Genomic DNA, 57,671 nt, shown 5'->3' with positions numbered 1-57,671 from the left:
TGGTTGTGTGCTGTCGCCAGTTGCAGCATCAGATCTGCTGCCGTAATAAAGCGCACTTTAGTGCTGGCCATGATGGCTTTGTAACCAAGCGCAATAGCTAGATGCGTTTTACCCACACCACTGGGACCAAGCATCACGACATTCTCGTGTCGTTCGATGAAGCTCAGGCCAGAGAGCTCTGTCAGCTGTGCTTTGGGCACGCCGCTGGCGAAGTTAAAGTCATACTCCTCAAGCGTTTTGATATTGGGTAAACCCGCGAACTTGAGTAGAGTCGCCTTGGTGCGCTGGGTTTTTGCTTTCAGCTCTTCAGCTAAAAGCTTTTCGATGAAGTCCGCGTAAGAGCCCTCTTGGGCTAGGTGATGCTCAGCAATCGATGGCCAGGCTTCAGGCAACGCGTATAAACCAAGTTGCCGACAAGCATCGGCAATACGTTCAGACTGTAAATTCATGCGCACCTCGCAACATCTGGTCATAAACACTGAGTGGGTGCTGCAAGCTCTCGTAAGGTGTTGGCACACGACGCGATGCTTGCAGCTGGTACACGCTGCCGATCTTCATCGGCAACGGCAATAACGCCTCTTGCTCCGTTATTAAGCGCTGGTTTGGTACGTCTCCGGTCGTACCGTGCACTCGAGCATTCGCCACCTGCGTCAGCCAGCGACCGACATAGCCATTCGCAGTCTGCACATCTAAACGTAAGCCTGAGGTTCTTAGCGTTGCCTGCAGAGGCACGACGAAGCTTGATTTAAGGTAACGGTTAAAGCGTTCAACCTTGCCTTTAGTTTTAGCCCGATAGGGGCGACAAACACGAGGATGAAAGCCAAAGTCCTGAGCGGTTGAGAGAAGCTTCGGGTTCCAACGATGCTCGCCATCTGAATAAGCGTCTCGCTCAATCATGATGGTCTTAGCATTGTCGAACAGCACTTCGTGTGGCACCCCACCAAAGAAGTCGAAGCTATGCTCAAGGCCGTCAATCCAGGCTTCTGTGCGCTCGTTATCGTAAAACCGCACATAACTTGCACGTGAATAACCCAGCGTCGCCACGAAGGCTTTGAGCGCATAGGCTCCACGGCGAACGATGGTGAAGTCCACCTGCAATTGCTTGCCTGGGTCAGTTTCAAATCGTACGAGCGGATCGGCTGCCTGCTTAGGTTTGAACGCCGCAACATACTCGCTGAGGATCCTTATTTTGCCTTGGTAGCCACGGGCCAAGATCTCTTCATAGAGCACGGCTGCTGGTATCCAATCTGGATGAGCCGCGTTGATGCGCGCCTGAATATAATCCTTGAAGGGGTCAAGCTTACTCGGACGCACAACGCTGCGTTGATAAACCGGCGTACTCTCGGTTTGCTGCAAATACTTTTTAACAGTGTTGCGGGCCAGGCCTGTTTCGCGCGCTATCCCTTTGATCGATTTACCTTGGTGCTTGAGTACTTTAATGGTCACAACCATCTCCTGAGTTAACATCGAAAGCGGCCTCTTGAGAAAAACCGCTAGTTTACTTCAGGGGGTCAATTTTCAATTGCCGTTAGGGGGTCATTTTTACACTGCCGGTAACAAAAGGCTGGTTGACTGATCAGTGTTTAGAAGCGGTATACCAAGCTGTTAAGGTTAACAACATGATTCGTAGGGGCCATCAAAAGGAAATAATTGCGTCTATCGAAGAGCAGCTACCTCATCTCCACACAGCGTTCTAGATCCTAAAGTGCAGTGGAATTACTATTAAGCGCTTTTTATATGAGACGCACAGCATCATTCCAGTTTAGGATTAGTCTAAACTCATCAACTCGCACCGTAACTATTCTTCTTATATATTCGCGCACTTTTTTATATGCTGGCTTAAAGCTTTTTGTAATGCATTCTGAGCAGCGAGTTCTGCATCATATGCCTCAAACAAACTTATTGCGTCTACCTCAACGCCCTTGGTGATCACTTCGGCTTCTCTTCTATAGTCTTCAATAGCGCTTACAATTTGACTACCTAGTACAGCGCCATATACATCCCTGGTGTGAGCCAAGTGCCGGTTAAACTTTTTATATATTGAATTATCGGGCGTGAACTTATGATCTTGAGGTATACCTTGTACATTGCAAAATTCATTGTCGACGAGTTTGCTTGTTTGGGCTATCAGGTCAGACAGTGTCGTGCTTAACTCTAATAATATTCCTTTATTAACTTCCCACCGACGCGAGTCCCTCTGACTTTTTATCGAGAAATAATTAATAATTAACGCTATGCAAGCGGCTACTGCAATAACGCCATTAGATATTGTTTGTATTTTGATATTAACATCGCGACTAGCAAGGCTCTCGTGACCGACTAAGGTCACAACGATTCCAATGATTACACCCAACGTTATACCTACATAAATATTCAAGGCTTAGTTACTCCATATCTGGTAAACCTTTTCAAAGCTAGTGACACTCAGCAGCATTCAAAAGATAATAATAACTTTTCAGGCTAATGCCTCACCCCTGAAAATCCATTTTTATGCTTCTGCATCAAGAACTCGAATACAACCTCGGTCTTTTGCTCAACTTCATCAGGAGCGAAGCTTTCAGGTAAACCTTTTTTCTCATCCCACAAGAAGTCTTTAATTTTGATCTTTATTTCATCACGGGTTGCTTGCTTGGCTGTAAAGTTCTGTATTCGATGTATTTCTTCATCTAATTGACGATATAGCTCTTCAGCTACTTTCTTTATTTTATCCACCTCGCGTTTCGACAGGTCAGGCTTTACCAATATATCAAACAGCGCCAGCGACTCTTCAGACAAGCCTTCTTTGACTGCTCGTTGTTCTTCCTCAGTAAGTTCATCTACCAGCTCTAGTAACGCGTCAAAGGTAGCCTCTATGGTTACTCGATCCTTCTCGCTGTTATAGTCGCTTACAATTTGTTCATAATGTTTTTGGAAATCTGTACGAGTCGGGTTTTGCATTAGCATTTTTAAGAGCTTCTTCTCGATGACTTCTTTTAGCGATTGAACCGCCGTATTCTTTGCTGGAGAGCGCTCAAACTCTTTACGTAAACGGTCAAAGTCAATTTTGCTAATGTCGTAAAGCTTACTTTTCTCAGTAATACCACTAGCAGGCTCAATATTCTCTTCAATAAGCTCATGCAGCACACGCATTACGCTTGATATATCAGCTTTCTCAACATCATCCTGGAGGCTTTTATATATGATGTTAATTGCATCATAAGATGCTCGGTAATCATTAACCGCTCTAATGGTTATACATGCCTTAAACTTCTTGAATACTTCGCGGCAAATAATTTCAAAACGCTTGCGCGCTTCATCATTCTGATTAACGACTTCTTTCGCTTCTATAATGGCTTTATTACGCTCGAACCCTGTCTTATCCAGTATGTCCTCTAACCTAAAGCCAGTATCACTCAAAAACGCTCTGACAGCCTCTATGGACTCCGAAAGGTCAGCTAACAGCTCTTCCTCAGGCTTTACTGGATCAATCTCTTCTGGAGGCTCTCCTGCGCCACTACCGCTGCCTGTATGCCCAGCAAAGGTTGCCAAAGCTTTTCTTAGATTTTTAAGTATTCCACAGTAATCAACGATTAAACCGTTGTTCTTTCCTTCAGATACTCGGTTTGCTCTCGCTATAGCCTGCATTAAGGTGTGAGCTTTAAGTGGCTTATCCAGATAAAGCGTCGACATGGTAGGCACATCAAACCCGGTTAGCCACATGGCGCAAACAATCGCGACACGGAATGGGTGCTCTTCTTTTTTAAAAGCGCTCTCCATATCCAGGCGTTTACCGTCAGAAGTTTCAAACCCTTCCTTTATTAACCTGCGATGTGGTGTGATATCTAAGTCCCACTTTCTGAATCTATCGACCTCACCTTGCTCTTCACTAACAACCACTGCCATGATGGTTTCACGCATCCATTCGAGCTTACGCTCCATCTCCATAATCGACTGTTCATCACTCAGGCGAGCAAGCTCTTTCTCAAAGTCGATTATCTTATTTTGCCACTTCTCCAGAATGATCTGCTGCATGCGAACACAGGTGACCTTATCAATACACACCATCATGGCTTTGCCGTTTTCCCAACCGGTGCTGTAGTGTTCAACAAAGTCAGTAGCAATATCTTCAAGGCGAGATTGCGAGGTTATGATGTGGTAATCCCGTTTGAGCTCCCTCTCGAGCCGCTCAGAAACATCCTGGTCTTCAATTTCCATCTCTTCCAGCTTTTCGGCAATTTTCTCGTTAAGCTCATTTGTTGCTAAACCCAGCTTTTCGCCTCTTGCGTCGTAATATAATGGTACTGTTGCTTTATCTTCGACAGCTCGCTGGAAGTCATAGGTCGATACATAATCACCAAACACGCGTCTTGTTATTTCATCGTCCTTAAACAACGGCGTACCTGTAAAGCCAATGTAACTGGCATTCGGTACAGCATTTCGTAAATTTAAAGATAAACGCCCATATTGAGTACGATGTGCTTCATCGGTAATAACTATAATGTCATCTCTATCTGAATAAGGTTCATTAGGATCGACGTCTTTGTTGAACTTCTGCACTAATGAAAATACATAAGACTTGTGTTGATTAAGCAGCTTTTGAAGATGATCACCTGAGCCTGCCCGACAAGGATCTTTATCGTTATCGACTAACCCACAGCCAGCGAACGTGTTGTATATTTGCTTATCGAGGTCTTCACGGTCTGTGCAGATTAAAAAGGTAAAGTTACCACCAAGCTTTCGGTGTATCTTACGGGCGAAGAACACAATCGAATACGACTTACCTGAGCCCTGGGTATGCCAAAATACACCCAGTTTACCTTTGTTATCCTCACGATTATTAACCGCCTCTATTGCACGGTTGACACCCAAAAACTGGTGGTTCCTTGCAACAATTTTAACCAACTTTCCCTCGCTTCCATCAAACAGCGTGTAGTTTTCGAAGATATCGAGAAAGTCCCGTTTGTTACAGGTACCTTTTAGCAAGGTCTCCATATCAACAATACCTGCATCACCTTCCGCAAGGCGCTTCCAGTCATTAAAGTGTTCAAACCTACTTGATATAGAGCCTATCTTTGCATCAACGCCGTTAGCCAATATGACAAGCGCATTGTGGTAAAACAGATGCGGTATTGTGTCTTTATAGTCAGCCAGGTTTTTCTCGTAAGCATGGCGTATGTCTTTGTGAATGGTCTTACATTCAATAAATATCAGCGGAAGACCATTTACAAAACCAACCAAGTCAGCACGTCGACGGTAGATATCTCCTCGCACCCATAACTCACGAACAAAAAGAAAATGATTGTTTTCAGGGTTATCAAAGTCGAAAACTTTTAACCGTTTCTTTTCCAGCTCACCTTTTGCATTTCGATACTGAACCTGAACACCATTTTTAACCAGCTCGTATTGTTCGAAGTTAATCTGTAGGGTGTTTTCGGTTACTGGTGCTTCCGTTATTTTACGTAGCGCTTCCTGGTACGCTGATTGCGGTAACCCAGGATTAAATTTAACTAATGCTTCCCCAAGATGACGTTTAAGCACAACCTCTTTATCAGACTCTCGACCCAGCAGACCTTCTTTGCCAAAGGTTTCCGTGTTGTAGGCGAACACATTCTCCCAGCCAAGCTCTGTTTCCAGGTAATCAGCAGTGGTGGTTTGAACTAGCGTATCTTCGTTAAGTGGAGGGTTCATACGGCAAGTTCTCCGCTCATTAATTTAGGTAAAAGCGTATCTCTCGCGGCAGTCAATTTAGTATTACTAGTCAACAATGTATCGATCTGATTTAAAACCGGTGTGGTAAAGTCAGTAAACTGATCAATCAAAGCTTTCGGAGGAAGAACAAAGGGTATTAGCTTGAACGTATCTTTTATAATTGCATCAAATACCGCCCCAACCGCGCGACTCTTAACTTGCTGAATTCCTGCTTGCATCGCAAAAAACAGAAAAACTTGATTGATATTTTCTTTGCCAGCCAACGCATAGCAAGATTGATTCATTGCCATTGGTCTTTGCGCAAGATTTAACTTTCCTACTGTGCCTCTAGCTGTGATAAACAAGGTGTTCTTGGGATACAGTTTACTGGAGCAATTGTCCAAGCCCTTAGAGCTTAATGTCTTTTCTGTATATGAGGCATAGACAGAGCTCGTCGCATCTTTTGGTGTAAAGAAGGGAATGCCACCGTTCCAGAATTCAGGAACAGATGTTTTTGGCGTTCCACCACTCAATATATCAACAACATCATCTGCCTTGATGCTTTTCCATCCCTCCGGCACCCCATTCACAATTTTGACATGTTCATGGCCGGGGAAGCGAAAGCGCACAAACCACTCTTTATAAAGCTGTCGCGCCGACTCCTCCAGTAGGGCAATGCGACGTTTGTTGTTTTCGATGAGGTTGTCGTAGTTCGATAGCAAATCATCAATAGCGACCTGATATTTGTACGGAGGAACCTTAAACTTAATTATTTTCAAATTTTTTTGGGAGAGTTTAGGTTGAGCTGCTCCCGTTATATACCCCGAAAGATTATTATTATTAATAAGGTAATTAATAAAGCGGTTGGTGCTGACGCCTTCCTTCGCTTTTACGATATGAGCGTGGTTATTCACCCAAAACTGGCCATCAACAATTTGAGCAATTGGTGCGTTTCTTGTCATTAAATTAGCGCCATCTTCTGCTATCAGCACATACTCACCGTCAAAAAGATAGTCATCGACATAGTCGATAATGTTTTGTGCGCCATAATACCGATAAGAGCCTTGTCTTTTTTCACGCTCCATTCCACTTAGAGGGACTCTTATATGATTATAAAAATTGACTAGTTTCTGAAACTCGACCTCTACCCAGTTCATATCCCCAATCCCTCAAAATTCTTTTGGATTTGAGCGGCGAGTTCAAATGCATCCTCATTCAAGCCTTTCAGTTCAATATGTATATCTCTTAATGTCTCTTCGAAGTCGAAATCGTCATCTTCTTCCTCAGGAACAACTCCAACATAACGGCCGGGAGTCAAACTCCAGTCGTTGGTTGCAATCTCTTCTGTATCAACCAGCTTAACAAGACCGGGAACATCTTGAAGCTCTGCATCAGGAAAATGTTCTTGTAACCAATGAGCCTGCTTGTAAAAGTAACGAACTAATTTGAGCTGTTCCACGGCTTCTTTACGAGCCTCATCGAGTGATTTGGTACGTTTGCTAAGACCTTTTTCATCGCTGTCTTTAATTTGCTTCTCAGCAAACTTATAGAGCTGATCAATCTGTTTTAGTAGGTCGCGGCTGGTTTCTGCCAAAGCTTCGGCTTTTACAGCAAAGTTTAGTAATCCCGAATTATTTTTAGATGTTTGACCCCATACCATGTGTTCAGCGTCAACATTTGATTCAAACGCGGAAATATCTTGACGCAACACGTTAAATGCAGAGCTAGTGTCTTTATCGACTTGAGGTAATCTATCAAGCACCCCTTGCAGCTCAACTAAAAACGAGTCCATAACCGCTTTGCTGGCTGTAGCTTCATGTAATACCTGAGAAAAGTATTGTTCAACCAAGCCGATAAAACGGTCAGTTTCACCCCGATAGAGCCAAATAATTGCGGTGAGGTTTGCGAGTTGTTCTGGTGAAAAGTCATAGATTTTACGTGTGACTTTACGATACACATTACGTGCATCTAACATCAGCACTTTTTGCTGATGCTTTGCAGGTTTCGCTTTATTAAAGAACCAAAGCTCGCAAGGCACAGAACGGGTATAGAAGAAGTTTGAGCGAATAGAGACCATGGCGTCGACATGGCCTGTTTCTATCATTTTACGTCGTACTTCGGCTTCCTGCCCACCAGAGCTGGACGCTTGAGACGACATAACAAAGCCAGCACGCCCCTCGTCGTTTAAGTAACTGTAGAAGTAGGACATCCAAAGGTAGTTACCATTGGAAACCGCACCTTTTTTGTTCACGCCAGGCAAGCCAAACGGCAGTCGTGGATCGTTTTTAATTTTCTCCGCGTCCACGTCGTCTACGTTGAACGGAGGGTTCGCCATTACGAAGTCTGCTTTTCCTAAGAAGTTATGCGGGTCTTCATAGTAAGAAATGGCTTTCTGAATTTTTCCCTCGAGACCATGAACCGCTAGGTTCATTTTAGCTAGGCGAATCGTCGTCGGGTTCTTCTCTGCGCCGTAGAAGGTTGCGACGTCCTGTGGATTTTGGTGCATGTTTTCAATGAAATGAGCACTCTGAACGAACATACCACCCGAACCACATGCAGGATCGATAACCGCGCCATGGTCAGGTTCAATCACGTTAACAATCATCTGAACAAGTGAGACCGGCGTGAAGAATTCACCACCATCATGGGCACTTTGATTAGCAAACTGAGTCAGGAAGTACTCGTAAATACGCCCGAAAATATCACCTGTCACTTTCTTAAGAGCGGGATCATTAAATGTACGAATCAGGTTACCCAGAACGTCATTATCTAGCTCTTGGTATTCACTCTTAGGCAATATACCTTTCAGAGTTTCATAATCGTTCTCTATGGCAACCATCGCGTCAATCATCGCTTGAGCACGATCATCAGCTTCAGTCAGGTTTACCAGGTAATCGAATTGAGACTTCTCTTGAAGAAAGATTGAGCCCTTACTTGAAAAGTCTTCTTTCGTTAGGGGGCGAGTGACACCACCTCGCGAAGGTAGAGTGGCTTCAATTTCAGGCTTTACGGCGAGATAACGACTGTAGGCATGACGAAGGAATATCAGCCCCATGACAGGCATGAAATACTCATTACTGGCATAGTTACTATTTGCGCGAAGGTTATCAGCACTTCCCCAAAGACGTTTCTCAATTGCTTCCATGTTCTCTAACTGTGCCACTTAATCGCTCTCCTGTTAGTACCTCATTTCAATTCCATTAAGTATACCCTACGTCGAAACCCTATTGTGAGTCTAGTTATGCATTGTGTTAACTGCATGTATAGACGTATAGGTGTCTATTTGTTAAGATCCTCCCTGCATTAAGAGAAGAGCAACGCTCTCGCCAACCTGCCAGTCTGGGTAAGGTGGCCACCAAGTAGCGACTTGGGATGTGCCTGACAAAAAGTGATCAGGAACCATCAGACGCATAGTGTGTTGCTCTCCTTATTTGCACCATCATCAATCGTAAATAATGGAGACGAAAATATGTTCCATCCTCATAACTATAACCCTGAGAATGCCCCTAAAGCTTATTTAGAGCGCGTTTTTATCAATAGTCGACCTCGGCAAATTACGTTTGCTGGGATGGTCGGTGCCTACCGTTTACATGTACTCGACATGGCTGAGCATTATGAGCCGCTAAAAGCCGGCAACGGAGAGCCCTGCATTGCTAACGCCATTATCAATGATAGAAATGGAATTCACGGCATCTTTGGTCCAATAAAGCATTACCTTCTTATTATCGATAAAAAACCGAAAGCGATTTTCGACACTGAGGGCCGTTACATCGGTCCTGCCGGAGATGAGCGTCCTAGAGCAGTGCATGGTCACGCACGAGTGCTAGGGACCAACGCAACGCTGCAGATCAAAGACGACTAAGGCTGGTTAGTAAGTGCCGTTCTGAACGGTATGATAAGAAGGCAGTAGCTCTATGAAGAATATATGGGTATATATCAGTGAAAAAGTCGCGAGTACATCGAACCTACCTGTAGATGAAAAGACTATAGCTAGAGCGGAAAACCTATCGCGCCTCAACGATATGCTGCAATATTTAGGGTTCAACAACCAACAAGCTGCAGACTCTCTAGTAGTTCGCGTTCGTCAGGTGCAGTTAAAGACGAAATTCGAAAGTATTGCTAGCGGATTGTCAGAGGCGCATAGAGAAGAGATTGCTTCTCTCGACGCATTAGATAAAGCGCAACAAAGTATCATCAGCTATGCGAAACAATGTAATCGCTATCTGGTCATAGGGGAGTTACCCAGGACTGTTGGCAAACAGCTTTGGATTGGCGCGAAAGTTCACATTGAGGAGGGAAGGCTTAACTATCGCGACAATGGTTCTCGAATATGGATCACGCTTCCCGCTCCGCATGCAATTATAGCTTCGGCGGTATTCCTTGGTATATGGGACGCCGCCAAAGACCAAGCGGATTACCTGACCAAATACGAGTATATCGGCCGCCCTGCGGAGCGCGTAGGTGAGCTTATCGAGAGCGGTGCGCCGCTGCTCGATAAAACGCTGTATGAGACTATATTCGGTGAAGCTTATTGCGTGCTTGATGATTGGAAGGTACGGTTGATGGAGTTTTTACATTAAGTTCCCTTTTAGATTCCCGCTTACTTGAGAGTCGGAATGGATAAAGAGTACGGTAGATACCTTGATCAAGTGCTGGATATCATCGCAGAAGATGAAGAGGAAGGTGTTAGATAAAGACTCGAGCAGAGTGCACCATTCAAGCTTCATCAGATGAGAACTGAAAACAGAGGAAGTTTATGCTCACCAAGAAAACATCTCCTTTTCACAACGCTGCTAAGGCATTTGCTCACTGTGAAATTTGTATTGAAGAAGTTCAAAGAGCAAAAATACCACCATGGGCCTACGAGTTCTTCTATAACTCTTTTATCTGGGCCATAAATCAAGCTTGGGAGTTTTCAGAGAAAGGGTTTGAGCTCCTTAATTGCGACTCGGTTATTGGAAGAGAATTAATCAAGAAGGTCTCACTATTGCGCGCTAGAGAGAGCCAATTCCTGAAGTATGTGCGCGAGGCGCGTAATCAGTTAGCGCACCGTGAAAGCATAATATGGCTTTCAGATGAAGAACCGAATGCTCCGGAAGGTATCGGTGCTACTATTAGTCTTTCGGATAGTTACTATGCGACGAATAGGCATAGGTACTCTTGTGTCGTACTCCCTTCAATGTCATGTAACTTTTCTGGAACACAAATTGCGGTCAAGCCAGTATATGATAAAAAAGGTAATATTATTCCGGTTCCCAAAACGTTAGAAAATACTGAGATAGATAATTCGCCGCTTGGCATTATGAGAGCTTCTTATGAGTACTACGGAGAAAACTTCAAAGCTTTGGTAGGGTCAGTCAATTAGAGCAATAAAAGAAGTTGGGGCATTTGGAACCAAGTTAGAATTAGTTTCGCGCAGGACAGTTGTCCTGTCCCAAACGGCAAAACCCTGTCCCAGGACACCATAAAACGACAAACGACAGCACCAAGACAAATCAGCGAAAATTACAAAAGTGTGGGACTAACTGTGGGACTTTTTGAGTTATCGGCACTATAAAGACAACGGTGTGCGCTGCAGGCCTTTAAAAATGGCGCACCCGACAGGAGTCGAACCTGTGACCTCTGCCTCCGGAGGGCAGCGCTCTATCCAGCTGAGCTACGGGTGCGCATTAAATAGGAAATGAATCTGCCTGCGAACAAGCAGGCCAAGCAGGCGGGAATTCTAGGGAAAAACCGCGGCATTGTCCACCCACTTCGGCGATTAATCGCCTGTTTTTCTGGTATCTCCGACGGTTCCTGAGCTGGTATCGCGCGCTGCGCTGCCGCTCGCATCAGTGCGGATTAGCCACAATTTAAATCCGCAGTGCTGATCGATTTGATGCCGTTCTTCCACAAACCAAGGTAAAGCGCAGAATCGCCACCTAGGTCAATCATTGCCAGACTTCTCACGCCGCCCTTGCTGATTTCATCGGCAAAGTCATTGCTATGCCAGGTTATCCCATTATCGCTGCTGCATTCGACAATCAGTGGTTGCTCTGGACCAGATTTGTCGTAGCCAGCGGTATAAAGCACTCCGGCATCATCGATTACGACATCCCAATAGAAGCGGTGATTCACATCACCCAGTGGGAGCTCCCAGCTCTCTCCATTATTTCTGCTTATCGCGATGCCGCCTTCACCACCAAAGAGTACCGTTTGGCTGTCGGTGGGGTGAATCAGACCACCCTTAAAGGTTGATGGATTTGGGAAAAGGTCAGTCCAGGTAGTGATGGCCCTATCGGGAAGAAAATAGCGACGCAGAAAGCCATTCTCGATGGCACCCTGACCACCAAACCAGAGGTTCTGCTGCGTAGGTTGTGGTTCAAGCAAATGGACTCCCGTTGCAAAGCCATCCCATTTCCCGTCGAGAAGCATCCAGTTCGTCGCGGTGCTGTCAGCGACAGCAACGGCTGTTGCTCCGACGGCATAAAGCGCCCCGGTGCTGACGTCATAAGCTAAATTGTTAATGGTGGTGTAACTGTCGCGGCCGAAGTCATGGCTGATGGTTTGCCAGTTCGCACCGCTATCTTGGGTAACATACAGTGGTGAAGCTTCTGTGTGTGGGGCGCTGCCGGCTGGATGCATGGCGACAACATAGTGACCAGGGGCAATAACCGCTACAGCGTTTACATTTGCAGTAGTCGGCGAACGTTGTTGCCAGTCGGCCTGGGCATTGGTACGCCAAAACAATCCATCTGAGGTACCTGCGAGCTGTGCTTCACCATCTAAATAAAGTCGTCCTACGGTGACTTGACTGGCGAATACGGTATCGACGACGTTGACTGGTGGCGGAGGGGGTGTGGGAGTGATAGCAATCGAGCTACCACTACACCCGGTAAGAATGAAACTCGCTAGCGACAGTACAGACCATGCGGCAATGTATTGCATAACTATGTGTCCTTTCAGACAGGTGCGGAAAAGTACATCTGATTAAAAACAAGACGTCAGCACCCGCCGAAATGTGACAGCTTCCATGGTCGCACTCTTGACTTCGTTGTCCCGCGAAACCCTAAATTGGATAAAGGCATCCGCCTCTAGAATGGGTTCATTCCAGCGTACCCTCAAGCAACACGGTATCGGCCAAATTATCAGATCACCCGCACCTAAACCCAGGATCGTCCTGGAAAACTTAGCGTCAGGTTTTAACTTAATTGAAAAGATCATGTTAAGGCAGCGGTGTAAATAAAATCAGCGCCTATACTCAATGCTCAGTAATCCCATCTTGTGGAGATCGATATGAAAAAATTACTAGGCGTTATCATGCTAGCAACCGTAGTTCCCTTTGCAGTGTTATCGAACGCCACTCAGGCTAATCCGTATCAGCAGAGCGAAGAGCAAGCGAAAGATCTGGAAAAAGCCGATAAAGAGCGCGCTAAGGCGATGCGTGAAGCACACAAAGAGCAGGAAAAAGCTGCTCGCGAAGCACAGCACGAACAGGATAAAGCGTCTCGTGAAGCACAGAAGGATCACGATAAAGCAATTCTTGAAGCACAAAAAGATCACGACAAAGCGATGTTAGAAGCAGAAAAAGAGCGCGCTGAAGTTATCCGTGAAGGTCGCAAAGCTGAAGATGAGTTCTTGCGTGAACAACGTAAAGACGAGGACGAATTTCTGCGTGAACAACGTAAAGATAGAGAAGAGTTTTTGCGGGAGCAGCGTAAAGCGAGAATGGAAGCAGAGCGTGAAACCAGTAAAAAGGATAAAGAGAAGGCTAAAGGCAAAGACAACGGCAAAGACAATAAACCCAACTACAACAGTTATTAATCTCTGTCAGTTAAGTTTGAGTAGCTAGTACAAAGCGATTGCGGCCACTTGATTTAGCGGTGTATAAGGCTTCATCGGCGGCCCGCAACAAATCGTCTAATTCGCGGCGGCTCGATCTGCTGTGAATCCCACCAATGCTTGCTGTGATCTTTAAGGTCTCGCCTTCGATGTTGAAGGTCGCTTTGCCGATACGTTCACACAAACGGTAGCTGATCAGCTCGGCTTGATTGCGGTCAACGTCGGCTAAGGCGACGGCAAATTCCTCACCACCAATGCGTGCAGCAACGTCATTTTCACGAAGGTGACCCTGAATAATATCAGAAATTTGACGCAAGCACTCATCGCCGGCGGCATCGCCGTAGTGCGCATTGATGTTACTGAAATGATCAAGGTCAATCACTAAGACACAGAACGAACGTCTTCGAATGCGATTCTTGGCCAGCAATAATCCAGTACGCTCAAGAAATGCGCGATGGTTAAGCATGTGCGTCAACTCATCAAAATTTGTTATCTCAAGCAGACGTTTTTCGCTCATCGCGAATGCGAGCAGCGGAAATAGAGTGGCTGTGCCTGTGGTTAATGCCAGGTGACCGATCAGCAGCCACTCGAATGACGAGGGCAGCATCACAACACTTTTTGCCGCTAAATTTTGTACTAACATACCGCTCTGAGCGAGCATCAACGCGCCGTGGGCAAGAAACAAACAAAACAACATGCAGCGCATCAGCGTCGGCGCTTGTTTGATGGTTAATATGTAAATCGAGGCATACAAATAGATCGCCGCGCAAACCACTGAGGTAAAGGTTTGTGCATGTATTGGGGCTGTATAGAGAAGCACCAGCGGCAGGGCGCTATAACTCAGGACCAGAGCTACTAACTTAAAGGAAATGGGGCGCTGCATCTGGAATTGTCGCAATCCATGCAGCGCCAGCAGCGGGGTCAGGATAATCAGTACGTCAGCAACAAATATAGTCAGCCATGCCTGATCGAAGTACGTTTGCATGCCGGCGAGTCCCACGGCGATGCCAAAAATAAAACAGGAAATGCCCCAGGTAAAAAAGCATTTCTGGGTTTTGCGAACCTCGTAGATCACCAGCATCAGACCTCCCAACAGGAGGTTCAAACTGATAACTGTAATGATCAACGTAGGTAAGTGAAATGGCACGTGCGTTGTCGACTCTGGTTGTTATTGTTGTCTACGTTTAGCTTAGCCTGAAACCGCTAATTTCACCAGCTCCGCTTTTTATGTCCGACCAGTCCGTACCAACCAATAACGGCGTAGCCAATGGGTAGTAGCGCGTAGGCATGTTTGGCGCTGAAAGCGTCGGCCAGGCCGCCGTAAATTAAGGGTAGCACTGCGCCACCTGCTATACCCATGATTAAAATCGCCGAGCCGCGGGCGGTAAACTTGCCGAGATCTGCCAGTGCCAGTGGCCAAATTGCCGGCCACACCATGGCGTTGGCGAGGCCTAGTAAAGCGAGTAGGGCGACCGAGTTAGGTACCACCGGCACGCTACTCCAGCCCCATAGTGCTGTGGCAATAGCGGTGCTGGTATCTGAACTTAACAGCAGGGCACCACTAAAAATAAGTCCCAGCACAGCCGAACCGGTAAGTGCGGCTTGTTGGCTGAGCAGTCGCGGAATCAACAGCAGACCCAACACATAACCGACGACCATCGCCGCCATTACGTACGACGTTAAACTTGAGTAGTTCGCCAGGCCCAGGCGTGAGCCGTACATACCGATGGTATCGCCGGCGATGACTTCGACCCCGACGTAGAAAAATAGCGCAACGGCACCAAGCACAAGCTGTGGGTAGCGTAATACCGAGGTGTGCACATCGGCGCCTGAAGGTGCTTCTTCGCGGATATGCGGTAGTTTTATCCAAAACAGGCCCAGCGCTAACACGAACATCGCAACACCCATGCCGATATAGGGTGGAATAATATTGGCGGCCATGGCACTGACTTGTGCGGCGCGCTCGGTGGCTGTTAATTCGGCGATGCTGGCGGCGCTGACATTTGGAAAGTCGGCTAACACTAGCCAGGTAAAGAACAGCGGCGCAAAGACGCCGGCGAGTTTATTAAGAATACCCATAATGGCGATGCGTGCTGCGGCCGATTCATGTGGACCGATACGCACGATGTAAGGGTTCGAAGCGGTTTGTAGCAGTGTGAGTCCGGAGCCAACCACAAACTGCGCAAACAGGAAAATACTGAAGTAGTGGGTTTGTGCTGCGGGCACAAACAAGAACAGACCGACTCCGACCAATGCTAGCCCCAGCACCATGCCATTTTTGTAGCCGGTACGGTCGAGAATCCACGACATCGGCAGCGCCATGACGACATAAGCGATGTAGAAACAAAAGGCGACCAGTAGCGCCTGGAATTCGTTCAGATCGGAGATGATTTGCAAAAACGGGATCAGCGCACCATTGAGCCAGGTCACGAAGCCGAAAATGAAAAACAACACACCAATGGTGATCATTGGAATAACGGTGCGCATATCAGATGTCCTTTCGAATAGCCGTGCCCTGCTGCCACAGTTGCACGATGTTAAGTTCAGAGTCGAGTAGCATGAAATCAGCCTGTTTGCCGACGTCGATGCTACCTAGCAGGTGATCCAGGCCGAGCATGCGTGCCGGCGTGAGGCTTGCCATTTGAACCGCGTCGGCGAGGCTGACATCGCACTGTCGCACGGTATTTCGCACAGCATCGATCATGGTCAGACACGAGCCAGCGAGAGTGCCATCAGGGGTGGTCAGTTTGTCGCCTTCGCGCACAATGCGCGTGTCAAAGAAAGGCACCTCATGGGCATTCGTAGCGGCAAGCGCCATGGCATCGGTGACCAGCATCATCTGGTTTTTCCCTTTGGCGCGAAAGGCGACTTGGCAGGCCTGCGGGTCAACATGATAACCATCGACGATAAGTCCAGCGTAACAATCGCGGGCCAGACAGACACCTACCATGCCCGGTGCTCGGGACTGTAATGGTGACATGGCGTTGTACAGGTGGGTAAAGCCTATGGCACCGGCATCCAGCGCGGCGTTGACTTGCTCGGCCGTTGCATCGGAATGGCCGAGGAAAATTTTAATACCAGCGTCGCTGAGCTGGGTGATGACTGCCGGGCTAACATTCTCCGGTGCCACCGTGACCATGAGGGTGCCGAGCTCCGGGTCGCTGAGCAGCGCAATTTCCTCAGCACTGGGCGGACGAATAAATTGCGCGCTGTGCACGCCTTTGCGGGCGGTGCTCAACCATGGGCCTTCGAAATGTGCTCCGATAATGCCGGGAATACCTTGTTGCTTGGCGGTTTTCATAGCCGCGGCGGCATCACACATAGCATCGTAGCTATCGGTGATGAGCGTCGGCAGCATGGCGGTGGTGCCATGTTCGCGATGGGCTTCCATAATTTTCTGCAAGGCTGCTGGGTTAGGTTCTTGATTAAACAACACACCGCCGCCGCCGTTCACTTGCACGTCAATAAATCCGGGCACCAATTGGCCTTGATAAACGGTATAGCCGTGATTGGTTGGCGCGTCGTCGATAGCGGTGATGATGCCACTTTCAACCTTAATCAGCTGCTGCTGACGCCAGCCTTGGGAGGTAAGAACCTGTTCGCAGACAAACATTAGCGGGTTTCCGTTACTTTTTTCAGGCCTGGCGGCGCGTCGGGGTCGAGCCCCATCTGCCGTGCGGCCTGTTCAATATCAAGATAAAAGCGCTGCATCAGTACCAGCGGTTGCAGGCGCGGATGCGGAACAACGGGCACATGCATCTGGATCAACTTAGCACCACGCGCGGAGATGCCCTGCATTTGCTCCTGATGGGTGGTACCACCCTCATCGTCGATTTGTAGGTCGATGATACACAGCTGTTTTTCTGCGAGCGTCACCGGGCCATGCAAAAACTCAGCGCTACTAAAGGCTTCGGCATGGATGCTCAACACTTCTTTTAATTTGAGTGCGACTTCGCGGGCAATGGCGTAGCCAAATCCGCGGCCTAATACCACACAATGTTGCAGTCCTTGCAGTTGATCTGCCTTTAGCTGAGCTGGTAATTGCTGAGCTAGGCGCATTGCTTCAGGTAATTCGTTTAACGCCGCGAGTAAATCGTGGTCGTTTTGCCAGTAGGCACACAACTGACATAGAGCGCTAAGGCTGGCGAGGTAGCTTTTGGTGGCGGCCACGGCCAGTTCCGGACCGGCGTGCAACGGCAATACCTCATCGGCAAGACGGCCAAGCGGCGAGTCAACCACGTTAACCAGCGCCAACACGCGGGCACCACCGGCTTTGGCGAGTTCCGCTTGTTGCACGATGTCGGGGCTTTGCCCAGATTGGGAGATACAAATCGCCAGGCAGCCTTCGAGTTTTAACGTACGGTGATAGACACCAGCAACCGAGGGTGCGGCGGCAAACACGGGTACGCCACAGCCGACTTCGAACAAGTATTTAGCAAAAACTCCGGCATGATCTGAGGTGCCACGGCCAATCATCATGATGGTGCGCGGCGGTGTGGCCTGAAGTTCTGCCGCAATTTGCTGACAACGTTCAGCGTTGTTCTCGAGCTGCCGGGCAATAATTTCCGGTGCGGAAGTTGCTTCGTCTGCCATTTGGTGGCTCATGATAGGTCTCCTAAACCGCCGTTCTGATAAAGCAAAATTGCGCCCCATTCTGGGCCAAACTGGGTTGGACGCAGGGCGCTGCGAATGTCGTCGTCAAGCCAGGGTGTCATGGCTGTTGCGACACCGCCGGCTATCACCAGATTGCCCCCGCTTAGCCGCAGGGCTTTGCGAGCGATGGCGCTTAAGTAGGCGCTGCCGCGTTCCACCAAGGCACGGGCCGTCGGGTCATCATCACTTGCCAGCTTAAGAATGATGGGACAAATCTCGCCAAACACGCCCGGGTTGGCTTGAATGAGACGATCAACGATGTCGGTTGCACTTTGGCTGTGGTAGTGATTGCATACCGCCTCGACGAGCGGGCCATGTGGCACGACACCATCAAGCGCTTCGAGACTGTACATGATGGCTTGTTTGCCAAGCCAGGCGCCACTGCCTTTATCACCGAGCAGGAAACCATGGCCGCCGAGCTGGGTGAGCTTGCCGTCGGTCAGTGCGGCGGCGCACGAGCCGGTGCCCATCACTAATACTGCGCCATTTTGACCGGCGTGGGCACCATAAAGAGCCGTGTGCAGGTCTGAAGTAAAGTGGAAGGTCTGAAAGGGGTGCCGCCATTGCTTTAGCGCTGCAGCTGCCGAGGGAAGATTAGCCCCCGCCAGGCCTGCGCAAACAACGGCGTCGCCTAGGTGCTGCTGATCAATAGTGGCAGCTTCGAACGCTTTGCTCACGGCGGTGAGGATCGATTGCTCAGCAGTGTTACCTTGCCGCGCAATATTGGCCGAACCAGCAACGCCAGAGCCGAGTAGGTCACCTTGTGGGTTGTAAAGTTCGGCGCGGCATTTGGTGCCGCCGCCATCGACGCCCACGTAATAGAGGGAAGAGGTTTTGTGCTTCATGGCCTCACTTTTTAGATTGATTTGTGCCAGCGAATGGTCAACATACTGCCATACTTTGCCCTATGAGTTGTAATACTTTATTCTTGATTTGGGAATAATAAGGAATTGATTGATGAAAAAAACAACAAACGTAGTATTAATGGTGCTTTCAAGTGCTTTCGGTTTCGCTGCGGTGGTACCGACGGTCTTTGCCCAGCAAGCAACTATCGATCCGAAAGGCGAAGCATATTATGAGCAAATTATGGGGGCAGCCCCGCTGTTGCCAGCGAAGCCAGGTGCCCGTTGGCAGCAATGTGCGCCGGCAGTTAGTGGCGCTAACTCGAACTATCAAACGGTTACCGAGACGGGTACGGCTGCAGGTTGGGTCGAAAAGAGCGCACATGACTGGAATTATTTCGAGCTGCCAGCAGATGCTGGCAAGGTAACGGTCATTGATTATGCTCGCAAAGGTGATGCGTTGGCGTTTCGTTACCTCGGCAATGCTGACACTCAGGGTGATCTGTACGAGCCGTGGAGTACTTCGAAAGTTATGGCGTTCAGCGCTGCGATGTCGTTGGTGAGTGACAACTTCGCGCAGGCCGATACTTTAGTGGGGGAGTTGAAACTGGCCGATGTGATCAGCAGTATTCATAGTTACCAGCCTTCAGGCGAGGCTGATGGTAACTCGAATGCTTATGCTTATTATCTTGCCGACTTGGCTGGGCGTGACTACTTGACTGCGTTGTTTCACGGTGCGTGGCTCAATATTGGTCAGCCGCAGGTTAAATTTCGTGGTGCGTACGGGCCTGAAGCTTTTGCCCCAGTCGATAACTATTGGCGCACACCTTCGCGTTCGGTGGAGGCCGCCTTCGTTGCTCGCGACAGCGACCCGGGTATGCTCAGTTACCGTTGTGATGATTGCGGTTTAACTGGCAACAAGCCAATGACGACCCTTGCCTCAGCTGAATTTTTAAAACGTTTGGCCACGCATAAACGGGTGCCGCAAACCCAGTTGCCAGGTTTGTCGGATGCCGCGGTGATGATGCTGTTCTACGGGCCGGGACATAGTGCAAACAGCGCAAATGCTGGCGGCATGATGGCGGGAGCAAGTCTCATGCCTCACCGTGCGGTCGCTGCAGCATTGCAGGCGCACCTTCCGCAACTTGAAGGTTTGACTACTCAGCAGGTGTTGGACCAAGCCACCAACGGTAATTGGCGCATTTTTCACAAACTTGGCGCCGGCCCGAGTGAAACCCGTGGCACGAGCGAAGTGGTCGCACTGGCTCATATCTGTTTACCACTTGCTGCGGGCACCCGCGAGTTCACCGTCGCGGCACAAGCTTCCATCGACGGCAATAGCTATGAAAACGTAGGCTTTGCTGGCGCCAAACTTGAGCAATTACTGAAGCAAACCGTACAGGAAATTCTGACGAATCCCGCTCAGTAGCGGGGTATAGAAAGGAGGGGCTGCCCCTCCTTTCTCTATTTTCTATTCCTGGTATACATTAAAGTTGGAATAATCTATTCTAAGCGGCAAATCACTTAACCCGAAATGTCATTATGCTCGGTTACTATTCTTTCGCTGATGTACTGGTTTTCATCGCTTACGGGCTGGTTTTGCTCGGCAGTGGCTGGTTGTTTAACCGGCGCAATAAATCGACGCAGGATTACTTCCTGGGCGGCAACAAAATGCCCATGTGGGTGGTGGCGATTTCGGTATTGGCGACGTCGCAGTCGGCGGCAACGTTTCTCGGTGGTCCGGATCAGGGTTACCGTGGCGATCTAACCTACTTAGCAACCAACATTGGCGCCTTCATCGCTGTCGGTTTCGTGGCGATTTTCTTGATCCCCAAGTTCTACCAGTACAAGGTCTACACAGTTTACGAGCTGCTGGAGCGACGCTTCGGTAGTGCTGCCAAGCGTCAAGCTGGCGTGATGTATTTGTTCGGACGGATCTTTGCCAGTGGCGCACGGCTTTACATGGCAGCCATTGCGGTGGCGATGATTTTATTTGGCGACTTTGAGGCCAGTAGTGTTATTGCGGCAACGCTTATTATTACCTTGGCGGGCCTGTTGTACACTGTCTATGGCGGTATTCGTACCGTTATCTATTCAGATGTTCTACAAGCGGTGATTTATGTCAGTGCTGCGATTGCCGTCATTATCGTGCTCTATAACGCCATTCCCATTGGTTTCAGCGAACTTGTGAATGCGCTGCAAAACCCCGCTCCGGGCGAGCCTTCTAAGCTGAAGCTCATCGATACCGAAGTCGATTTCAGCAGTTCCGGGGTGTTCAATATTTGGTCAGTGTTGACCGGTTTTGTATTGCTCAATATTGCAGCCTTTGGTCTCGACCAAGATATGACACAGCGCGTGTTAACTTGTAAAAATGCCAAAGAAGGCAGCAAAGCCATGCTGATGTCGGTGGTTATGGTGATCCCAGTTATGTTGCTGTTTATCGTGATTGGCTTATTGCTGTACATTTATTATCAGCGCCCCGACATTATGGCAACCGGACAGGGTGATGGCCCGGTACCGACCTTTGCCGGTGAAGCTGTCACTATTTTCATGTATTACGTATTGACGGAGATCCCCGCCGGCGTTCGTGGCCTGGTCACTATAGGTATTATTGCCGCAGCGTTGTCGACCTTGAATTCAGGTCTCAACTCAATGTCGAGCGTATTGATTCAGGATATTTACCGGCCGTGGAAATTGCGCCGCGATTCCAGTGCCACTGACACCCACTTTGTCCGCGCGGGACAGCTAGGTATGACCGTGGTTGCTGCCGCTTTAGCGCTGATGGCGTGCTTGTGCTATTACTGGCAGCAATACACTGACACGCCGCTACTGCAATTTGCCTTGAGTGTCATGGTGTTCTCGTACAGTGGCTTGCTCGGTGTGTACTTCGTCACCTTGTTTAGCAAACGCGGTAGTCCTACTTCGGTAGCCGCAGCATTAGTGGTGGGCTTCATGGTGCCGCTGTTGATGCAACCTTATGTTATGGACGCGCTATGGCCAGCCGCCTGGGTCACCGACATCGGCTTTACCTGGCAGCTAATGATCGGCACAGCCATCTCGACTTTAATTTGTTTGACTGGCTCGTCAGCTAGGGAAGCCAACGCCAACGAGCTTAACTAATAAGAGTATTTATGGAAGATTCGAACCGCACTGCCGAATTGCTGGCGCAACTAAATAAAATCGTCTCGGAAGGGCGCAATCCGGAGACGATGGAAATTGATACGCTCTCGAGTGAGGGTATTTTACGCAAACTCAATCATGAAGATGCCTATGTTGCCCCAGCGGTAGCAACACAGATCCCCAATATTGCGAAGGCGGTCGATGCTATTGTTGAGCGTTTGCAACGTGGTGGTCGCTTGTTCTACATCGGAGCCGGTACCAGCGGGCGTTTAGGTATTTTGGATGCCGTCGAATGCCGGCCGACCTTCAGTGTGCCCGACGATTTAGTGCAAGGCATCATTGCTGGCGGCGAGCACGCTATCCAATTTGCAGTCGAGGGCGCAGAAGATGACCGTGATGCTGGCGTTGCTGACGTGAAAGCCATCAATTTAGGCGACAATGATGTGCTGGTCGGGCTTTCAGCAAGTGGTCGCACGCCCTACGTGGTTGCCGCACTTGAGTATGCCAATAACATCGGCTGCGTCAGCGTTGCCGTGACCTGTAATCCTGACTCGCCGCTAATGACCACCGCCGAAATAGGCATTTGCCCAGTAGTAGGCCCGGAAGCTTTAACGGGTTCAACCCGTATGAAGTCGGGCACCGCACAAAAATTAGTACTCAACATGCTCAGTACCGCCAGTATGATCCGCCTAGGTAAGACCTATGAAAACCTGATGGTGGATGTGAACGCGAGTAATGAAAAGCTTCGTGCGCGGGCGATTCGCATTGTTATGCAGGCGACAGACTGCAGTCGGGAAACCGCCGAGCAGGCGTTAAAAGCCGCAAAAAATCGGGCTAAACTCGCCATATTGATGATTTTAACCGGCGCGGAACTGACTGAGGCAGAAGGGTTATTAGCCCAGCAAGATGGCTTTTTACGTCGTGCCGTGGAGCAAAAATCATGAGTACGATTCTGCGCGCAATGGCGTTGGTGGGTCTGATAAGCGCTGCCTTGATTGGCTGCAGCTCTGCCACTAAAGACATTTATGTCGGTGCTGAACGAGAAAGTGAGTACTTACCCCTATTAATTGGGCAGCGGGTTGCTTTGGTGGTCAATCAAACCTCGCGGGTGGGTGAACAGCACCTGGTCGATTATTTGCTTGAACAAGGCGTCGAGGTGGTTAAGGTGCTGGCGCCGGAACATGGTTTTCGCGGCGATGTTGGTGCTGGTGAGACTATAAATGATGCGCTCGATCCACGCACCGGTCTGCCGATTTTGTCGATTTATGGCAAGACCAAAAAGCCATCGGCGGAGATGCTGGCGGATGTTGATACCATCATCTTTGATATTCAGGATGTCGGTACCCGCTTTTATACCTACATCAGCACCATGCATTATGTGATGGAAGCTGCCGCCGAGCAGGGCGTAAAAATGTTGGTGCTGGATCGGCCGAATCCTAATGGCGCCTATGTTGATGGGCCGGTGTTAGATTTAGACTTTCAGTCATTCGTTGGTATGCACGAAATTCCATTGTTGCATGGTATGACGGTTGGCGAGTTAGCGCAGATGATTAAAGGTGAAGGCTGGATCAATGCCGCCGACAACCTTGAGTTAACCGTGATTCCGGTGGCTGATTATCAGCGCTCCCAGCCTTACAAGCTACCCGTAGCTCCGAGCCCCAACCTGCCCAACGTGCAGGCGATTCAGTTGTATCCTTCGCTGTGCTTGTTTGAGGCGACAGCGGTGAGCATTGGTCGTGGGACTGAATTTCCGTTTCAGGTGATGGGGCATGATGAAGTGCACTTAGGCGAGTTTAAATTTACCCCGCGGAGCATGCCTAACAGCGCGCCTTTACCAAAACTGGAAGGGCGGACCGCTTATGGCAAAGATTTGCGTGAAAGTGATCTGGAAGGCTTAGATTTAGGTTTATTGATTGCTGCGTATCGTAAGTTCGATGCTGCGGGCGTTACATTTTTCACCGCCCCGGACTTTATGGACAAACTGAGCGGCACCGATAAACTGCGCCAAGCTATAGTGGCTGGCCAGTCCGAGGTTGAAATCCGCGCCACCTGGCAAGCTGATCTGGCCGCTTTTAAAGCACGCCGTCAGCCGTATTTGCTGTATCCGTAAGGCAAGACAGGCAACGGCTCAACTGCCGCGTAAGCGCTGAAACGCTTTGTTGGTTTGCGCGAGCGTAGTGCGGCCAGACTCGGAAGTTTGAATCAGGGCAATGAATAGTAAGTCGATAATCAAATTTTGCGCCGTCCGCGCGTGAATCGATGAAAGTCGCGTCGACTCACTTTCGGCCACGGAGTAGAGTTTAACATCAGCAAGCTGGCTGACCGCTGTTTTACCGTAGCGGGTGATGGAAATAATCTGGCATTTATGCCGTTGTGCTTCTTTAATCACCCGTGAGACTTCGCGCGTAGTGCCCGATTCGCTGATAGCAATCACCACGTCGCTGGCCGATAACGTAGCGGCAATGGCTAACTGAATATGACTGTCGGCGTCAGCTTGAGCTTGCAACCCGAGTTTTTGCAGTTTGTAGCACAGATCTCGACAAACCAACGCAGAACCGCCGATGCCGCTAACCAGAATACGATGGGCGCCAAGCAAGCGTTGCACAGCGTCCATAAAGGCTTCTTTCTCGTTGAGATTGCGGGTTTCGCTGAGCACATTAATTTTGCCGGCCAGCAACTTATCCGCCATGTCATTAAAGTCGTCTTCCAAGGTTATTTCGCCATGCAACCGGGCCGTGTGGTGGGCTTTTTTGTTCAGCGCATCGACGACTGATAATTTAAACGCTGGGTAGCCTTTGTAACCAAGTTTCTGAGAAAATTTGACCACACTGGACTGGCTTACGCCAACAATTTTTGCCAGTTGCGACGACGACAAATCCCGCATAGCGCTCGGTGAGGCTAGGGTAAAAGAGGCAAGCTTGGCTTCGCTGGCCGATAATGAATGCTGTATCGCTTTTATTTTCGCAAATGCGGACATGATGTCCTACCCTGTGGAATTATTTATTCAAATATAAACGAGTTGAAGCGAATATCAAAAGGAGTTTCTGGTGCGTGAGAGTTCTGCGCGTGAAAATTCGGTGCTGAATCCAGCCTTTCTGCAAGGCGTGAGTGAGCTGTTGCCAACTGAGCGACGCTTCACGGACCTGACCCGACGCCTTGCACACAGCACGGATGCGAGCTTTTATCATAAAGTACCTGAGTTAGTGGTCGAGATTGCCAGTGCGGACGAAATGCGCGAGTTGCTGAAGTTGGCGCAGCAGTATCAGGTGCCGTTGACCTTTCGTGCTGCGGGCACCAGCTTGTCGGGACAAGCTATATCGGACTCTGTTTTGGTGCTACTGACCCGCGATTGGCAGGCGATTGCGATTCTCGAACAAGGCACACGGGTGCGTTTACAGCCCGGTGTAATCGGTGCCGACGCGAACCGTAAACTGTTACCCTATGGACGTAAAATCGGCCCTGACCCAGCGTCTATTAACACCTGTAAGATAGGCGGAATTGCTGCCAATAATGCCTCCGGCATGTGCTGTGGCGTACGCCATAATAGTTATCATACGTTGCAGGAACTCACCTTTATTTTGGCCGATGGCACCTTGGTCGATACCAGCGATGCCACGTCTGTTGCTGCCTTTCGTCAGAGTCACGCGCAGTTGTTAGATGAACTGGCGACGCTCGGTGAGCAGGTACGTGGCGATGCCGAACTCAGCGCCAAAATTGCTCATCAGTACCGTTTGAAAAACACCATGGGTTATGGCCTAAACGCCTTACTCGACTATCAGGATCCGGTCGCCCTGTTGAGCCATTTATTAATTGGCTCGGAGGGCACGCTGGGCTTTATTGCCGAGATCACTTACCAGACGGTTGCAGTACCTAAAGCCAGTGCTACGGGGTTGTATTTATTTGCCGATAGCCACGCCGCCTGCGCGGTCATCAGTGAATTAAAAACTATTGGTGTCGATGCCGTAGAGTTCATGGACGGACGTTCGTTAGCGTCGGTCCGTGAGTTATTGCTGGCGTACACTTCGACTACTCCAGCGCCGGCGGCTGTGGCGCTATTAATTGAGATCGGGCGGGACAGTGGCGAACAGCTAACAGATGGAATAGCCGCTATTGAAGGCTGCTTAGGCGCCCTCAACGACGTGCAACCCTTGTGCCCTTTCAGTGAAGACCCAGTGACCGCCGCAGCACTTTGGCAAATTCGCAAAGGTTTATTCCCCGCCGTGGGTGCGGTGCGCGCCAGCGGCACCACAGTGATTATCGAAGATGTTGCGTTCCCACTCGACCAACTGCCCGACGCGGTAACTGCGTTGCAGCAACTTTTCGTTGAACATGGCTATCATGAGGCGATTATTTTCGGTCATGCGTTAGATGGCAACGTGCATTTTGTGTTTACCCAGGGATTCGCAACAACGGCGGAAACCGAGCGCTACGCTAATTTTATGGCGGCAGTGGTGACCTTGGTCACCGAACGATTCGCCGGTACGCTGAAAGCGGAACACGGCACCGGCCGCAATATGGCGCCCTATCTTTATGCGCAATGGGGCGGTGCTGGGTTGGCGGTGATGCAGAAGTTGAAGCAATTGATTGATCCGGTTGGTATTCTCAATCCAGGGGTGATCATTAACGACAACCCAAATGCGCACATCGAAGACTTGAAACAGCTGCCAGCTGTCGATGCGACGGTGGATGCCTGCATTGAATGTGGCTTTTGTGAGCCACAATGCCCGTCGTTACATTACACCTTGTCGCCGCGGCAACGCATTGCGTTGATGCGACGGACGCAACATCAAACGCCAGCTGATCAGCAACAAATTCAACAGGACTTTCAGCATTTAGGCATTGACTCGTGCGCCGCCACCGGACTCTGTGCGACGGCCTGTCCGGTCGGAATTAATACCGGCAGCTGGGTGCAGCAGCTTCGTGCTCAGCAAGCGCGGCACACTGGCGTGGCGAACTGGACCGCCAAGCACTTATCTAGCAGCTTGCAGATCGCCCGGTTTGGCATGAGCGCAGCGCGCAACGTTGCCAAAATCGTCCCCAAATTAGTTAACACCTTGGTCCCCGCCGGTATGCCAGACCTGCCGCCTGCAGCGACCACAACAATGACTGAACAGCCGCAACCGGCAGCGCGGAAAATGGTTTATTTTATTACCTGTCCCAACCGTATGTTTGGCTACGCGCAAGATAACCAGCGCTCGTTGCCTGATACTGTGGTACGGCTTTGTAACAAGGCTGGCATTGAAGTGATTCTACCCGAATCCGCAGCGCAATCCTGTTGTGGTCAACCCTGGCAGAGTAAGGGTTATCCACAGCAGGCAGCTGAACGCCGTGAACAACTTCGCCAACTACTTTGGCAAGCGAGTGAACAAGGTCGCTGGCCGATCGTACTCGATGCCAGCCCCTGTGCATTGCAACTTGATGATTGCGAGCATATTACCACGCTTGAACTAAGTGCGTTTCTGTACCAGCACGTGGTGCCGGAACTGGCATTAGAACCTATTAATGAGCCGCTGCTAGTGCATGTGACCTGCAGCAGCCGTCACCTGGATCAAGGGACGGCCTTGCGCAACCTGGCGCAGCTGTGCAGTACCAAAGTGGTCGAACCCGATGGCATTCAATGCTGCGGGTTCGCAGGCGATAAAGGCTTTACCCTGCCAGAGTTGAATAGCACTGCACTTGCGCCGCTGGCAGAGCAAGTACCCAAGGACTGCAGCAAAGGCGTTAGCACGAGTCGCACTTGTGAAATAGGTCTGACGCAACATAGCGGTGTCGCCTACGCGCACATTGCTTTCTTGTTAGATGCCATTAGTCATAGCAACGTCAGTAACAGCAACGTCAATGATGAAGGAGTTTCAGCATGAGCCACCCCGATGCCGCCATTGCCGCACTAGAGCAGGAAGTCATCGCACTGCAATGGACGCAACTCGATCGTCGGCATCTAACTTATCCTGACATTGCTCCAATCATTGATGAGTTGACGCAACATGAGAAGCTTAAGGTGACTACGATAGGGGAATCCTATCTGGGAACGCCGATTCGGCGTTTGTCGCTCGGCCAGGGACCCCTGATTATTTTAGCCTGGACGCAAATGCACGGCGATGAACCGACTGCCACGGCCGCTGTGCTGGATTGGTTGCGACTTTTGTTAGAACGCTCGCCGGGCAGCTTACCAACGGACTGGCACGAGCTGATCACGTTGCACGTTATTCCGATGCTGAATCCCGATGGCGCCGCGCAAGAGATCCGACAAAACGGCCAAGGCATTGATATTAATCGTGATGCACTGGTGCAACAGACTCCGGAAGGGCGTTTATTATGGCAACAAGTGCAACGTTTGCAGCCGACTGTGGCCTTTAATTTGCACGATCAAAATCCGTATTACGCGGTGGGCGACAGCGCAGAACCCGCGACCATTGCGTTTTTAGCTCCGGCGTATCATCCCGATAAACATGTCGATAGTGCACGATTACAAGCGAAGCAGCTTATTGCCCACATGCGACATATTTTGTCGCACTGGCTGCCACAGGGCATCGCGCGGTATGACGATAGTTACTCGGCGCGTTCTTTTGGCGATAGAATTGCGGGTGCCGGTGCTAGTACTATATTGATCGAAAGCGGTGCGCATCGCGATGACCCGCATCGACAGGTGGCGCGGCGTCTCAACGTGATTGCTTTGCAAGTGGCATTGGAAGCAGTATTAAGTGGTGCGCATCGTGACACTACATTGGCGGATTATTATGGCATTCCTGGCAATACCGCGGATGGTTTTTGTGACATTAAACTGTGCCAAATCACTTTAAACGATGGCACCCATGAGCCGTTTCAAACGGATATCTGTTTGTGTCTGGCGAAAGGTTCGGAAACTCTAGAGGTTGATTTTATTGGTGACGCACGAGGTGTTCACGGGTTTGTCGAACATGATGCCCGAGAGCTGACGCTGCCGGGCTTAGTGCGGATTGGTGACGATGCCGCTGCGTTACTGCAGCGGCTCGGCCTCAGGGGGGAACACGGTAACTGGTAACACACCGGGGGTCGGAGCACCCAACAACGCCGCGACCGCAGCGGCAATGCTGGGGCTATGTATGGCCGTGCTGTTGGCCGCATTTGTGGGGGCGTAAGCACTGTAATCGTAGCTAGCCAGCGCAGCATCGGCTAAACCAGTAAACCGCGACAGCACGTAGGGCGCGCGCAAGGCGATAACTACTGAAGGCTGCTGGCGTTGTTTTGCGGCCGTCAAAGCCTGTTCTATCCACAGGTATTGCGCGTCTTTACTTGGTCGCTCGCGCCAGTTTTTGAGATCGTTCATACCGCCCATTTCAGCGAGGCTATGATGCGGAGTGATATCACCGATCACTAATGTGGCATCTGGATTCCATTGTTGCCAGGGCTGACCTTCGGGTAACTCATTTAGACTTACACAGTTGACCTCGCTGGTGGGCTGCTGTGTCACTAACGCTTGACGAAAAGCGATGCAACGCAGCGTATCAGGCATAACCAACTGCCACTTGGTGGTGGTGACCGGAAGTACCCCATTATCAAAAACGTTAGTTATTGCCGCCGCAGCAAGCTCACGTTCGAGCTTTTTGTTTGCTGCCAAAGGTAGCCGTGCCTGAACGTTTGCAATACGTTCGGCGAGCGGCATATTGCCCGTCGATTTGAGTCCGTACTTAGTTTTTAGCGCGGCAATACGTGCTGCGGAGGCTTGCAACTGAACAAAATCAATCGCACCGTCTTCGACGGCTCGTTCGAGTCCGGCAAAATACTGCGAGAAATCGGCAATATCGTCGTGGTTGCGAATGGTGTAGGGCATGAGCGCGATATCAGCACCGGCCTGAAAGGTTTGAACTGTTGCTGCCAATGGGTCGAAATAATGTGCGATACCCGCCATATCCAAAGCATCGGTTACGATGACGCCGTGATAGCCCAACTGACCGCGTAGTACGCCGGTCAGAATTTTGTGTGACATGGTAGCGGGCACCACCGTGGCTTCACCGTCGGTCGCGACAAAGGTGGTGTCGTCCAGTTGCGGATACTGAATGTGCGCAGTCATGATCATTGCCGGCGGTGTGTCACTCGCAATGCTGCGTTTAAAGGGCAATAAGTCGACCGCATCGATGGTGGCACGGTCATGATCGACCCGTGGCAAACCTGTATGACTATCAACATGGGTGTCGCCGTGTCCCGGGAAGTGCTTAAGTGCACTCATGACACCTTGCGCCTGCATGGCACTGACTGTTGCCTGGCCAAGATCGGCGACGAGTTCGGCATTCTCACCGTAGCTGCGCACATTGATGACTGGATTCTCAGGGTTGACGTTAACATCGACGGTCGGGGCAAAATTGAGATTGAAGCCCAGCAATTTGACTGCTTTACCAATACCAGCACCGACTTGGTTCGCAAATAGGGTGCCATGGTTGGGATAGGTTGCACCTATTGCCATATTGCCACTGAAGCGAGTAACAATATCATCGGGCAACCGTGCCACGCGGCCACCTTCTTGGTCCAGAGCGATAAACAGCGGTGGTAAACCATGCTCGCGCATGACCTGTTGCATAGCGTCAATGAGTGACATGATTTGTGACGCAGTCTCTAAGTTTTCAGCAAATACGATAACCCCACCTATGGCGCCACTGCGTAACACTTCAGCGAGTTCTGGCGGTAGCTCGGTGACGGCCTGCTTACAGTCGTCGCTCGGTGTGCTGTCATCACAGAAGTAGCGAAAATCTAACATCAGCTTTTGACCCAATAACTGCCGTACTTCTGACAAAGGTTGGGGCGAACTGCTTTCTGGTGTGCAGGCACTAAGGTTGGCGTAAGCAAAGAGACTTACAGCGGCGAGGGCAAAGGTACGAATCATGACTATACTCAGTTGATTAAGGTCTGGTAGGTATCCTACGTGAGGAACAGTGAAAAATAAATTATTCCTTGTAAATCAAATTTGCTCTTGTAGCGCAGCTGAATAAAAGTCGCTTTTGTTAGAATAAATCGAAATAACAATACTGGGTATGGGTCAGCAAAGGAGAAGAAACATTCGGCAATAAATTGGGCTAAAAACCATAAGCGGCGGTAATTCTTCAAAAAAATACAGTGAAAAATCAGGACTCTTGTCCTGGCGCATAAAAATTACATAGGAAAGAGCTTGGAATAATTTATTATTTACATTATAAGAATATGTGGTACTTTCAATACATGATGGATTTTTTCATCGGTTGTGGTAAGTCGTCGATACACGACAGAGATTATAAAAACAAAGCGTAGTGACGCTACGCATCAGATTCTTACAACGAGCGGAGATTGCAAAGTGAAACTCAATAAAATAGCACTCGTGCTGGGATTGACAACAAGTATGAGCGGCCTCGCTTATGCGCAAGATGTCGATCCAGAAGAGAATACACAGCAAAACGAAGAAGCAGAAAATGTTGAACGAATTCAAGTAACAGGTTCAAGCATCAAGCGCACATCGATGGAAGGCGACTTACCGTTGACTGTTATCTCGCGCGAAGAAATTGATGCGCAAGGTATTACAACTGCCGAACAGTTAATGTTACAACTTAACGTTGCTTCAAATTCAAATGACAACCTAGGCAGTAACGCCGGTATCGTAGGTGGTGAAGAGCGCGGCAATAACGGTGCTTCAACGGCTAACTTACGGCAACAGGGCGCAGGCTCGACACTGGTTCTTTTGAACGGTCGTCGTACTGCAACGCACGGCCTTAAAGGTCGCTCTGTTGACTTAAACTCTATTCCTTTCTCTGCTATCGAACGTGTTGAAATCTTACGTGACGGCGCCTCAGCTGTTTACGGTACAGATGCGATCGGTGGTGTAATCAACTTTATTCTGAAGAAAGACTACCAAGGTACAGAAGTTGGCGTGTTCGCTGACCACACCGAAGCGGGTAGCGGTAATATTTACCGTTTCAACGTCGTTACGGGTACCGGTGATCTTTATTCAGACGGTTATAACGTAATGGCGTCATTGTCTTACCGCAAAGCAGAAATTTTGCGCGGTGTTGATCGTGACTTCACCAATACGTTCCAACCTGAAAGCGGTTTGTCACCAGATACGCGTGGTACGCCATTCGCATCGCTTAATAGTCGTTGGAGTGGTAACGATCCTACGCACCGGAATTACAACTTGATTGGTACAGGACTACAGTACCCAGGTGATCCAGACCGTGTTAACGACGTACTCAACGTGCTTGCTCTCCCTGGCATGCCGGGTTGTGACGTGTATCCGAATATGGGCCCTGACGCTGCTGAGCTTTGGAACCGTGAACGAAATTCAGGTGTAAGCTGTGCGTGGGATTACCCTCGCGCTGCAGCATTGCAGCAGCCGGTCGACAGCGTCGATTTCGTTGCTCGCGGTACTAAGTTATTAGGCGATAACGCTGAAGGCTTTGTCGAAGTCATGGGTTCAGAAGTGACCTCGAGAAAAGTTTTTGAGCCGAATCAGATCACACCTTGGTCAATCGGTACTGAAGGCTGGTATCCAAGTACTGGTGCATCTTATGGCTACGTGGTTAACGCGTTGTCAGAATTTTATGGTGCTGACCAGCTAAATATTGGTGCGCCAATTGCCTATCGCTGGCGTTGCATGGATTGTGGTCCGCGTGAAATCGAAACCACAACCGAAGCAATGAAAATTCAGCTTGGTGTTGAAGGTAGCATTGGATTCTGGGATTACCGTGTCGGCTTAGGCCACGCAACCAACGAATCGCAATCGCAACTTGGTGGTGGTTATCACTACACCTCATTGTTAGCGCAAGGTATTGGTAGCGGTGATATCAACCCGTTCTTGTTGCCGAACCAGTCGCAAACTGAAGCAGGTATGGCAGCATTAGCAGCCGCTTCTGCTGAGGGTGTTGTGCTGTACGGTGGTAAAACCACAATGACCCAGTTCGACGCGTCGATCACGGGTGATACTGGCTGGGATCTAGGCCTGGGTGGTGGAACCGTCTACGTTGCCGGTGGTGTTGATGTTCGGAACGAAGGTTACGAATTCAACGGCGACCGCCGTGCCGCTGCAGACCGTCCAGACATTTATGGCGCGCCGTTTGATAACGGTAACGAACTGGACGATGTCGACCGCACGGTTAAAGCTGTCTTTACCGAGGCTTTGGTACCTATCGTAGATACCTTTGAAATGAACCTCGCGGTTCGTTATGACCATTACGATGGTTTTGGCGGTACTACCAATCCTAAAGTAGGTTTAGTCTGGACCCCAACAGAAGAAGTATTGGTGCGCGGTGCGTACAGCACTGGTTTCCGTACGCCTTCATTTAACCAACTGTATAACGGTGTGTCTGAACAACCGTACACAGGTCAGGATCTCGCAGATCCGCGCGACTGCCCAGGCGGTGAAGTAGACGCCAGCGACCCGAACTGTGATACCGCAATTCAGCCAACTCGCTTATTTGGTGGTAAAGAAGATTTAGGTCCTGAAGAATCTAAGCAACAGAGCCTTGGTGTTGTTTACGCTCCGACCGACAGCTTCTCGATGAATGTCGACTGGTGGCGCATCGAAATTGATGGAACCATTCAGATTCCTGGCTTCCGCGACTTGCTGGAAAACTACGATTTGTTTAAAGATAACTTCATTCGCAATGATGCTGGTGAATTGGTAACCATCGATTCACGTTACATCAACGCTGGTGGACGTGAGACAAGCGGTATTGAAGTAGGCATCCAGAGCAACGGCGAACTGGCTGGTGGTATCTGGAATGTTAACTTCAACGGTAGTTACCTGCTTGAAGATAAGAAAAAACTGCTCGATAACGCAGATTGGGGCGACAACCTGGTGGGTACACACTCACGCGGTAACATTCCATTGCGTTGGAAGCACACCATTATGTTCAACTACGCTAAAGGCGATTTTGCACATAACTTGACGCAGATTTATCGTCATAGCTATGACGACGAAACACCACCAGGTGTGCGTTCAGGTGTCGCCGATCCGTTGTACTACGATGGTGAAGTAGGTAGCTACTTAATCTACAACTACAGTGTGCGCTACATGGCGTGGGAAGACATTGATGTGACTTTCGGCATCAAAAACTTGTTTGACCGCGATCCACCGTTCACTGCACACCAGAACGATTACTCACCTGGTGCAGCGTTTGACCCTCGCGTAGCAGATCCACGCGGGCGTTCATACACCCTGCAGTTGACTTACAACTTCTAAGTCGCAAGGTGATAAAGCAACAATGCGGTCAGCCTCGGCTGGCCGCATCTATTTTGGTCCTCTGATGAACAATTCGATGACGCATCCGTATCAAATCGTTATCTTAGGTGGGGGCTCGGCAGGTTGGATGACTGCTGCCGCATTAAGCAAAGTCCTTGACCAGCAAAAGTACCGAATTACCTTAGTTGAATCCGCCGCGATCGGCACCGTATCTGTTGGCGAAGCCACTATTCCTGGCATTCGCGAATTCAACCAACTTCTCGAAATCAACGAAGACGAGTTTCTGCGTGAAACCAATGGCTCATTTAAGTTAGGCATTGCGTTCGAAAACTGGCAGAACCTCGGTGATTTCTACATGCACCCGTTTGGCCCATATGGGGTCACGTTAAACGGTGTGCATTTTCATCATTATTATTTACGCCACCAGCGCGAACAGGGCGAAGCAAATGCTATGCCCCTGAGCGATCTAAATCTTGAGTGGCGTGCGGCGATCGAGCATAAATTTACTCGACCGATAGCCGACAAGCGCAGTCCGTTAGGGCATATCAAGTACGCCTACCATTTTGATGCACTGAAATATGCTCAGTACTTAAAAAAATATGCCACCGCCCGCGGTGTGGTCGCGATCGACGATCGTATGGTCGAGGCCAAGCAACAGGTCAAGCATGGCCCTATTGATGCCTTAGTACTTGAGCAAAATGGCGAATTAGCGGGCGATTTTTTTATTGATTGCAGTGGCTTTAAAGCGCTGCTCATCGGTGAAGCGTTGGATGTAAGCTATCACGACTGGCGGAAATGGATGCCATGCGACAGTGCTGTGGCGTTACCAGGCCAGCACGATAACGACGACATCTTGCCCTACACCCGTTCGATCGCCCATCACGAAGGCTGGCGCTGGCGTATTCCGTTGCAGCACCGCACGGGCGAAGGCTGGGTGTATTCAAGCCGGTTCACTGACCCGGAAAAAGCCGAACGCGAATTTCGCGACACCATCGGTAACCACGACAGCAGAGCCAATCACTTACGCTGGATCAACGGCCGCCGTGATCAGGCTTGGCGCCATAACTGTGTTGCCATCGGGCTATCAGCAGGGTTCATCGAGCCGCTGGAATCGACCGGTTTGCAACTCACCCAATCGGGAATCATGCGGCTGATAAGTTTGTTACCCGGACCGGGAGAAATGAGCGAGCGTGCCGCAGCCTTTAATCGGTTTACGGCCGAAGAAATTACCAATATTCGTGATTTTGTGATGTGCCATTACAAACTGACCGACCGCGATGACTCGGAGTTCTGGCGCTATTGCCGCGACATGGAAATTCCAGATTCGCTGCAGCAACGACTCGATCTCTATCGTGAAAATGCCAGCGTGTTTCGAAACAGTAATAACGAACTATTTAATGAAATCAGCTGGTTTTCGATGTTCCAGGGACAAGGCTTACGACCGGCGAATGTGCATCCACTGGCGGAACAAATGCCAGCTGCGACCCTGCAGCAACATCTGCAAACGATCCAACGGGTTTTCGCACAATCTGTGGCGCATTTACCGACCCACGAACACTTTATCAAAGAGCATTGTAAAACCCCATGACATGTACTTTTTTGAAACCATTTAGTGTTGCTCTGTTGGCACTGTTTGCAGTGAATAGCTGCAGCACCCTAGCCGATTATGAGCAAATGCCTTCTGCCAATTATGACCACCGTATTAAGTTTCTGGTCATGCACTACACCGCGATCGACTATGGCAGAAGTGTCGAAGTGCTGGTCGAACCGAAAGGACTAAGTTCGCACTATCTGGTGCCTGAGTCAGGCGATCCAAGTTATCCTCATGACGATCTTAAAATTTTTCAATTGGTCGATGAGTCGGAACGAGCGTGGCACGCCGGTGACAGTCATTGGCAAGGCCGTACGGATCTGAACGATCAATCGATTGGCATTGAAATCGTCAATATTCCACAATGTGAGTGGGATAACAGTAGTCCGGCATCGCGCGCCGAACATGGTGAAAATCGACTTTGCGTTTACCCTGATTATGATCCGCAACAAATCGCAAAGGTCATCGATTTAGCTCAGGATATTCTCGCTCGTCATCCCGATATCCATCCTACCGCGGTCGTCGGTCACTCCGACATAACACCAACGCGCAAGAATGATCCGGGGCCACGTTTCCCGTGGTACCAGCTGTATCAGCAGGGTGTCGGTGCATGGTACGAACAAGATACGTTAGCGCGCTATTGGAAACAGTTTAATCAACACCCTGTAAATACCGGTTTGTTACAAGCCGCGTTTAATGCTTACGGTTATGGCGTTATTGAGACTGGAATTTATGATGAAACAACAGCGAGTACCGTCTCGGCGTTTCAAATGCACTTTCTGCCGTGGCAGGTGAGTGGTAAAGCTGACAGTCAAACCACGGCGGCGCTATTCGCACTATTAGAGAAGTACTTTCCTAACAAGCTGGAAGCGTTGTGGCAGCGTCATCAAACAGAAGTTGCGGCGCGGCCGACACCGACCTGGCAGCCCAAGCGCGGACAGGTTGATGCAAGCTTTCCAGAGCCTGAAGCGCAGCGCTCGAGCCGTAAGTTAGTCAATGATAAGGCGGCGTTTAAGAGCTACCGCGGACGTGGCGAATTGGTGCTATCCAGTAAACAGGACGTTACCGCAGTACTCGAAGTGAACGGTGAAACACTCAACATTGCGACGCCGTTATTAGCGGGTAAAACCTATGACTATTCGCTGCAGCGGCGGACTCAAAACGGCATCAATACCTTCCATGTGAAGTCCGTGCAACCGCAAGGGGCGGCACTCGATGTGCGTATTTCTTACCCACGGTTGATTGATGCTACTGCTGATTATCGTGGCAAGTTTGACGAAGTTGACCGTCTTATCGAAGCAGATGTCGCCAATGGGTTCCCTGGCGCTGTGCTGCTAGTGGTGAAAGATGGCAAGGTTATCAAGCACAGTGCCTATGGCTATGCACACCGCTACGATGAGCAGGGGCAGCCCCTGCCGAATCCTACGCCGATGCAGCCCGATACCTTATTCGACGTTGCCTCCAATACCAAGGCCTTTGCCACCTCAATGGCGATGATGCAATTGGTGGAACGTGGGTTGTTAGACGTTAACAAGCCCATCTATTTCTACTTGCCGGAATACCGTGGTAATGGTCGCGAAGCGCGAACGGTAAAAGATTTGCTCAACCACCATTCCGGTTACGCACCACAAGTACATTTCTTCGATCCCGACAACAAGCTTGGCAAAGGCTTCTATTCGCTACAAAAAGAAAAGACACAGCGGCTGATGGCAACGCGCGTACCGTTCGATGTTGGCAACGGCGTGCGATCCACATATAGCGACACCAACTTTATGTTGCTGGGAACCATTATCGAACGCATCACCGGTATGTCACTGGATCAGTACACCGAGCGCAACATTTATGTGCCTCTTGGACTGCACGACACCTTATTCACGCCGTTACGTAAAGGCCGCCAAGCGCCCGAGATTGCGGCGACGGAATTACAAGGCAATACGCGTGGTGGGGTGGTCGACTTCCCGGGTGTGCGTACCTATACCCTGCGCGGCGAAGTGCACGATGAAAAAGCCTTTTATGCAATGGATGGCGTGGCCGGACATGCGGGGTTATTTTCAACCGCGCCAGACTTAGCTGTGTTGATACAGACGCTATTGAACGGCGGCGGTTACGGCGACGTGCATTTGTTTGAAGCCAGTGTGCTTGATGCCTTCACTCAGCCACATCAAAACGAGCGAACCTTTGGTTTGGGGTGGCGGCGAGCGGCTGATGGGCAGTTGCGCTGGCATTTTGGTCCTTATGCCAGCCATCAGGCGTTTGGTCATACTGGCTGGACCGGGGTTGCCACGGTGGTCGATCCGGCGCTCGATCTCGGGATCATCTTGTTGACCAATGCGCGGCATAGCCCGACTTCGGAAGAAGAAAACGGTGCTATTGAGTTTCTTGGCAAAACCTTTGAGACCGGAAATTACGGCAGCGTGATGACTGCCGTCTATGAGGCGGTGTTAGAAACGCAGTAGCATTAACGGCTGCGGTAACGCTCGCGAATGTCAGCAATTCGGGCGTCAAGTGTGGTGCGGTCGAACCATTGGCCGCGGACCATGATCCCTTGCGGCTGTTTCAATGCCGCGGCGGATGCTAATGGATTCTCCGCGAGTAACATGAAGTCGGCCTGATACCCGGTTGCTATGTGGCCTAGTTTTGGCGCGTTTTCATAGCTGGAGAAATAGTTCCCGGCTGCTACAGTTGCACTGTAATAAATTGCCTCTAAGGGCATGCCTGCGGCTTGCATGTAGCGAATCTCATGATGAATTGAATAGCCAGGCACGCTGAACAGCTGTGGTGCATCGGTACCAAAAATGATTTTGGCACCAGCGTCATAGAGCGCGTTGAGCAACTTACGGCGGTTGTCTTGCTGTACCGCCGCATGTTCAACGTTGAAATAGCTAGAGCCGCGGCTGGGATAATACCCGAGCCAACCTTGCCGAACCTTTTCTGGCACTAATGCGAGCTCCGGATAGCTGGCCAGTGACTCCGCATCGCCGGCACCTATTAAGGTTGCCCATAGAGCTTGAGTTGGTACCACGGCCATGTTGTGTTGCAAGGTAAGCTCGACCAGAGTGTCGAGCTCGCTTGGGGTAATGGGCCGGTCAATAGCATCGACGTAGCGCAGGTAGCCGTCGAGATGGTCGATCGTGCGCTGTCCTTCCTCCATGGCCACGCTAATTCCTACATCTACCGGCACGTGACCGGCGAAATCAATTCCTGCATTTCTCGCTGCGGCGGCTACTGCACGGTATTCTTCGAGTTGCAGACCAGGATGGATCTTGAGTAGATCCCAGCCTGCGGCAACGTGCTCTTGTACCCGCGCTGCGGCTTGTTCTGGTGACTCGACGGTGGCGTCGTTAAAGCTGGGTCCGGCGAGAAATAACGTTGGCCCAACACGTTTACCCGCGGCAATATCATCTTTAAGCTGCAATTGGTTGGTATAGCCAAGCATACCTCTTACTGTGGTCACCCCGTTGGCAACATAAAGAAATAACATGTCGTTAGCGTAGCTGGCCGGCATGTCAGCAAAATTTACCGCGGCAGGAACATGCCCGTGCATTTCGGTAAAGCCCGCCAGAGCATAGCCGTCGTTACCGTCGATAACTTGGGTGGATTCACCGATCATGGTGGCATCGAGCGTTGACGAGACGGCGACAATGCGGCCGTCCTGAACAGCGATATTGGCATCTTCAAACAGAGTTGCTTGCTGGTTCTGCCAGGTGATCACATTTACATTATTGACCACTGTGTCAGCCGCCGGAACTGGAGCGGAGGGCTGTGGCGAACAGCCCATAACCAGTAATAAGCTAGCGCCTGGCAGCAGCTTCTTGGATAACTGAAACATAATAGATCCTCGTGTGCGTCGATGTATTCAGCATATTACATAATTGCGTTGTCACCAATTGTTCATACCAGCTGCACAAAAGCGTCACAGAACTACGGCATGCTCTGGTGCATGTTAAATGTTGAACAGATTATCCAGCAAAAGCTGCCGCCATTATTGCAGCATCCAGCCTTCGAGCTTTGGTTACAACGCCCGGTAAGCAAGCTGTTGCAGCGACTTTTACATGCCGATGAACTGCGGCAGTTTACCGCAGATTATGGCCACCTACGCGGCCGCGACTTCGTCGACCAAGTTTTGGATTACTTCGATTTTCAGTATACGGTCGCCGATCGTGAGCGGGAACATATACCCTGCCAGGGCAAGGTCGTGCTTATTGCGAACCATCCTATCGGTTCGCTAGATGGGGTAGCGCTGCTGAAAATGGTCAGTGAAGTACGCCCTGACGTGAAAGTGATTGCGAACGATGTTCTGTGGAGCCTGGAGGCTCTGCGGCCGATGCTGCTGCCGGTAACCAACATGGGCGGTAAGGCGGGGCGTCAGCAAATTAAAGCGATTCAACAGCATTTAGCTGATGACAAAGCCTTGATTATTTTTCCTGCTGGTGAAGTATCACGTCTGCGGCCTAAAGGTGTCCGCGATACCCGTTGGAATGCTGGGTTTTTAAGAATTGCTGATCGCGCACAGGCACCCATAGTGCCGATTCATATCGACGGACGTAATTCGTGGACCTTTTATGCCTCGTCGATGATGTATAAACCTCTGTCGACGTTGTTACTGATCGAAGAAATGTTCCGTCAGCGCACCGGTGAGATTCATTTCCGTATCGGCCGGTGTATACCATTTCGCCATCACCAGCGGGCCGACCTAAGTATGAAGAACCGTGTTCATTTGCTCCGCAAGCACTTGTATCGTCTGGGTCAGGGCAAGTCGGGCATGCTTCCCACGGAGCAGGGCATTGCGTTACCTGAGCCTAGGGATGCGCTGCGCAGAGCGTTGCAGGAATGCGCTTACCTTGGCGCAACACCCGATGGCAAACAGTTGTTTTTCACCGATTACCGCAGTGATTGTCCGTTGATCCGCGAACTGGGACGGGTGCGTGAGTTAACTTTCCGGGCCGTCGGCGAGGGGACCGGGCAACGCCGCGATCTTGATCGGTACGATGTCGAGTTTAGTCACTTGTTACTTTGGGACGATAGCACGCTGGAAATTGCCGGCAGTTATCGTCTTGCTGTGGTTAACCACGCCACGGCGACACAAAGTACTAACCAGCTTTACACCGCCAGCCTGTTTAAACTGCAGGCGACCATGGAAAAGTATTTGTTACAGGGCATGGAGCTTGGCCGTAGTTTTATTCAACCCCAACACCGTAGCCGGCATAGCCTCGATTACCTGTGGCAGGGTATTGGGGCTTTTGTAGCAAAGCACCCATCGATTCGCTATTTATTTGGACCGGTAAGTCTGTCGGGTGAATTCCCGCGGGCGGCGCAGGTACGAATTGTTTGGTTCTATCAGCAATGGTTCCCGCCGGTACAAGTGTTGGCACAACCCAATCACCCGTTTATTTACACACCGGATGAACAGGCAGCAATGGCATTATTGTTCCGTGGCATCGACTACACACAAGACTTACAAACCTTAAAAAGTGAACTCCAGCAGCTAGGGGTGAAATTGCCGCCGCTATTCAAGCAGTACAGCGAGTTATGTGAACCAGGTGGTGTACAGTTTGCGTGTTTCAGTGTCGATCCGGCATTTAATAACAGTATCGACGCCTTGCTCATCGTCGATCTGCAACAATTGAAGCCACGCCGCCGGCAACGTTATTTGCAAAACAATTGTACGCAGCACTAGCATCGGCTCGGAATCCTGTTTACCTTAACAGGTGAACCTACAGGAACATGAGCTCAACATGCGTATCGCGACTCTCGGCCCAGCCGGCACCTTTTCCGAAATTGCTGCTTGTGAGTACGGGCAGCAGTTAGGCAACTATACCTTACAATTTTACCCTGCTTTGGCGCGCGTATTAAAAGCCCTTCCAGGCGAAGCGGATAGTGCTGTGGTACCCATTGAAAATATCGTCGAGGGAGTGGTGTCGCCGGTCATTGATACTTTTGTCAAAAGGTCTCTTGAAATTGTCGCCGAATTAACGATTCCGGTGCGCTTTTCATTGGTGGCCAACCATCATACGCCGCAGAAAATTTATGCACAATTTGTCGCGCAAGGCCAATGCAGTGAGTGCTTGAGTCAATACAACGTACCCGTTATGAACACCGCCAGTAATAGCGAAGCACTGCAGTTACTGCTACAAAGTCGTGAGCCCGCCGCCGCGGTAGTGCCGGAACACTGTCTCGGCGATCATAGTTTTGCCTATACACAGCACGACGTAACCGATTATGCGCATAACGAAACCCGTTTTGTTGCAGTGCGTGTGCCGACGGGGGAATCTGTGCCAAGAGCTGAAAATATAGCTTATAAAACCTCGCTACTGATCATTGATGACACCGACCACCCAGGCCTGTTGGTAGAGCATTTGCAGGTATTTGCGGCTTACCGTGTGAACTTAACTTCTTTGGTGTCGCGCCCAACTGGACAAGGGTTTGGCCAGTACCACTTCTATATCGAATGTGAAGGGCATTGCGAAGATACTGCGATTCGGGCGGCATTGACGCTAATTAAACTGCGCAACAAGGTTCTGGTACTTGGCAGCTATCCAAACGCGGGTAAGTGCCCTACTTGATGTATGGCAAGTCGCACCGAGTCACGTTAAACTCTGAGCATTGATTTTGCGAATAGGAATAGTCATGGAACGTATTGTTGAAAATCTAATGTACAGCTTGCGGTGGTTGTTGGCGCCCATTTACCTTGGCTTGAGTATTGCCGTAATGTTGTTGGGGGTTAAGTTTTTCCAGGAACTGTTTCATGCCATTCCATTGATTTTCACGATGCCAGAGGTGGATTTAATTCTACTAACCCTGACCTTGATCGACATAGCCTTGGTGGGCGGTTTGTTGGTGATGGTGATGCTGAGCGGCTACGAGAATTTTGTCTCGACGTTAAATATTAGTGGTGATACCGAAAAGCTGGCGTGGTTGGGTAAAATTGATTCTGGCGGATTAAAAAACAAAGTTGCGGCGTCGATAGTCGCTATTTCGTCTATCCACCTGTTGAAAGTTTTTATGAACGCAGAAAACACCAGTATTGAGAAGATTAAATGGTATGTGATAATTCACCTGACTTTTGTCGGCTCGGCTTTCGCCATGGGGTATCTCGATAAACTTACCCGTAAATCAGCAAACGATTAATCTCTAAAACTACGAGATTGGTCTAGTTAAGTTGCTATTACACCTTACCTTTGGGTAGTCTCGTTGGTACTAGAGATCAAATCACAGATCAACGAGAAGCCCAATTATGACGTATAAATTAAATCCAACAGCTTTAAGTTTTTGTCTCGCTTCGGCGCTTTTTCTTTCGCCGGCTATGGCGCAGGACACCCAGCATCAGCCTGATTTGACACAACCTTTACAAGCGGAAGACGTGTTCGCGCTAGAGCATGCGAACGATGTGCAAATCTCACCTGATGGTAAGTACATCGCTTATATCCGTAACAGCTTCGATATTATGACCGACGGCACCCGCAAAGGTCTGTGGCTGATCGATACGGCAACGGGGCAACATACACCACTCTTCGCTGATAAACACAGCTACGGCAACCCAACCTGGTCACCTGATGGTAAGCGACTGGCGTTTACTTCGAACCGCTCAGGGCGCAACCAGATCAACGTATTCTGGGTCGATGAGCAGCGCGTTGCACCTGTTACCGAGGTGACGAATAGTCCGAGCCAGATGGCGTGGTCGCAGGATGGCGAGCAGCTGGCATTTATGATGGCGGTGGAAGAACCAAAATCTGATTTCGCCAAGAGTGTGCATACTCCGGAAAAACCGGAAAAAGCGAAGTGGGGCAAGAGCCCGGTTATCGTTGAACGCACCCTCTATCAACGCGATGGCCGCGGGGTAGTGAAGTCCTCATACAATCAGGTATTTGTGGTGCCGAGCGATGGTGGCAGTGCGCGGCAGATTACCGACGGACCTTTTCAGCATCGTGGACCTTTAGTCTGGGCTGCTGATGATCAGCATATCGTGTTCTCCGGCAACCGTACTGAGAACTGGGAATATCAAACGCGCGAAAGTGACCTGTGGGCGGTAGCGCTGGCTGACAACAGCCTGCAGCAATTAACCGACCTTCCGGGTGACGAGTATTCGGCAACTTTATCGCCCGATGGCGAACACTTAGCTTTCCTGCACGGCGACAATGAGCCCGTTCCTTACCGTAACAGCACGCTACACCGGTTAAATTGGGAAAGTGGCGCGTTAACCGCGATTAAGACTGACCTTGACCGTGCTCTGGAAAGTCCGCAATGGATTGATAACCAGCGCTTGACGGTGCAGTACACCGATCGTGGTTTGACCAAGGTGGCCGAGGTTAATCTGGATGGCCAATTAACGGATCGTGTAAGTAGTTTAGGTGGGACTTACGTCAGCCGTGTGTACACCAGCGGCATGTACTCTGTGGCACCAGCAACCGGTGCGATCGCCTTCACGCACGCCACTGCTTATGACCTGGCAAATGTCGCGCTGGAAGTTGATGGAAAGACCCAGCAGTTGACCGATTTGAACAGTGATGTGCTGGGTTACCGCGATCTTGGTGAAGTACGTGAGATGACGTATGAATCATCTTTTGACGGCACCGAAATTCAGGCATGGTACATTTTGCCGCCAGGTTACGAAGCAGGGAAAACCTATCCGACTATCGTAGAGATTCACGGCGGGCCACATGCATCCTATGGGCCGGTGTTTGGTATCGAGCATCAGCGCTACGCTGCTGAAGGCTATGTCGTGCTGTATGCCAACTACCGTGGCAGTACCTCCTATGGTAAAGAGTTTGCCAATCTGCTGGATGGTTTCTATTCATCAGAGCGGGACTTTGCCGATCACATGTCAGGAGTCGACAAACTGATTGAAGCGGGTATTGCCGACCCGGATAATCTGTACATTGCTGGTGGTTCAGCCGGCGGAATCGCGACAGCTTACGCGATCGGTCTAACGGATCGCTTTAACGCTGCGGCTGCGACCAATCCGGTGATTAACTGGGTCAGTAAAACACTGACAGCAGATAGCTCGGTCGGTCAGATCCAGAATCAATTTCCGGCCATGCCGTGGGAAGATTTAGCGCACTACTGGAAACGTTCACCCTTGTCTTTAGTGGGTAATGTAACCACGCCAACCTTGCTGTTTACCGGTGAACTGGACCGTCGTACGCCAATGGCAGAAACCGAACAGTTCTACCAAGCCTTACAACTACGCAATGTCGATACGGTCATGGTCCGTGTACCTGACGCCTATCATGGCGTTACCGCAAAACCATCACGCATCGTGGCGAAAGTTGAGCACGCACTGGCTTGGTTTAAACGCTACCGTAAAGAGTAAGTGTGTATTTAAGTCTGTTTTTGGTGGCCTTTTTGGCCGCCACACTACTCCCGGCACAATCCGAAGTGCTGGTGATCAGCGCGCAGCAGATGGGTTACAACGTCTGGCTGATCTGGCTCAGTGCTTCAGTCGGCAATACTCTGGGAAGCGTGGTCAACTATGCTTTAGGGCGCTTTCTATTGCACTACCAGGATCGTCGTTGGTTCCCCTTTAAGGGCAAAACCCTGGAACGCGGGCATTGGTGGTTTGAGCGATACGGTAAATGGTCGTTATTGCTGGCTTGGGCACCTTTTATTGGTGATACTCTGACCTTTATCGCAGGTATGTTGCGGTTGAAGTTCTGGCAGTTTTTGGTGATTGTCTGGATCAGTAAAGCAGGGCGTTATGCCCTGCTTTTAGGATTACTGAAGTTGTGGTTTGAACCTGTTCTTAGCTAATTTCGGCCTAGCCGTTAGCTGCGAGGAATAAATTCCTCAAGACCATCAATCGATTCAATACCTAAACCCGGAGAGTCATTAATCGATATCTCAGCATCTTTAAAGCTGACACTGCCTTTGACTGGATCGAAAGCGCACAACGATGGGCCATCAAGGTCAATCTTGGTGATCACATTAGACTTCGCAACGGCCAGATGAACCGCAGCGGATACGCTAATGCTGGACTCCAGCATACAACCAATCATGCACTGCATGTCGTATACCGAACAGATATCAGCAATTTTGATGGCATTCGAAATACCGCCGGTTTTCATTAACTTGATATTAATAATATCGGCAGCGCGCATCTTGATCAGTTCAATAACTTCGCGCGGACCGAAACTACTTTCATCGGCCATTACCGGGGTGTGAACACGTTCGGTAATGTATTTCATACCATCGATGTCACGCGCCTTAACGGGCTGCTCTACCAGCTCTAAACGCACCCCAGCCCCTTCCAGTTTATGCAACGCGTAAACTGCTTCCTTTGGTGTCCAGCCCTGATTGGCATCGAGGCGCAGCAGCGCTTTACCTTCAACAGCGGCATAGATTGCTTTTACCCGCTCAATATCAACGCCGATGTCTTTACCGACTTTAATTTTCAGGGTTTCAAAACCGCGATCAATGGCTTCTAGCGAGTCAGCCACCATTTTGTCGATGTAGTCGACGCTGATGGTGATATCGGTAGAAATAGTTGGCACACCACCACCAAGCATTTTATAAAGTGGGGCGTTGTAGAGTTGACCCCAGAGGTCATAAACCGCCATTTCCACAGCGGCTTTGGCACTGTAGTTGCGAATAATACCGTTTTGGATGAGTCCGATAATGTGATTGAGGTCGGAAACCTCCTGACCTACAAGTTTCGGCTTCATAATACGGTCGATGGCTTCAACCATAGAGCCATGGGTATCGCCAGTAATTACTGCGGTCGCTGGCGCTTCGCCGTAACCTACGTGGCCGGTATCGGTATGTACCATAATGACGATATCTTCGATCGACTCAACAGTGCGCAATGCAGTTTTAAATGGTGTTTTCAAAGGCACGCGCAGCATGGCAAATTTGATGTCAGTAATTTTCATATAAGATCCTGTTTAGCGTACCGATTTAATCGCATAGATGCGGTCTAAGTAAGTGTCGTTCGCACCAAAGCCAAGGTCGACAAGGGGGGTTACCGAAACACCGTTGAGTGTACCTTCATAGTGCTGATCTTCCGCGTCACGGTAGCTCAAGCCATGGACGTCATGAATAACATAAGGCTGGCCCTCGATTTCGCCAATATACATCACCACATGTCCTGGTAAATAAATTAAGTCACCAACTTTAGCATTAGCGAGTCGCGCAAGCTTTTCTTCGTTACTGCTGTTTTCGTCATACACCACGGTATCGCCGTAACTGCCGTAGCCTTGTTGGCTGGAGTTACGCGGCATATCAATGCCCATACTGCGATAAACTTCTAATACAAATCCGGTGCAGTCGCGGGCATTGTAATCATGGCCCCAACCGTACCGCTCACCCAGGAATTTAAAGGCCTGGTTGATGACATTGGCTTCAGTATAGGGCAGATATCCGACATGCACATCATGGTGGCGGGCAATTAACGCTGGAGAAAAGGCAAGGTCGCCGTTGGCGTCGCGGATAGGTAGTTGCACGGTGTAACTGGCAAATGGATTCTGGCCATGGACATCGTGGCCGGTTTCTGCGGCGCTTAGCAACGGTAGTCGTGTACTCATATCGAGTTGCACGTCAGATACCGGCTCGAAACTCGGGGTGTAATTGGTTTCAACCTTGGCTTCGGCGACCATCGCAAAGGGTTCTTTCCTGGCAAACCCAAGAACTTCATCGCGTGGGCCGATAGCGACATCTTTTGCCTGTACCCAAGCTAGATAATGATACGACTGCGCCAGGTACCATTTGCCGTCGCTGCTGGTATGCAAAATCGCCAATGGCATGCCGGGAAATACGCCGGTCTCCTGAAAACGGTCGATATCAAGATCAAGGTCTTCGCTGTACAGCTTGTCGCGTGTCGGGAAGGTGCGCATTGCGGAGCGCTTAACTACAAGTCCAAACTGTACCGGATTGGTTGCTTGAATGGCGTCAATATTGGCGGCGTTTCGATAGACATCTAATTGTTCGGCTGTAGCTTGTTCACCGCTGGCATAGAACCGTGGATAACTGGGTAGACTACTGATGGCGTCAATTTTGTTATTTAATTCGGCAGCACTTAGTTGCTTAGGATGCTCTATTAGGTAGACCATTTCGTCTTGCACGGCATACGAACGTTCGTTGAAATCGGCAATTTCACTTGAGGTCATGATTAACGCATCAGGATGCTGCAGCCGCTTGGTCCAGAACTCGGATTCAAGATACTGCTCTTGCATGCCAATAACATCATGTTGATAGTTCGGTAATGACTGATATTCGACAGCTACTGCTACCGCTTGTGGTGGTTCTGTTGGCGCCGGTTGGCAAGCTGACAAAGCAGTGAGGATTATAGCTAACGCAATGTATTTCACACGTTCTCCCTATTGGGCCTGCGAATTTCGTGAATGTACGTAGCCCATCTTAAAATGGAATAATATTCCAAACAACAAATTTTTTAGGCATAAATTATTTAAAAGAAGGTTGCAAAATGCCCAGAGATGATTTTTCGCGTTAAAGCTGTTGGCGCAGCTTTGCTAAATTACGACATAAGCCAAAAAATGTTACCGACCAAACCAATAAAGAAAGGAAGAAAAATACCGTGGGCAACCCATCTAAAAACGAGAATTCCATTGCCTGCAGCATGACAAAGGTACAGGCAGAATACATTCCGAGGGGGAACACGGCACCCCAATACAAAGGATCATAGCCGAATGGAAAACGCCGAACGACATGGCGCCAAATACCGAGGATAAGCAACATTGGAATCCACCATGTGCCGGTGGCCCAATAAAATACGGTAAAACCTTTGATGAAAGGTTTTATGCTTTGTAAAAAAGGTGCATTTGGCGCATTGATAATGAGTAGCGATCCGGCAAGTGTCGAAATTGCCATCGCACCCATATTTATCCAATAAGGAGGCGCCAGATCACCAGGTAAGAATTGGAAAAAGGTATAGCGATAAAAAATAAGTGACATCATCCAGATGTACAACATACCTCCCCATAACCACATAGATAGCGCCAGGAAGTTCAATTCTAATCGCCACGGTTGAGATGTTTGAGTGGCGATAAGTGCAGACAAAACAGCAACCGCTTGAGTTGCAACTACCGCAAGTAACCATGCGCCACTTATTCCTTTATCAAGAGTAGGCTTGTTGCGGCGAATCGTGAGCGCAGTAAATACAGTGTAAGTGAGAATTAACCACAGAAGCAAGGCCAGCAACCATGCCGAAAAAGCAACCCAGTACAGATCATAAAGCAGCATGACCTGACTGCCGATAAGCGCGGTTGCAGCAACGGTAGTAAAAAAACTTGGGCCTTTACTATGGCTAATCAGGTCGGTAGTAAAATCTTTGGAAAATCTTATGGCGCGGTAGGTGTAGAGATAAGCGAGGACGAGCCAACCGATACATGACACCAAGAATAACAGTTTGGCAATGATTGGGTAATGTTGTTGATGCGCGGCAATGGCAATAATTCCCGTTGCCATCACGAAACCGAAATAGGCCGGTGAAAGATCTTTAGTTTTCTGCAGTAGACTCATTTTACTTTAAACCTGAGCCCAGACAACAAAACAGGGATCTGCGGTCCTCGTCGTGGTTAGTTTCTCCAAGCTAACATAACGCAAACTAAAGAGAAGATGATTCTCATCATAATTTTGTGAGGTTTGTTCTTACGGAGTTACTTGAAATGACGTGGCACCCGTGAGCTTACGCGACACAATAGCTCATAACTGATCGTTCCAACCGCTTCGGCAACCTCATTAACAGCCAAATTGGGGCCCCAAAGCTCGGCTTCATCACCCACGTTAACGCACTCAAGTTCAGTAACATCTACCGTTAGCATATCCATTGATACAGTACCGGCTAATGGCACGCGCTGGCCGTTGAGCCAAATCGGTGTGCCGTTGGGCGCATGGCGCGGGTAACCATCGGCGTAGCCAATCGCCAAAGTGGCGATGCGACTGTTCCGTTGCGCCTGCCAACGACTGCCGTAACCGACGCGTTCTCCCTGGTTGATCTCACGTAGCGCAATGACTTCGGTAACGAGTCGCATGGCGGGTTGTAATCGAACTTGTGTCGGTTGATCGGTAGGGTCAACGCCAAACAGCATAATACCCGTACGACACCACCGATTGCTGCCGGTCCCCACATCTATTGTGCTACTTAACAATGCTGCGGTGTTGGCAACACTTAATGCTTCCGTAGGTGCTGTCTCAGCACAAACTTGAGCAAATACTTCACGTTGATGATCATTTAGGAAATGGTGGGAAACGTCGGCATTAGCAAAGTGGCTCATGAGCGTGACACTGGCGACATTAGCGCTGGTATCAAGCTGCGCTCTTGCTGCGGGAATTTGATCAGGTGGCAAGCCGAGACGGTGCATACCTGTATCGCACTTCAACCAAACAGCAATGGGTTTGACCAACCGTGCCGCGACAATCGCATCAAGTTGGTGTTGCTGGTGTACCACCGGTTGTAAATCGTAATGGGCGCAGATAGGCAACTCTGCGGCCGAAAAACAACCCTCTAGCAGCACAATAGGCTGCAAGAAACCAGCATCACGCAGACGCAACGCTTCATCAATAAACGCCACGGCAAAGGCATCGACGCTGTCGCTAATGGCCTGGGCAACGTGCTCGGCACTATGCCCATACCCGTCAGCTTTAATTACCCCTAACAGGCGGCAATCAGCGGCATGTTGACGGGCAACTTCGGCATTGTGGCGGAGTGCGGTACTATCGATCTCGGCCCGCGTCGGTCGAAAATGTAAGCCATTACTCATGAATTAGTGCTTCGTAAAGTTAAGGTCTTCAAAGTCAAAACTGAAGTCCGCAGCGGGATCGATCGGTGCCAGTTGCATGCCAAGAATTTCCCCTTGCATGGTGGTGGTAAACCGCACATACGCATCGGCGTGGTGGGTTCGGTCGTCCCAACGCGCCGCAAAGGTGTCGCCTTTAATGTGGAAGAGCTCGCCAACCATCCGCGCCGAGCGGTGTGAACGCCAACGCAACTGTCCATCGTTCCAGCTGACGGTAACTTTGCCAAACCATGGGTCGACGTATTCGCCGACGACTCGCGCCGCCACTGCTGGCGTGACTGCTTGAGTTTCCGGCTCGTCGAATGACGCAGCGCGTCGGGCGTTGGCGTGTTGCCGCCACTCTTGCACTTTGGCAATCCAGTCTTGCTCGGGACTGTCGGTGTAGGCTTTCATCATGGTGCGCATCATCGCCGTGCGCGCATCGCTATGGGCGCGGTTCATTAACACCATAAAACCGACATCGAGTTCCGGAAAGAACGACAGGTAAGCATTCATACCATGTAAGGTGCCGGTGTGGTGCACGCGTAATAGACCATCAACATCGTGCATTCGCCAGCCGAGTCCATAAGCGGCAAAGTGGGTGTTATCCCAGTCATACGCACGGGAGCCGACGTTCATAATGGTTTGAGGTGACCAAAGTTCGGCATGTTGTTGAGCACTGATCAACTGGTGTTGTTGGCCATCACTGTCGGTGTAAGTGCCGCGCGCGAGATGCATCTTCATCCACTTGGCCATCGCCTGGATGCTGCAGCGAATGCCACCAGCTGGCGCCGACGTCAGGTAATCATCGGCAAAATCACGACGCACAACGGTCGGTTGGTCATCGATAATCCCGTGCGGTTGGGCAATGTACTTTTTATATTGCTCAGGTACGGGTCCTGCAAAGCAGTATTCCATACCGAGAGGGCGCATCAGATTTTCTTCGACAAAGGTCTCCCAGCGCTGTCCGGTGATGCGCTCGGTTAATTCGCCAGCAAGCACGTACAAAATATTGTCATAGGCGTACTGCGTGCGAAAACCACGCGTCATGGGTAAATATTGTAAGCCATGAAGGATGTCGGCGCGGGTAAAATCGTTGGGTGTGGGCCAGAACATCAGATCACCAGCACCTAAGTTCAAACCACTTTTGTGAATGAGTAAATCACGAACCTTGAAGTTGCGGGTTATCCAAGGGTCTTGCACACGAAACTCCGGAATATAATCGATGACTGGGTCGTCCCAATTGAGTTTCCCTTGATCGACCAGCAACGCCAAGGCCGCGGTTGTGAAGTTTTTTGTCACCGAGGCGATTTTAAACAAGCTGCGGGTAGAAACCTCTGCGGGCTCATTTAATTCTTGCACACCATAACCCTTGGCAAACGCCACCTGATCACCTTCGACAATAGCGATGGCCATGCCAGGCACGTCGTAGAGATCACGGATTTGTGCCACCGTAGCATCAAGTTTGACGCTGCTGATTTGACTGGGTTCGGCGTTAGCGGTGGCACTAAAAGCTAGTGTAACTGCTGCTGCTAGCCCGGCCACTGGCCGGGTAAGATCGTGTAGTTTGCGCATAATACTAGTTCACCCTCTAGGTTAAATCATGATCAGACTGGTGATGACGTAAAGTACCAGTGTGATCGCGCCACCGGTAAGCGCGTAAGGCAACTGGGTGCGCACGTGCTCGAGCAAGTCGCAGCCTGAGGCCAACGCGGATACCGCCGTGGTATCAGAAATTGGTGAGCAGTGGTCACCAAATACCCCGCCGCCTAATACCGCTGCGAGTAATAATGGTGCGGGTAGATCCAAGGCAATAATCATTGGCGCAGCGATTGGGATCAAAATCGCGAAGGTTCCCCAAGAGGTTCCCGTGGTAAATGAAATCAAGGCACCCGCAATAAATAGCATCGGCGCAATTAAGAACAACGGCAGGAATTCACCAACCAAACCAGCTAAGAAAATACCCGTGCCAAGTTCACGTAAGCTGGCACCTAAAGCCAACGAGAGCAATACGATGCTCACCAATGGCAGCAATTCGCCCATGCCTTTAAAGCCAATATCAACCAGTTGTTGATGGCTCTTACGACGACTGATGACGAGCATGAAATAGGCCACGACACAGGCCAGTACCGTTGCATAAAGTACTGATTTCGACCCATCACCTTGAGTAATGTCACCACCACCGGTGCCAAACATAAAGGCCACCATACCGACGACCATCACTGTCAAAGGCACCAACATGTAACGAGCTTTACTGTTACTTGGCACATGTTCAGGTATATCTTTGTGCTCTACTGGGCGCTCTTCAACTTTCTTCAGCGGGCCAAACACACGGCCGCTAATAGCGGTGTAAAAGACGATGACCAGAGTTACCAGGGCATAAAAGTTGAAAGGGATGGTACTCCACAACGTAGCGACGCTGGACCCAGGCAAATCTTGCTGATCAAGCATACCCAATACATACGCACCCCAGCCGTTGAGCAGAATCAAAATACAGATCGGCGCACTGGTGCTATCGATAAGGTAAGCGAGGCGCGCCCGACTCATGCCGAGTTTTTCGAACAGCCCACGGGAAAGAATACCGGCGGTCAGCACACTTAGGTTAGATTCGATAAAAACGAAGATACCGGTGAAAACTGTCATTAGGCTGGCGCTTCGTTTGGTCGTGCCGAGCCCGCGGGCGAGTAAGGCTTCAACGGTTGCAGCGACCCCCCCTGATTCGCGGATGTAGGCCAATAGTGAGCCAACCATCAAACTGAATATAAGGATTCGCGTGTTGCCAGGTGAGCCAAATACGGAAATAATGCGCTCAATGGTTGCGACGAAGGTATAAACCAGTGGCTCGCCACCTTGCCAGGTAAGTAGAAGTTCTGAAGTGACGATGGCAAGGAGTAGGGCAACAATGACTTCCTTGCGCCAGAACACCACGATAATGGCCACTAGCGGCGGTAATACGGACATCCAGCTCATAAATGAGACCTTGTTTGTGTTGTTGTTGGCGGATTTTTGACGACCATATTGCCAACCAGTAATAAATTATTCAATATGGGAGTCCAACTTTCATAGATTATGAAGAAATACAGCGCCTATGTCCTGTTTATTAAAAATACGCGCAATGCGCGAAGATATGTCGTTAATTGAGCGAAAGCTTGCTGACTTTATCTTAGAGAATACCCATTTGTTACGTGATTATTCATCGCAACAACTGGCCGATGCGATTGGGGTGAGCCAATCCAGTGTGGTTAAGTTTAGTCAAAAGCTCGGCTACCGGGGCTATCCCGATTTAAAATTTGCCGTCAATGAAGCCGTGGTGTCCGCGTCCAGCCAGGCACGAACTCAAGCCAGCCACCCCTCGCAGGAACGATCTATTGCAGCAACCTTTGCTGAACTGCGCGATGGGCAATATGCAGTCATGCAAGGCGTTGCCGACATCAACGAAGTTGACAAACTGCAGCAGGCGTTGCATTTATTAACCGTGGCAGACACCATTCAGGTGGTAGGTTTTGGCAAGTCGGCCATTGTCGCGAAAGATTTTGTGTTGCGGTTAATGCAGATAGGCAAAGTCACCCTCAGTAGCACCGACCCAGCGTTACAGGTTCAGATGGCGACGACACTTAGCGAAGGAAATGTGCTTTTCGCGATCAGTGATGGCGGACACAATAGCGATATTCTAAAAATCGTCCGCCAAGCCAAAAGCAAGTCCGCTAAAGTCATTTCACTGACGCGCTATGGTAATAATCCCACCAGCGTTTTGGCAGATATAAGTTTATTCGCTTTGGGCGGAGACACGCATGTTCGCACCGATAGTGTGTTGATGCAGCTGGGGATGCAGCATCTTTGTCACATGCTCTACGTGCAGCTTTGTCAGTCATTGAAAGTAGATTCACTGATCGAAGAGAGTATGAATTCGCATAACTTACTCGACAACAAATAGAAGTATTTCTTGTCTGAAGTTAATCGAGTTCAAGCTCAAGTTGCAGCTGTTCGTCGGGGTCGGGTAGCGCAACGCTTAGGCCAACGAGGCGTACACCGCGCTGTTCGCGACGATCCCAGGCATCACGTAAAAGTTGATAAAACAAACTAGGCGAAACCGTTTTTGCGGTTCGTGAGACCGTTGTTTGCTGAAAGTCGCTAAACTTTAATTTTACCGTTTGGTTTTTGATCTGAGTGTCTTGCCAACGACTTTGGCCCAAACGTTTTTTTAATTGCGGCAGTAGCACTTCGTCGAGGAACTGTTCGACCTGGCGTAAATGCTGCAAATCATGCCGTAGGGTTTCTTCGCAGCCGACACTTTTTCGAATGCGCTCGGTGACTACAGGTCTGAGATCGATACCGTTGCAGCGTTGCTGCAGTAACCAACCGGCTTTGTCACCCAGTAGGCGTTGCAAGCGCTCAAGTGCAGCTTGTTGAATATCTTTGCCGGTATAAAAACCGGCATGTTGCAGGCGTTCCAGGCTTTTCGGGCCGACGCCTGGGATGCGTTTCAGGCTGAGTTGCGCAATATAAGCGACGACATCGTCTGGCGGCACTACAAACTGACCGTCCGGCTTTTGCTCCTCGCTGGCGATTTTGGCGACCATCTTTTGACAACTAATTCCCGCCGAGGCTGTCAAGCCAAGTTTACGCAGCTCGTCGCGAACTGCGTGCATGGTCAATGAGGCGCTGCCGTGGAATTGCAGATTGTCGGTGAGATCAAGATAAAACTCATCTATTGAGGCCGGTTCAACCCGGTCTGTGACCTTTTGTAGTACCGCCAGAACTTGTTTGGATAATTCCCGGTAATAGCGATGATCTGGGCTGACGAAATGTAAGTGCGGGCACAGACGTCGGGCATGCGTGCCAGACATGGCGCTGCGCACGCCGTATTGCCGGGCAAGATAATTGGCCGTGGCAACTACTCCACGCTCGCTACCACCCCCGACTGCGAAGGGTCGTTCACGTAAGCTCGGGTCCCGCAGAACTTCGGCGCTAGCAAAGAAAGCGTCGAGATCCAGAAGGGCAATTTTGCGCGTATTAGGCGGTGATTGTGGCGACATAAAACGAAATGTTTAACCTTGGACGGAATCTGGCTATAATCGCAACAACTTTGTGAGCGTGCAAGCTCAACTAAATGAAACAGGAGTTCACTGTGAATGTATTGAAAGTTGTAAAATCTGGCCGTTTATTTGCTGCCGCATTGGCCTTCGTGGTTGGTAGCGCAAGCGCTAACATGCTGCCACAAGACACGAGTGAAGACATCGCCAAGCGCATTGCACCGGTCGGTCAAGTACGCACTGGCAGTGCTGATGCGCCAGATGCTGGTGACAGTGGCAGTGCTGCAGCCCGCTCAGGTGAAGTTGTATACAATCAATTCTGCGCCGCTTGCCACACCAGCGGGGTGCTGGGTTCGCCAAAAATGAACAACGCTGCAGACTGGGAACCGCGCCTTGCACAGGGTATGGACACAGTGCTGAAGCACGCAATTGAAGGTTACAATGCCATGCCACCCAAGGGCACCTGTGGCGATTGTAGCGATGCAGAGATTCAAGCGGCAATTGATTACATGATCGCAGACATATAAGTCACAAAGTGATTGAATCGAATGACAAAAACCGCTAAGGCGGTTTTTTTGTGCGTTTAAATTGATGAAAAATCGAGCAAAGGCCTTTCTTGTATGGAAATGTAAAGATATAATCAACTTCAAGGTTGGTCACGAAAGTACTTACATAAAAGCAATAAACGCCTAAAAAATAAACAACTAGAGCTTTTCAGAGCCGATGCCTAACGAAAACCAGTTGTCTACAGACTCCCGTGACATTGCGCGTTTGCGTAAGGCGGTCGTACGTCTAAAAAGCATTGCTTGGAAATATCGCCAGTCTGAAGTTGTACAAAAAGCCCTGTTCCGCATTTCTGAACTCGCTTCCTCAGCCCGCGACATGTCAGAATTTTATCCCGCACTACATGCCATTATTGATGAATTGATGATGGCGAAGAACTTCTTTGTTTGTCTTTTCGATGATACTAACGACATGGTTAAGTTCGTCTACTTCGTCGATGAATACGATGATGTGCCGAGTAACGAACAATTTCCCGCAGAGGTATTGCGCCAGGGCCTGACTGGCTATGTGATGCGAAACTCGAGAGCGTTTTTGCTGAACGAGGAAGATTTCAAAGCTTTAGTTGAAGCAGGCGACATCCGCGACTTAGGGTCACCTCCGGTAGATTGGTTGGGTGTGCCGTTACGTAGCGGCGAACGCGTGATTGGTGCCATGGTGGTGCAAAGTTATACGGAAGATGTCGGTTACACCCGCGCGGACAAAGAACTTTTCATGTTCGTTTCGCAGCATATTGTTAATGCGCTCGAGCGGATCCGTCAGCGTGAATTTATGCGCGAAGAAATTGCTCGGCAAACGGCAAGCCTGCGTGATATTAACGCCGACCTTGAAGAGCAAATCGTCGAACGTAAGCGAGCGGAAAAGCTGTCTGCGGTGTTGTATGCGATTTCTGAGTTGACCAATACTTCCGAGAGTATGGCGAACTTCTTTAAGCAGTTGCATCGGCAGATTGGTTTGTTAATGAATAATGATAACTTCTGCGTTGCACTACTCGACGACGAACGTAAACATATTCGCTTCCCTTATTACGTCGATGAACGCGATACTCAGCTGGTCGACCGCCGCCCGCTCGGCAAAGGTTTGACTGAGTACGTTATTGCAACGAGAAAGCCGGTTTACATTGACGAGCCGGCATACGAGCAACTGGTCAAACAGGGTAAAGTTGAAGGTCCGACAAAATACTACGGCACTCGTCCGACGCAGTGGCTAGGTTCACCCTTACTGGTTGATGATAAAGTCATTGGTGTTTTATCGGTACAAACCTACAACAAAGAAGTTAGTTATAAGCATGACGATTTAGAGTTGTTGAACTTTGTTTCGCAGCATGTGGCCGTGGCTATTGAAAGGCGACGTAATGCCGATGAAGTTCGGCGGGTAAACGCCTTCCTGGAGAAAAAAGTCGCCGAACGGACCGAAGAGTTGGTGAACGAAATTGAGCGCCGTAAAAAAATTGAAGAAAAGTTATTTTATGATGCT

Annotated in this window: 43 protein-coding genes, 1 tRNA gene and 1 riboswitch (2 of these 45 only partly in view); of the genes, 21 read left to right on the top strand and 23 right to left on the bottom strand. The window is 49.8% G+C overall.

From position 1 onward, the window contains the following. The 6 genes from istB to ACQ5ES_RS07420 form a co-directional block, all read right to left on the bottom strand. Nucleotides 1-449: the 5' portion of an IS21-like element helper ATPase IstB gene (istB, locus tag ACQ5ES_RS07445; protein ID WP_445015324.1), read on the bottom strand. It extends 328 nt beyond the left edge of the window; only the first 449 of its 777 coding nucleotides appear in the window; the start codon lies at nt 447-449; the stop codon falls past the left edge of the window. Continuing rightward, nucleotides 433-1,467 (bottom strand): IS21 family transposase, encoded by a 1,035-nt coding sequence (gene istA, locus ACQ5ES_RS07440; protein WP_445015322.1) that lies wholly within the window; start codon nt 1,465-1,467, stop codon nt 433-435. The genes istB and istA overlap by 17 nt, the downstream gene beginning before the upstream one ends. Nucleotides 1,468-1,807: 340 nt before the next feature. After that, a complete protein-coding gene (locus tag ACQ5ES_RS07435; protein WP_445015320.1) occupies nt 1,808-2,377 on the bottom strand; it encodes a hypothetical protein in 570 nt (189 codons plus the stop codon). A gap of 83 nt (nt 2,378-2,460) precedes the next feature. Next, a complete protein-coding gene (locus ACQ5ES_RS07430) occupies nt 2,461-5,667 on the bottom strand; it encodes a type I restriction endonuclease subunit R (protein WP_445015318.1) in 3,207 nt (1,068 codons plus the stop codon). Further along, nucleotides 5,664-6,824: a restriction endonuclease subunit S gene (locus ACQ5ES_RS07425; RefSeq protein ID WP_445015316.1), complete on the bottom strand. Its 1,161-nt coding sequence runs from the start codon at nt 6,822-6,824 to the stop codon at nt 5,664-5,666. Before ACQ5ES_RS07425 ends, ACQ5ES_RS07430 begins: the two co-directional genes overlap by 4 nt. Continuing rightward, nucleotides 6,821-8,830: a class I SAM-dependent DNA methyltransferase gene (locus ACQ5ES_RS07420; protein ID WP_445015314.1), complete on the bottom strand. Its 2,010-nt coding sequence runs from the start codon at nt 8,828-8,830 to the stop codon at nt 6,821-6,823. The genes ACQ5ES_RS07425 and ACQ5ES_RS07420 overlap by 4 nt, the downstream gene beginning before the upstream one ends. Nucleotides 8,831-8,962: 132 nt before the next feature. Further along, nucleotides 8,963-9,080: riboswitch (SAM-I-IV-variant riboswitch) on the top strand. Between the two features lie 56 nt (nt 9,081-9,136). On the opposite strand from ACQ5ES_RS07420, the gene ACQ5ES_RS07415 reads away from it, so the two are divergent. From ACQ5ES_RS07415 to ACQ5ES_RS07405, 3 genes are all read left to right on the top strand, one after another. Continuing rightward, the gene (locus ACQ5ES_RS07415; protein WP_445015312.1) at nt 9,137-9,529 is read left to right on the top strand and encodes a hypothetical protein; all 393 of its coding nucleotides are present in this window, start codon (nt 9,137-9,139) and stop codon (nt 9,527-9,529) included. 52 nt (nt 9,530-9,581) lie between these two features. Beyond that, a complete protein-coding gene (locus ACQ5ES_RS07410; RefSeq protein ID WP_445015310.1) occupies nt 9,582-10,247 on the top strand; it encodes a hypothetical protein in 666 nt (221 codons plus the stop codon). Nucleotides 10,248-10,423: 176 nt separating this feature from the next. Continuing rightward, complete coding sequence (locus ACQ5ES_RS07405; protein ID WP_445015308.1) at nt 10,424-11,032, top strand: hypothetical protein; 609 nt, start codon at nt 10,424-10,426, stop codon at nt 11,030-11,032. Between the two features lie 224 nt (nt 11,033-11,256). Here the strand turns inward: ACQ5ES_RS07405 and ACQ5ES_RS07400 are convergent. Both ACQ5ES_RS07400 and ACQ5ES_RS07395 read right to left on the bottom strand, forming a co-directional pair. Beyond that, nucleotides 11,257-11,333 (bottom strand) — tRNA-Arg (locus tag ACQ5ES_RS07400). 175 nt (nt 11,334-11,508) lie between these two features. After that, nucleotides 11,509-12,594, bottom strand: coding sequence for a beta propeller repeat protein (locus ACQ5ES_RS07395; RefSeq protein ID WP_445015306.1), 1,086 nt, complete (start codon nt 12,592-12,594; stop codon nt 11,509-11,511). Between the two features lie 348 nt (nt 12,595-12,942). Here ACQ5ES_RS07395 and ACQ5ES_RS07390 point away from each other — a divergent pair, with 348 nt between their 5' ends. Next, nucleotides 12,943-13,470, top strand: a complete 528-nt coding sequence (locus ACQ5ES_RS07390) for a hypothetical protein (protein ID WP_445015304.1) — start codon at nt 12,943-12,945, stop codon at nt 13,468-13,470. Nucleotides 13,471-13,480: 10 nt separating this feature from the next. Here the strand turns inward: ACQ5ES_RS07390 and ACQ5ES_RS07385 are convergent, their stop codons facing one another. The 5 genes from ACQ5ES_RS07385 to ACQ5ES_RS07365 all read right to left on the bottom strand — a co-directional run bounded on the left by ACQ5ES_RS07385 (nt 13,481) and on the right by ACQ5ES_RS07365 (nt 18,986). After that, a complete protein-coding gene (locus ACQ5ES_RS07385; RefSeq protein ID WP_445015302.1) occupies nt 13,481-14,569 on the bottom strand; it encodes a GGDEF domain-containing protein in 1,089 nt (362 codons plus the stop codon). A gap of 128 nt (nt 14,570-14,697) precedes the next feature. Further along, nucleotides 14,698-15,975: a sugar MFS transporter gene (locus ACQ5ES_RS07380; protein WP_445015300.1), complete on the bottom strand. Its 1,278-nt coding sequence runs from the start codon at nt 15,973-15,975 to the stop codon at nt 14,698-14,700. A gap of 1 nt (nt 15,976) precedes the next feature. Then, a complete protein-coding gene (nagA, locus tag ACQ5ES_RS07375; protein ID WP_445015298.1) occupies nt 15,977-17,101 on the bottom strand; it encodes an N-acetylglucosamine-6-phosphate deacetylase in 1,125 nt (374 codons plus the stop codon). Continuing rightward, complete coding sequence (nagB-II, locus tag ACQ5ES_RS07370; RefSeq protein WP_445015296.1) at nt 17,101-18,093, bottom strand: glucosamine-6-phosphate deaminase NagB-II; 993 nt, start codon at nt 18,091-18,093, stop codon at nt 17,101-17,103. The genes nagA and nagB-II overlap by 1 nt, the downstream gene beginning before the upstream one ends. Then, a complete protein-coding gene (locus ACQ5ES_RS07365) occupies nt 18,090-18,986 on the bottom strand; it encodes a glucosamine kinase nucleotide-binding domain-containing protein (protein ID WP_445015294.1) in 897 nt (298 codons plus the stop codon). The genes nagB-II and ACQ5ES_RS07365 overlap by 4 nt, the downstream gene beginning before the upstream one ends. Before the next feature lie 112 nt (nt 18,987-19,098). Between ACQ5ES_RS07365 and ACQ5ES_RS07360 the strand changes: the two genes are divergently transcribed. From ACQ5ES_RS07360 to ACQ5ES_RS07345, 4 genes are all read left to right on the top strand, one after another. Then, entirely contained in the window at nt 19,099-20,412 is a 1,314-nt protein-coding gene (locus ACQ5ES_RS07360) for a hypothetical protein (protein ID WP_445015292.1), read from the top strand. A gap of 113 nt (nt 20,413-20,525) precedes the next feature. Continuing rightward, a complete protein-coding gene (locus ACQ5ES_RS07355; protein ID WP_445015290.1) occupies nt 20,526-22,103 on the top strand; it encodes a sodium:solute symporter in 1,578 nt (525 codons plus the stop codon). Between the two features lie 11 nt (nt 22,104-22,114). After that, nucleotides 22,115-23,047, top strand: coding sequence for an N-acetylmuramic acid 6-phosphate etherase (gene murQ / locus ACQ5ES_RS07350; RefSeq protein WP_445015288.1), 933 nt, complete (start codon nt 22,115-22,117; stop codon nt 23,045-23,047). Beyond that, a complete protein-coding gene (locus tag ACQ5ES_RS07345) occupies nt 23,044-24,213 on the top strand; it encodes an exo-beta-N-acetylmuramidase NamZ family protein (RefSeq protein WP_445015286.1) in 1,170 nt (389 codons plus the stop codon). Before murQ ends, ACQ5ES_RS07345 begins: the two co-directional genes overlap by 4 nt. 18 nt (nt 24,214-24,231) lie before the next feature. Here ACQ5ES_RS07345 and ACQ5ES_RS07340 read toward each other — a convergent pair whose 3' ends face one another. Continuing rightward, entirely contained in the window at nt 24,232-25,080 is an 849-nt protein-coding gene (locus tag ACQ5ES_RS07340; protein WP_445015284.1) for a MurR/RpiR family transcriptional regulator, read from the bottom strand. Between the two features lie 70 nt (nt 25,081-25,150). Here ACQ5ES_RS07340 and ACQ5ES_RS07335 point away from each other — a divergent pair, with 70 nt between their 5' ends. Continuing rightward, nucleotides 25,151-27,964, top strand: coding sequence for an FAD-binding and (Fe-S)-binding domain-containing protein (locus ACQ5ES_RS07335; RefSeq protein WP_445015282.1), 2,814 nt, complete (start codon nt 25,151-25,153; stop codon nt 27,962-27,964). Next, entirely contained in the window at nt 27,961-29,124 is a 1,164-nt protein-coding gene (locus ACQ5ES_RS07330) for a M14 family zinc carboxypeptidase (protein WP_445015280.1), read from the top strand. The genes ACQ5ES_RS07335 and ACQ5ES_RS07330 overlap by 4 nt, the downstream gene beginning before the upstream one ends. Here the strand turns inward: ACQ5ES_RS07330 and ACQ5ES_RS07325 are convergent. Beyond that, nucleotides 29,080-30,960 carry a glycoside hydrolase family 3 protein gene (locus ACQ5ES_RS07325; RefSeq protein ID WP_445015278.1) on the bottom strand — a complete coding sequence of 627 codons (1,881 nt, stop codon included), beginning with the start codon at nt 30,958-30,960 and terminating at the stop codon, nt 29,080-29,082. The genes ACQ5ES_RS07330 and ACQ5ES_RS07325 overlap by 45 nt on opposite strands. A 489-nt stretch (nt 30,961-31,449) precedes the next feature. Between ACQ5ES_RS07325 and ACQ5ES_RS07320 the strand changes: the two genes are divergently transcribed. From ACQ5ES_RS07320 to pbp4b, 3 genes are read left to right on the top strand one after another with little or no spacing between them, the layout of a single operon-like run. Continuing rightward, a complete protein-coding gene (locus tag ACQ5ES_RS07320; RefSeq protein ID WP_445015276.1) occupies nt 31,450-34,284 on the top strand; it encodes a TonB-dependent receptor domain-containing protein in 2,835 nt (944 codons plus the stop codon). Between the two features lie 22 nt (nt 34,285-34,306). Continuing rightward, nucleotides 34,307-35,872 carry a tryptophan halogenase family protein gene (locus tag ACQ5ES_RS07315; protein WP_445015274.1) on the top strand — a complete coding sequence of 522 codons (1,566 nt, stop codon included), beginning with the start codon at nt 34,307-34,309 and terminating at the stop codon, nt 35,870-35,872. After that, nucleotides 35,869-38,331, top strand: coding sequence for a penicillin binding protein PBP4B (gene pbp4b / locus ACQ5ES_RS07310; RefSeq protein ID WP_445015272.1), 2,463 nt, complete (start codon nt 35,869-35,871; stop codon nt 38,329-38,331). The genes ACQ5ES_RS07315 and pbp4b overlap by 4 nt, the downstream gene beginning before the upstream one ends. A gap of 2 nt (nt 38,332-38,333) precedes the next feature. On the opposite strand, the gene ACQ5ES_RS07305 is transcribed toward pbp4b, so the two are convergent. Then, nucleotides 38,334-39,704 carry an amidohydrolase family protein gene (locus ACQ5ES_RS07305; protein ID WP_445015270.1) on the bottom strand — a complete coding sequence of 457 codons (1,371 nt, stop codon included), beginning with the start codon at nt 39,702-39,704 and terminating at the stop codon, nt 38,334-38,336. Nucleotides 39,705-39,815: 111 nt separating this feature from the next. Here ACQ5ES_RS07305 and olsF point away from each other — a divergent pair, with 111 nt between their 5' ends. The 5 genes from olsF (at nt 39,816) to ACQ5ES_RS07280 (ending at nt 45,622) form a co-directional block, all read left to right on the top strand. After that, complete coding sequence (gene olsF, locus ACQ5ES_RS07300) at nt 39,816-41,552, top strand: bifunctional ornithine lipid synthase OlsF (RefSeq protein WP_445015268.1); 1,737 nt, start codon at nt 39,816-39,818, stop codon at nt 41,550-41,552. 58 nt (nt 41,553-41,610) lie between these two features. Continuing rightward, nucleotides 41,611-42,438 carry a prephenate dehydratase gene (locus tag ACQ5ES_RS07295; RefSeq protein ID WP_445015266.1) on the top strand — a complete coding sequence of 276 codons (828 nt, stop codon included), beginning with the start codon at nt 41,611-41,613 and terminating at the stop codon, nt 42,436-42,438. A gap of 64 nt (nt 42,439-42,502) precedes the next feature. After that, nucleotides 42,503-43,003, top strand: a complete 501-nt coding sequence (locus tag ACQ5ES_RS07290) for a TIGR00645 family protein (protein WP_445015265.1) — start codon at nt 42,503-42,505, stop codon at nt 43,001-43,003. A gap of 106 nt (nt 43,004-43,109) precedes the next feature. Then, complete coding sequence (locus ACQ5ES_RS07285) at nt 43,110-45,185, top strand: S9 family peptidase (RefSeq protein ID WP_445015264.1); 2,076 nt, start codon at nt 43,110-43,112, stop codon at nt 45,183-45,185. Nucleotides 45,186-45,187: 2 nt separating this feature from the next. Beyond that, nucleotides 45,188-45,622, top strand: coding sequence for a YqaA family protein (locus tag ACQ5ES_RS07280; protein ID WP_445015263.1), 435 nt, complete (start codon nt 45,188-45,190; stop codon nt 45,620-45,622). Between the two features lie 14 nt (nt 45,623-45,636). On the opposite strand, the gene ACQ5ES_RS07275 is transcribed toward ACQ5ES_RS07280, so the two are convergent. The 6 genes from ACQ5ES_RS07275 to ACQ5ES_RS07250 form a co-directional block, all read right to left on the bottom strand. Further along, nucleotides 45,637-46,740, bottom strand: a complete 1,104-nt coding sequence (locus tag ACQ5ES_RS07275) for a dipeptide epimerase (RefSeq protein WP_445015262.1) — start codon at nt 46,738-46,740, stop codon at nt 45,637-45,639. Between the two features lie 12 nt (nt 46,741-46,752). Continuing rightward, nucleotides 46,753-48,174, bottom strand: coding sequence for an SH3 domain-containing protein (locus tag ACQ5ES_RS07270; protein WP_445015261.1), 1,422 nt, complete (start codon nt 48,172-48,174; stop codon nt 46,753-46,755). A 139-nt stretch (nt 48,175-48,313) separates the two neighbouring features. Beyond that, on the bottom strand, nt 48,314-49,345 hold the full coding sequence (locus tag ACQ5ES_RS07265; protein ID WP_445015260.1) for a tellurite resistance/C4-dicarboxylate transporter family protein: 1,032 nt from the start codon (nt 49,343-49,345) through the stop codon (nt 48,314-48,316). A gap of 137 nt (nt 49,346-49,482) precedes the next feature. Beyond that, nucleotides 49,483-50,586: an alanine racemase gene (gene alr, locus ACQ5ES_RS07260; RefSeq protein WP_445015259.1), complete on the bottom strand. Its 1,104-nt coding sequence runs from the start codon at nt 50,584-50,586 to the stop codon at nt 49,483-49,485. Nucleotides 50,587-50,589: 3 nt separating this feature from the next. Next, the gene (locus ACQ5ES_RS07255) at nt 50,590-52,176 is read right to left on the bottom strand and encodes a serine hydrolase (RefSeq protein ID WP_445015258.1); all 1,587 of its coding nucleotides are present in this window, start codon (nt 52,174-52,176) and stop codon (nt 50,590-50,592) included. Nucleotides 52,177-52,197: 21 nt separating this feature from the next. Further along, nucleotides 52,198-53,571, bottom strand: coding sequence for a Na+/H+ antiporter NhaC family protein (locus ACQ5ES_RS07250; RefSeq protein WP_445015257.1), 1,374 nt, complete (start codon nt 53,569-53,571; stop codon nt 52,198-52,200). A gap of 118 nt (nt 53,572-53,689) precedes the next feature. Between ACQ5ES_RS07250 and ACQ5ES_RS07245 the strand changes: the two genes are divergently transcribed. Next, complete coding sequence (locus ACQ5ES_RS07245; RefSeq protein ID WP_445015256.1) at nt 53,690-54,535, top strand: MurR/RpiR family transcriptional regulator; 846 nt, start codon at nt 53,690-53,692, stop codon at nt 54,533-54,535. A 19-nt stretch (nt 54,536-54,554) separates the two neighbouring features. Here the strand turns inward: ACQ5ES_RS07245 and dinB are convergent, their stop codons facing one another. Next, nucleotides 54,555-55,637, bottom strand: a complete 1,083-nt coding sequence (gene dinB / locus ACQ5ES_RS07240; RefSeq protein ID WP_445015255.1) for a DNA polymerase IV — start codon at nt 55,635-55,637, stop codon at nt 54,555-54,557. 74 nt (nt 55,638-55,711) lie between these two features. Here dinB and ACQ5ES_RS07235 point away from each other — a divergent pair, with 74 nt between their 5' ends. Both ACQ5ES_RS07235 and ACQ5ES_RS07230 read left to right on the top strand, forming a co-directional pair. After that, nucleotides 55,712-56,161, top strand: coding sequence for a c-type cytochrome (locus tag ACQ5ES_RS07235; protein ID WP_445015254.1), 450 nt, complete (start codon nt 55,712-55,714; stop codon nt 56,159-56,161). Between the two features lie 214 nt (nt 56,162-56,375). Continuing rightward, nucleotides 56,376-57,671, top strand: partial view of a sensor domain-containing phosphodiesterase gene (locus tag ACQ5ES_RS07230; RefSeq protein ID WP_445015253.1) — the 5' portion only. The gene runs 1,263 nt beyond the window's last position; 1,296 of the gene's 2,559 nt are visible here — the first part of the coding sequence; it begins with the start codon at nt 56,376-56,378; the stop codon falls past the right edge of the window.

The sequence above is a fragment of the Pseudidiomarina xizangensis genome, assembly GCF_052541995.1.
Note: the sequence above shows the minus strand (reverse complement) of the source record. Positions and strands in the feature narration are given on the sequence as shown.

Coding starts and splice junctions, on each gene's coding strand:
- istA (WP_445015322.1), bottom strand. CDS start 1,467: ATGTTAACTCAGGAGATGGTTGTGACCATTAAAGTACTCAAGCACCAA.
- ACQ5ES_RS07430 (WP_445015318.1), bottom strand. CDS start 5,667: ATGAACCCTCCACTTAACGAAGATACGCTAGTTCAAACCACCACTGCT.
- ACQ5ES_RS07425 (WP_445015316.1), bottom strand. CDS start 6,824: ATGAACTGGGTAGAGGTCGAGTTTCAGAAACTAGTCAATTTTTATAAT.
- ACQ5ES_RS07415 (WP_445015312.1), top strand. CDS start 9,137: ATGTTCCATCCTCATAACTATAACCCTGAGAATGCCCCTAAAGCTTAT.
- ACQ5ES_RS07410 (WP_445015310.1), top strand. CDS start 9,582: ATGAAGAATATATGGGTATATATCAGTGAAAAAGTCGCGAGTACATCG.
- ACQ5ES_RS07405 (WP_445015308.1), top strand. CDS start 10,424: ATGCTCACCAAGAAAACATCTCCTTTTCACAACGCTGCTAAGGCATTT.
- ACQ5ES_RS07395 (WP_445015306.1), bottom strand. CDS start 12,594: ATGCAATACATTGCCGCATGGTCTGTACTGTCGCTAGCGAGTTTCATT.
- ACQ5ES_RS07390 (WP_445015304.1), top strand. CDS start 12,943: ATGAAAAAATTACTAGGCGTTATCATGCTAGCAACCGTAGTTCCCTTT.
- ACQ5ES_RS07385 (WP_445015302.1), bottom strand. CDS start 14,569: ATGCTGGTGATCTACGAGGTTCGCAAAACCCAGAAATGCTTTTTTACC.
- ACQ5ES_RS07380 (WP_445015300.1), bottom strand. CDS start 15,975: ATGCGCACCGTTATTCCAATGATCACCATTGGTGTGTTGTTTTTCATT.
- nagA (WP_445015298.1), bottom strand. CDS start 17,101: ATGTTTGTCTGCGAACAGGTTCTTACCTCCCAAGGCTGGCGTCAGCAG.
- nagB-II (WP_445015296.1), bottom strand. CDS start 18,093: ATGAGCCACCAAATGGCAGACGAAGCAACTTCCGCACCGGAAATTATT.
- ACQ5ES_RS07365 (WP_445015294.1), bottom strand. CDS start 18,986: ATGAAGCACAAAACCTCTTCCCTCTATTACGTGGGCGTCGATGGCGGC.
- ACQ5ES_RS07360 (WP_445015292.1), top strand. CDS start 19,099: ATGAAAAAAACAACAAACGTAGTATTAATGGTGCTTTCAAGTGCTTTC.
- ACQ5ES_RS07355 (WP_445015290.1), top strand. CDS start 20,526: ATGCTCGGTTACTATTCTTTCGCTGATGTACTGGTTTTCATCGCTTAC.
- murQ (WP_445015288.1), top strand. CDS start 22,115: ATGGAAGATTCGAACCGCACTGCCGAATTGCTGGCGCAACTAAATAAA.
- ACQ5ES_RS07345 (WP_445015286.1), top strand. CDS start 23,044: ATGAGTACGATTCTGCGCGCAATGGCGTTGGTGGGTCTGATAAGCGCT.
- ACQ5ES_RS07340 (WP_445015284.1), bottom strand. CDS start 25,080: ATGTCCGCATTTGCGAAAATAAAAGCGATACAGCATTCATTATCGGCC.
- ACQ5ES_RS07330 (WP_445015280.1), top strand. CDS start 27,961: ATGAGCCACCCCGATGCCGCCATTGCCGCACTAGAGCAGGAAGTCATC.
- ACQ5ES_RS07325 (WP_445015278.1), bottom strand. CDS start 30,960: ATGATTCGTACCTTTGCCCTCGCCGCTGTAAGTCTCTTTGCTTACGCC.
- ACQ5ES_RS07320 (WP_445015276.1), top strand. CDS start 31,450: ATGAGCGGCCTCGCTTATGCGCAAGATGTCGATCCAGAAGAGAATACA.
- ACQ5ES_RS07315 (WP_445015274.1), top strand. CDS start 34,307: ATGCGGTCAGCCTCGGCTGGCCGCATCTATTTTGGTCCTCTGATGAAC.
- pbp4b (WP_445015272.1), top strand. CDS start 35,869: ATGACATGTACTTTTTTGAAACCATTTAGTGTTGCTCTGTTGGCACTG.
- ACQ5ES_RS07305 (WP_445015270.1), bottom strand. CDS start 39,704: ATGTTTCAGTTATCCAAGAAGCTGCTGCCAGGCGCTAGCTTATTACTG.
- olsF (WP_445015268.1), top strand. CDS start 39,816: ATGTTAAATGTTGAACAGATTATCCAGCAAAAGCTGCCGCCATTATTG.
- ACQ5ES_RS07295 (WP_445015266.1), top strand. CDS start 41,611: ATGCGTATCGCGACTCTCGGCCCAGCCGGCACCTTTTCCGAAATTGCT.
- ACQ5ES_RS07290 (WP_445015265.1), top strand. CDS start 42,503: ATGGAACGTATTGTTGAAAATCTAATGTACAGCTTGCGGTGGTTGTTG.
- ACQ5ES_RS07285 (WP_445015264.1), top strand. CDS start 43,110: ATGACGTATAAATTAAATCCAACAGCTTTAAGTTTTTGTCTCGCTTCG.
- ACQ5ES_RS07275 (WP_445015262.1), bottom strand. CDS start 46,740: ATGAAAATTACTGACATCAAATTTGCCATGCTGCGCGTGCCTTTGAAA.
- ACQ5ES_RS07265 (WP_445015260.1), bottom strand. CDS start 49,345: ATGAGTCTACTGCAGAAAACTAAAGATCTTTCACCGGCCTATTTCGGT.
- alr (WP_445015259.1), bottom strand. CDS start 50,586: ATGAGTAATGGCTTACATTTTCGACCGACGCGGGCCGAGATCGATAGT.
- ACQ5ES_RS07255 (WP_445015258.1), bottom strand. CDS start 52,176: ATGCGCAAACTACACGATCTTACCCGGCCAGTGGCCGGGCTAGCAGCA.
- ACQ5ES_RS07250 (WP_445015257.1), bottom strand. CDS start 53,571: ATGAGCTGGATGTCCGTATTACCGCCGCTAGTGGCCATTATCGTGGTG.
- ACQ5ES_RS07245 (WP_445015256.1), top strand. CDS start 53,690: ATGTCCTGTTTATTAAAAATACGCGCAATGCGCGAAGATATGTCGTTA.
- dinB (WP_445015255.1), bottom strand. CDS start 55,637: ATGTCGCCACAATCACCGCCTAATACGCGCAAAATTGCCCTTCTGGAT.
- ACQ5ES_RS07235 (WP_445015254.1), top strand. CDS start 55,712: ATGAAACAGGAGTTCACTGTGAATGTATTGAAAGTTGTAAAATCTGGC.